The organism is Streptomyces sp. 2323.1 (assembly GCF_900221035.1).
In the GTDB taxonomy this organism is placed as follows: domain Bacteria; phylum Actinomycetota; class Actinomycetes; order Streptomycetales; family Streptomycetaceae; genus Streptomyces; species Streptomyces sioyaensis.
The window spans coordinates 4230802-4288345 of record NZ_LT907981.1 but is presented as its reverse complement, the minus strand read 5'-3'; the positions used below and the strand labels follow the sequence as shown (position 1 = coordinate 4288345).

51 protein-coding genes and 1 tRNA gene are annotated in these 57544 nt (G+C 71.5%); 14 read left to right on the top strand and 38 right to left on the bottom strand.

Features of this window, described 5'->3' with window-relative positions; genetic code table 11:
- Positions 1 to 580: 580 nt before the first annotated feature.
- A complete protein-coding gene (locus CPH93_RS36435; RefSeq protein ID WP_197708706.1) occupies positions 581 to 1090 on the bottom strand; it encodes a hypothetical protein in 510 nt (169 codons plus the stop codon).
- Positions 1091 to 1165: 75 nt separating this feature from the next.
- Here CPH93_RS36435 and CPH93_RS18305 point away from each other — a divergent pair.
- Positions 1166 to 1238: transfer RNA gene (locus CPH93_RS18305), tRNA-Gly, on the top strand.
- 83 nt (positions 1239 to 1321) lie between these two features.
- Here CPH93_RS18305 and CPH93_RS18300 read toward each other — a convergent pair.
- The 4 genes from CPH93_RS18300 to purD all read right to left on the bottom strand — a co-directional run bounded on the left by CPH93_RS18300 (position 1322) and on the right by purD (position 7735).
- Complete coding sequence (locus CPH93_RS18300; RefSeq protein WP_096213481.1) at positions 1322 to 2221, bottom strand: phosphoribosylaminoimidazolesuccinocarboxamide synthase; 900 nt, start codon at positions 2219 to 2221, stop codon at positions 1322 to 1324.
- A 198-nt stretch (positions 2222 to 2419) separates the two neighbouring features.
- The gene (locus CPH93_RS18295; RefSeq protein ID WP_096213480.1) at positions 2420 to 3901 is read right to left on the bottom strand and encodes a N,N-dimethylformamidase beta subunit family domain-containing protein; all 1482 of its coding nucleotides are present in this window, start codon (positions 3899 to 3901) and stop codon (positions 2420 to 2422) included.
- A 272-nt stretch (positions 3902 to 4173) separates the two neighbouring features.
- Positions 4174 to 6024 (bottom strand): hypothetical protein, encoded by a 1851-nt coding sequence (locus CPH93_RS18290; RefSeq protein ID WP_231976882.1) that lies wholly within the window; start codon positions 6022 to 6024, stop codon positions 4174 to 4176.
- Between the two features lie 436 nt (positions 6025 to 6460).
- A complete protein-coding gene (gene purD / locus CPH93_RS18285; protein WP_096213479.1) occupies positions 6461 to 7735 on the bottom strand; it encodes a phosphoribosylamine--glycine ligase in 1275 nt (424 codons plus the stop codon).
- A gap of 290 nt (positions 7736 to 8025) precedes the next feature.
- Between purD and CPH93_RS18280 the strand changes: the two genes are divergently transcribed.
- Complete coding sequence (locus tag CPH93_RS18280; RefSeq protein WP_096213478.1) at positions 8026 to 8790, top strand: SLATT domain-containing protein; 765 nt, start codon at positions 8026 to 8028, stop codon at positions 8788 to 8790.
- Positions 8791 to 8899: 109 nt separating this feature from the next.
- Here the strand turns inward: CPH93_RS18280 and CPH93_RS18275 are convergent, their stop codons facing one another.
- The 5 genes from CPH93_RS18275 to CPH93_RS18255 form a co-directional block, all read right to left on the bottom strand.
- Positions 8900 to 9550, bottom strand: coding sequence for a hypothetical protein (locus CPH93_RS18275; RefSeq protein WP_006604666.1), 651 nt, complete (start codon positions 9548 to 9550; stop codon positions 8900 to 8902).
- Between the two features lie 95 nt (positions 9551 to 9645).
- The gene (locus CPH93_RS18270) at positions 9646 to 10323 is read right to left on the bottom strand and encodes a GntR family transcriptional regulator (RefSeq protein WP_096213477.1); all 678 of its coding nucleotides are present in this window, start codon (positions 10321 to 10323) and stop codon (positions 9646 to 9648) included.
- A gap of 197 nt (positions 10324 to 10520) precedes the next feature.
- Positions 10521 to 11894, bottom strand: a complete 1374-nt coding sequence (locus CPH93_RS18265) for an aspartate aminotransferase family protein (protein ID WP_096213476.1) — start codon at positions 11892 to 11894, stop codon at positions 10521 to 10523.
- Positions 11895 to 12149: 255 nt separating this feature from the next.
- Positions 12150 to 12968 carry a hypothetical protein gene (locus CPH93_RS18260; RefSeq protein WP_096213475.1) on the bottom strand — a complete coding sequence of 273 codons (819 nt, stop codon included), beginning with the start codon at positions 12966 to 12968 and terminating at the stop codon, positions 12150 to 12152.
- A 302-nt stretch (positions 12969 to 13270) separates the two neighbouring features.
- The gene (locus CPH93_RS18255) at positions 13271 to 14557 is read right to left on the bottom strand and encodes an adenylosuccinate synthase (RefSeq protein ID WP_093483954.1); all 1287 of its coding nucleotides are present in this window, start codon (positions 14555 to 14557) and stop codon (positions 13271 to 13273) included.
- Between the two features lie 236 nt (positions 14558 to 14793).
- Between CPH93_RS18255 and CPH93_RS18250 the strand changes: the two genes are divergently transcribed.
- The gene (locus CPH93_RS18250) at positions 14794 to 15771 is read left to right on the top strand and encodes a hypothetical protein (RefSeq protein ID WP_096215494.1); all 978 of its coding nucleotides are present in this window, start codon (positions 14794 to 14796) and stop codon (positions 15769 to 15771) included.
- Between the two features lie 4 nt (positions 15772 to 15775).
- Here CPH93_RS18250 and CPH93_RS18245 read toward each other — a convergent pair whose 3' ends face one another.
- Positions 15776 to 16333: a GbsR/MarR family transcriptional regulator gene (locus tag CPH93_RS18245; protein ID WP_093483955.1), complete on the bottom strand. Its 558-nt coding sequence runs from the start codon at positions 16331 to 16333 to the stop codon at positions 15776 to 15778.
- 92 nt (positions 16334 to 16425) lie between these two features.
- On the opposite strand from CPH93_RS18245, the gene CPH93_RS18240 reads away from it, so the two are divergent.
- The 3 genes from CPH93_RS18240 (at position 16426) to CPH93_RS18230 (ending at position 19754) form a co-directional block, all read left to right on the top strand.
- On the top strand, positions 16426 to 17358 hold the full coding sequence (locus CPH93_RS18240) for an ABC transporter ATP-binding protein (protein ID WP_093483956.1): 933 nt from the start codon (positions 16426 to 16428) through the stop codon (positions 17356 to 17358).
- Positions 17355 to 18995, top strand: a complete 1641-nt coding sequence (locus tag CPH93_RS18235) for an ABC transporter permease (protein WP_096213474.1) — start codon at positions 17355 to 17357, stop codon at positions 18993 to 18995. Before CPH93_RS18240 ends, CPH93_RS18235 begins: the two co-directional genes overlap by 4 nt.
- 294 nt (positions 18996 to 19289) lie before the next feature.
- Positions 19290 to 19754, top strand: coding sequence for a BP74-related protein (locus CPH93_RS18230; protein ID WP_096213473.1), 465 nt, complete (start codon positions 19290 to 19292; stop codon positions 19752 to 19754).
- A gap of 74 nt (positions 19755 to 19828) precedes the next feature.
- Here the strand turns inward: CPH93_RS18230 and CPH93_RS18225 are convergent, their stop codons facing one another.
- The 13 genes from CPH93_RS18225 to CPH93_RS18165 form a co-directional block, all read right to left on the bottom strand.
- A complete protein-coding gene (locus CPH93_RS18225; protein ID WP_006604655.1) occupies positions 19829 to 20485 on the bottom strand; it encodes a response regulator in 657 nt (218 codons plus the stop codon).
- Positions 20482 to 21852: a sensor histidine kinase gene (locus CPH93_RS18220; RefSeq protein WP_231976881.1), complete on the bottom strand. Its 1371-nt coding sequence runs from the start codon at positions 21850 to 21852 to the stop codon at positions 20482 to 20484. The genes CPH93_RS18225 and CPH93_RS18220 overlap by 4 nt, the downstream gene beginning before the upstream one ends.
- A gap of 74 nt (positions 21853 to 21926) precedes the next feature.
- Positions 21927 to 22715: an alpha/beta hydrolase gene (locus CPH93_RS18215; protein WP_093483959.1), complete on the bottom strand. Its 789-nt coding sequence runs from the start codon at positions 22713 to 22715 to the stop codon at positions 21927 to 21929.
- Entirely contained in the window at positions 22712 to 24049 is a 1338-nt protein-coding gene (kynU, locus tag CPH93_RS18210) for a kynureninase (protein ID WP_231976880.1), read from the bottom strand. Before kynU ends, CPH93_RS18215 begins: the two co-directional genes overlap by 4 nt.
- Entirely contained in the window at positions 24042 to 24944 is a 903-nt protein-coding gene (locus tag CPH93_RS18205) for a tryptophan 2,3-dioxygenase family protein (RefSeq protein ID WP_173909839.1), read from the bottom strand. The genes kynU and CPH93_RS18205 overlap by 8 nt, the downstream gene beginning before the upstream one ends.
- Before the next feature lie 226 nt (positions 24945 to 25170).
- Complete coding sequence (locus CPH93_RS18200; RefSeq protein ID WP_006604650.1) at positions 25171 to 25584, bottom strand: DUF3151 domain-containing protein; 414 nt, start codon at positions 25582 to 25584, stop codon at positions 25171 to 25173.
- Between the two features lie 69 nt (positions 25585 to 25653).
- A complete protein-coding gene (locus tag CPH93_RS18195) occupies positions 25654 to 27231 on the bottom strand; it encodes an MFS transporter (RefSeq protein ID WP_096213471.1) in 1578 nt (525 codons plus the stop codon).
- Positions 27232 to 27324: 93 nt separating this feature from the next.
- Positions 27325 to 28347 (bottom strand): class II fructose-bisphosphate aldolase, encoded by a 1023-nt coding sequence (gene fbaA / locus CPH93_RS18190; protein ID WP_006604648.1) that lies wholly within the window; start codon positions 28345 to 28347, stop codon positions 27325 to 27327.
- A 216-nt stretch (positions 28348 to 28563) separates the two neighbouring features.
- Positions 28564 to 29106, bottom strand: a complete 543-nt coding sequence (gene pyrE, locus CPH93_RS18185) for an orotate phosphoribosyltransferase (protein ID WP_006604647.1) — start codon at positions 29104 to 29106, stop codon at positions 28564 to 28566.
- A gap of 10 nt (positions 29107 to 29116) precedes the next feature.
- Positions 29117 to 30010 (bottom strand): aldose epimerase family protein, encoded by an 894-nt coding sequence (locus tag CPH93_RS18180; protein WP_096213470.1) that lies wholly within the window; start codon positions 30008 to 30010, stop codon positions 29117 to 29119.
- Positions 30011 to 30096: 86 nt separating this feature from the next.
- Positions 30097 to 31026 carry an SRPBCC domain-containing protein gene (locus tag CPH93_RS18175; protein ID WP_096213469.1) on the bottom strand — a complete coding sequence of 310 codons (930 nt, stop codon included), beginning with the start codon at positions 31024 to 31026 and terminating at the stop codon, positions 30097 to 30099.
- A gap of 142 nt (positions 31027 to 31168) precedes the next feature.
- Positions 31169 to 32893 carry a polyamine aminopropyltransferase gene (locus tag CPH93_RS18170; protein ID WP_096213468.1) on the bottom strand — a complete coding sequence of 575 codons (1725 nt, stop codon included), beginning with the start codon at positions 32891 to 32893 and terminating at the stop codon, positions 31169 to 31171.
- A gap of 256 nt (positions 32894 to 33149) precedes the next feature.
- Positions 33150 to 33671, bottom strand: coding sequence for a DUF2617 family protein (locus CPH93_RS18165; RefSeq protein WP_006604643.1), 522 nt, complete (start codon positions 33669 to 33671; stop codon positions 33150 to 33152).
- 789 nt (positions 33672 to 34460) lie between these two features.
- On the opposite strand from CPH93_RS18165, the gene CPH93_RS18155 reads away from it, so the two are divergent.
- Positions 34461 to 35639, top strand: a complete 1179-nt coding sequence (locus CPH93_RS18155) for a pyridoxal phosphate-dependent aminotransferase (protein WP_093483966.1) — start codon at positions 34461 to 34463, stop codon at positions 35637 to 35639.
- Positions 35640 to 35696: 57 nt separating this feature from the next.
- Here the strand turns inward: CPH93_RS18155 and CPH93_RS18150 are convergent, their stop codons facing one another.
- From CPH93_RS18150 to clpB, 6 genes are all read right to left on the bottom strand, one after another.
- Complete coding sequence (locus CPH93_RS18150; RefSeq protein WP_096213467.1) at positions 35697 to 36413, bottom strand: hypothetical protein; 717 nt, start codon at positions 36411 to 36413, stop codon at positions 35697 to 35699.
- 78 nt (positions 36414 to 36491) lie between these two features.
- Complete coding sequence (locus CPH93_RS18145) at positions 36492 to 36869, bottom strand: hypothetical protein (protein ID WP_231976879.1); 378 nt, start codon at positions 36867 to 36869, stop codon at positions 36492 to 36494.
- On the bottom strand, positions 36866 to 37873 hold the full coding sequence (locus CPH93_RS18140) for a hypothetical protein (protein ID WP_159395029.1): 1008 nt from the start codon (positions 37871 to 37873) through the stop codon (positions 36866 to 36868). The genes CPH93_RS18145 and CPH93_RS18140 overlap by 4 nt, the downstream gene beginning before the upstream one ends.
- Positions 37870 to 38466, bottom strand: a complete 597-nt coding sequence (locus CPH93_RS18135) for a WXG100 family type VII secretion target (protein WP_093483969.1) — start codon at positions 38464 to 38466, stop codon at positions 37870 to 37872. The genes CPH93_RS18140 and CPH93_RS18135 overlap by 4 nt, the downstream gene beginning before the upstream one ends.
- A gap of 250 nt (positions 38467 to 38716) precedes the next feature.
- A complete protein-coding gene (locus tag CPH93_RS18130; RefSeq protein WP_040898924.1) occupies positions 38717 to 39253 on the bottom strand; it encodes a YbjN domain-containing protein in 537 nt (178 codons plus the stop codon).
- Between the two features lie 236 nt (positions 39254 to 39489).
- Complete coding sequence (gene clpB, locus CPH93_RS18125; protein ID WP_093483970.1) at positions 39490 to 42120, bottom strand: ATP-dependent chaperone ClpB; 2631 nt, start codon at positions 42118 to 42120, stop codon at positions 39490 to 39492.
- Between the two features lie 223 nt (positions 42121 to 42343).
- On the opposite strand from clpB, the gene CPH93_RS18120 reads away from it, so the two are divergent.
- The 3 genes from CPH93_RS18120 (at position 42344) to CPH93_RS18110 (ending at position 43861) form a co-directional block, all read left to right on the top strand.
- On the top strand, positions 42344 to 42925 hold the full coding sequence (locus CPH93_RS18120) for a Uma2 family endonuclease (protein WP_093649005.1): 582 nt from the start codon (positions 42344 to 42346) through the stop codon (positions 42923 to 42925).
- 46 nt (positions 42926 to 42971) lie between these two features.
- Positions 42972 to 43376 carry a pyridoxamine 5'-phosphate oxidase family protein gene (locus tag CPH93_RS18115; protein WP_006604634.1) on the top strand — a complete coding sequence of 135 codons (405 nt, stop codon included), beginning with the start codon at positions 42972 to 42974 and terminating at the stop codon, positions 43374 to 43376.
- 80 nt (positions 43377 to 43456) lie between these two features.
- A complete protein-coding gene (locus CPH93_RS18110) occupies positions 43457 to 43861 on the top strand; it encodes a hypothetical protein (protein ID WP_093483972.1) in 405 nt (134 codons plus the stop codon).
- A gap of 81 nt (positions 43862 to 43942) precedes the next feature.
- Here the strand turns inward: CPH93_RS18110 and CPH93_RS18105 are convergent, their stop codons facing one another.
- Genes CPH93_RS18105 through dnaK form a run of 4 tightly spaced genes read right to left on the bottom strand, consistent with a single transcriptional unit; the run spans position 43943 to position 48121 of the window.
- Entirely contained in the window at positions 43943 to 44395 is a 453-nt protein-coding gene (locus tag CPH93_RS18105; RefSeq protein WP_006604632.1) for a heat shock protein transcriptional repressor HspR, read from the bottom strand.
- 1 nt (position 44396) lies between these two features.
- Complete coding sequence (dnaJ, locus tag CPH93_RS18100) at positions 44397 to 45566, bottom strand: molecular chaperone DnaJ (RefSeq protein WP_093483973.1); 1170 nt, start codon at positions 45564 to 45566, stop codon at positions 44397 to 44399.
- 45 nt (positions 45567 to 45611) lie between these two features.
- On the bottom strand, positions 45612 to 46271 hold the full coding sequence (gene grpE, locus CPH93_RS18095) for a nucleotide exchange factor GrpE (protein ID WP_093483974.1): 660 nt from the start codon (positions 46269 to 46271) through the stop codon (positions 45612 to 45614).
- Positions 46268 to 48121 carry a molecular chaperone DnaK gene (dnaK, locus tag CPH93_RS18090; RefSeq protein ID WP_096213465.1) on the bottom strand — a complete coding sequence of 618 codons (1854 nt, stop codon included), beginning with the start codon at positions 48119 to 48121 and terminating at the stop codon, positions 46268 to 46270. Before dnaK ends, grpE begins: the two co-directional genes overlap by 4 nt.
- Before the next feature lie 288 nt (positions 48122 to 48409).
- Here dnaK and CPH93_RS18085 point away from each other — a divergent pair, with 288 nt between their 5' ends.
- From CPH93_RS18085 to CPH93_RS18065, 4 genes are all read left to right on the top strand, one after another.
- Positions 48410 to 50677 (top strand): (Fe-S)-binding protein, encoded by a 2268-nt coding sequence (locus tag CPH93_RS18085; protein ID WP_093483975.1) that lies wholly within the window; start codon positions 48410 to 48412, stop codon positions 50675 to 50677.
- Positions 50678 to 50850: 173 nt separating this feature from the next.
- Positions 50851 to 52179, top strand: coding sequence for an FG-GAP repeat domain-containing protein (locus CPH93_RS18080; protein ID WP_093483976.1), 1329 nt, complete (start codon positions 50851 to 50853; stop codon positions 52177 to 52179).
- A 133-nt stretch (positions 52180 to 52312) separates the two neighbouring features.
- Positions 52313 to 52981, top strand: coding sequence for a GNAT family N-acetyltransferase (locus CPH93_RS18070; protein WP_231976878.1), 669 nt, complete (start codon positions 52313 to 52315; stop codon positions 52979 to 52981).
- 99 nt (positions 52982 to 53080) lie between these two features.
- Positions 53081 to 54019 (top strand): Yip1 family protein, encoded by a 939-nt coding sequence (locus CPH93_RS18065; protein ID WP_093483978.1) that lies wholly within the window; start codon positions 53081 to 53083, stop codon positions 54017 to 54019.
- A gap of 125 nt (positions 54020 to 54144) precedes the next feature.
- Here the strand turns inward: CPH93_RS18065 and CPH93_RS18060 are convergent, their stop codons facing one another.
- From CPH93_RS18060 to CPH93_RS36205, 4 genes are all read right to left on the bottom strand, one after another.
- Positions 54145 to 55728 (bottom strand): ricin-type beta-trefoil lectin domain protein, encoded by a 1584-nt coding sequence (locus CPH93_RS18060; RefSeq protein ID WP_443031394.1) that lies wholly within the window; start codon positions 55726 to 55728, stop codon positions 54145 to 54147.
- Between the two features lie 189 nt (positions 55729 to 55917).
- The gene (locus tag CPH93_RS18055) at positions 55918 to 56415 is read right to left on the bottom strand and encodes a phosphoribosyltransferase (protein ID WP_093483979.1); all 498 of its coding nucleotides are present in this window, start codon (positions 56413 to 56415) and stop codon (positions 55918 to 55920) included.
- Positions 56416 to 56516: 101 nt separating this feature from the next.
- Positions 56517 to 57092 (bottom strand): dCTP deaminase, encoded by a 576-nt coding sequence (dcd, locus tag CPH93_RS18050; RefSeq protein ID WP_006604621.1) that lies wholly within the window; start codon positions 57090 to 57092, stop codon positions 56517 to 56519.
- A gap of 166 nt (positions 57093 to 57258) precedes the next feature.
- Positions 57259 to 57417 carry a hypothetical protein gene (locus CPH93_RS36205; RefSeq protein ID WP_173909838.1) on the bottom strand — a complete coding sequence of 53 codons (159 nt, stop codon included), beginning with the start codon at positions 57415 to 57417 and terminating at the stop codon, positions 57259 to 57261.
- Between the last annotated feature and the right edge of the window lie 127 nt (positions 57418 to 57544).

The window sequence follows — 57544 nt, the reverse complement described above, 5'->3', positions numbered from 1 at the left end:
GTGATCGACGTCACGGGGCTTCGCAGGCGCAATGTCGCCGCTGTCCGCCGCCCCGACGGCCGGAGGCAACGGAGCGGTCCTTCGGCGGCCGGAGCCGTTCGAACGGTCGGCACTCCGGATCACGCGGCTGTCCGGCGGGGCACGATGAGCGGCGCGGGCCGCGAACGGAGTGCCGCTCCGGGCGCGGAACGTGGGGATAGCGCCGCGCGGACCGGGCGTCAGATCCGCATCCCGGGAAGGGGATTTTCTCCGGATGGCAAAGGGGCCGGGGAAGCGTGAGGGGAAGTAGGGAACGCCATCTGGGCAATGCCGCGGCGAAAAATTCGGCGGAAACCGGGAGTGCGGTCCGTCTGCTGCCCCTGGGGCGGGCCGAGTTGACGCTTCCGGGCCGCAACAAGTCCGCGCCGGCCACTTCGTCGGACATCCCGGTGGCCAGGACGATCGCGGGGAAAGAGGCGATCGGCGGAATGGGCCTGGTCGCACCGGACTGTCGGCCGAAACGATGTTGCACGGCGTCCTGATCTTTGCCGTCCACTCCCCCTCGTGGGCGCCTATGCCGCGCGGTGCGGAGAAAAGGCGCTCACGCGGCTGTGCACCGGTGAAGTGACGATCCGGAAATCCTGGCCGGCCTCGCGTTCCCGTCCGTGTTCCTCGGCTGGATCTGCAGAGGCGGGCGCGGGCGGTGGGGCGGTGTGGCGGTGGCCACATCGTCGCGGGGTGAGGTGCCGGGCTGCCGGGCGGTGATCGTGACGAGCCACGGGCGGACGGGGCATCGGGAGCGGGCGCTGGAGGTGGCGGTGCGGGGCTTCGTGCCGACGACGGTGTCGGCGTAGTGGCCGGCCGGGAGCGTCCGCACGGTGTGCCTCGGAAGCCGTTGTGCGGGCCCGGAGTTGGTGGCGGACGCGATCGGCGCCGGGGGCTCGCCGCCGGCCGTTCGGGAGGCCGAACCGGGGGAATGCGCGGTGGCCGGGGCGGCGGTCAGGGAGATCGGCCGGCGGGCGTCGCCGTCGCCGGGGACGGTCCAGGAGCACCGCTCGGCGGCGAGCGTGAAGCCGGGCGCGGAGATCTGCCGGGCGGCGGCGCGGCTCACCTGCCAGCGAGGTTGGCTATAGTGGTCCCCGCACCGCGCGGCGGCGACTGATTCCAGGAGCCTTGTGCGGGGCATGCGGACGTAGCTCAGTTGGTAGAGCGCAACCTTGCCAAGGTTGAGGTCGCGAGTTCGAGCCTCGTCGTCCGCTCAGAAGGGGAAGACCCCGGTCGGTAGAGATATCGGCCGGGGTCTTTTCGTGCGCCCGGGCCCCGAGGCCCGGGCCGCGTGCGGCTACGACCAGGGAAGACCCGTCAGGCGCTGGTAGGCCTCGGCGTACTTGGCGCGGGTGCTCTCGACGATCTCTTGCGGGAGGGCGGGCGGCGGGAGCTCGCCCGTGCGGTCCCAGTCCGCGGCGGGGGAGGTCAGCCAGTCGCGGACGAACTGCTTGTCGAACGACGGCTGGGCGCGGCCCGGCTGCCACAGGTCGGCCGGCCAGAAGCGCGAGGAGTCGGGCGTCAGGACCTCGTCGGCCAGGGTCAGCCGCTCCCCGTCGAAGCCGAACTCGAACTTGGTGTCCGCCAGGATGACGCCGCGCTCACGGGCGACGTCGCGGGCCCGGCTGTAGACGGCGAGGGTCGTGTGCCGCAGCTCGGCGGCGACCTCGGCACCGACCTGCTGGGCGACCTCCTCGTAGGAGACGTTCTCGTCGTGGTCGCCGACGGCGGCCTTGGTGGCCGGGGTGAAGATCGGGGCGGGCAGCTCGGAGCCGTCGACGAGGCCTTCGGGGAGAGCCAGTCCGCAGACCGTACGGGTCTGCCGGTATTCGGCCAGGCCCGAGCCGGTGAGGTAGCCGCGGGCCACGCACTCGACGGGGACCATGTCCAGCGACTTGCAGACCAGGGTGCGGCCCTCCCAGTCGGCGGGGGCGCCGGCCGGGACGTCGGTGGACAGGACGTGGTTCGGGACCAGGTCGGTGAGCTGCTCGAACCACCACAGGGACAGCTGGGTGAGGATGCGGCCCTTGTCGGGGATCTCGGTGGGCAGCACCCAGTCGTAGACGGAGGTGCGGTCGCTGGCAACCATGACCAGCTCGCCGGCGGCGTTCCGGTAGAGGTCGCGCACCTTCCCGGTGTGGAGGTGGGTGAGCCCGGGGACCTCCACCGGCTCAGGCTTTTCTACAAAACCGGGCACGCTTCCTCCGCGTAGGTTGATCCAGGAATCCCCTCGATTCTCCCTCACCCCGGGCGGTGGTGACGGGCGGGGGCCGGATGCGCCCGGTGGCGGTGATCGTCGCCCGCCGGAGCAGAAGCCTCGGCGGGCGATCGGCCCGGGGGCGGTCACCAGGGGTGCGGCTTACGGCAACGTTTCTGCCGACCTGGGCTGCCGGGTTCAGTCGCGTTTGCAGATGCGGTCGAGGAGGTTGGCGGTGGCGCGCTGGATGCGCTGGTCGACATGGCCGGGGCGGTCGAGGGCGGGGGACCAGGCGAAGGTGCCGGAGGCGAAGACCCAGGCGCCGCTGGGGGCGCGGTAGAGGGAGGTCTCCTGATGGCGGCGGGCACCTTCGGTGTCGCGGTAGGGGGAGTGGGCGAGCAGGATGCGTTCGCTGTGGTCGGGGAGGCTGGTGCGGGGGAAGTAGCGGTCGGCTTCCCCGGCGACCAGGCCGGGCAGTTCGTCGCCCTCATGGGCGCCGGTGGCCTCCCACAGCCAGTGCTCGCCGTTGCGGACGACCAGGGGCGCCGGCTCGGGGACCCGTCCGGCGTACTGAATGCCCATCAGCCGCTGCTCGGGGTCGCCCAGCTCGCGCCAGAGCGCGGGACGGCCGGGGCCCTGCCGCTTGCGGCACTTCAGCAGCGAATCCGGGCCCGAGGGCGACGGGGAGAGCTCGACCTGCCAGTACATGGTGTTGGCGGACAGGAAGACGAGGGAGGTGCCGGTGTCGCGGGCGCTCTCGACCGTGCGGCGCATGGGCACCGACCAGTATTCGTCGTGGCCGGGGAAGACCAGGCCGCGGTAGCGGGACGGGTCGACCCGGCCGGCGTGCAGATCGCGGGCGTCGGCGTAGGCGAGGTCGTAGCCGTAGCGCTCCGCCCAGCGGATGAAGTCGTAGGCATGGCCGACATGGAGGGGCAGTCCGGCGCCGGCGTAGGGGCGGTTGAAGGAGACGGTGGTGGCGGCGTCCCGCTCGCCGAGCAGCGCGCCCTGCTCGTCCCAGGCGTGGTAGAGGCTGGCGCCGGCGCGGCCGTCCTCCGGGTAGAGGTTGTAGGCCTGCCAGGTGATGTCGGGCAGCAGCAGGAGGAGGTCGGCGGGCTGGTTGTCGCGGACCGTGAAGGGGATGTGGGAGCGGTAGCGGCCGTCGGCGGTGGTCAGGACCGCGACATAGGCGCCGAGGTTCCAGTACGTGGGGACCTGGAGGCGCCAGGACAGCCACCAGTGGTGGCAGGAGACCGTGCGCTCGACCGCCATCGGGGGCGGCTGGACGATGCCGGCCAGGCGGGGGCTGGTGGTGACCTTGTGGGCGCCGGTGCCGCCGTAGTGGCCGATGCGGTAGATGTCGATGCTGAACGGCTGGGGCGGATCGACCGAGACCCGGAAGTCGATGGCCTCGCCGGGAGCCACTGCGCCGGTGCCGGCGAAACCTTTGATCTGGCGGTGGACGTCATCGGCGGTGCGCGGGCCGTTGTGCTTGTGGGGTACGGGCTCACGCAGATCGCCCTGGGCCACGGCGGGGTCGACGTACCAGGGAATGATGCGGCCGGATTCGAAGTACGTCTCACTGCCGCGCAGCCAGGGCAGCGGGCCCTGTCCGAACGGGTCCGTGACCGCGTGCGCCAGCGCACCCGATTCCCAGCGCCTGATCTGATCCGTCGCCACCTTCCACTCCCCTCCCGCATCCCCCGTCGGCCCGGGCCGACGGGCCGGTGCTGCGCCCGGCTGAGCAGACCCGGCCGGCCATCCCCCAGCACATCACATTACGCACTCACTTCGTCACCCTTCGTCGTGAATTTAGAGGGCACCGCCCCCGAAATGCGAACTGGAAGGGAACATTCAGCCGGTGGGGCGAGCGGCCCCGGACGTCCGGCCAGGATCTCGCTGCCCGATGCGCGTCCTTACGGCAGCGGTCGCGGGCAGCTGCGGCCGTCGAGTCATACCAGCCGGACCGGCTTTTCGGGGCGGACGCCGACGGTCGTCAGCCAGCCGCGGAGCGGCCCGGCATCCCCGTCGTCGACCAGGCTGAGCACCGGGCGGCCGAGATCTGCCCGGCGGGCGCCGTCGACCAGCAGCGCCGGGCCGTCGAGCCAGTCCAGGCCCGGGGTGGCACCGGCGGTGTCGACGGCGGCGCAGCAGACCATGGCGGTGACGTGGTCGGCGAGGAGTTCGCGGCCGGTACGGGGCGGTTGCAGCGGGAACAGCGGAAGGCCGCCCTCGGCCAGGCCGTCGCCCCAGGCCACGCCGATGGCGGCGTCCTGCTCGCAGCGGCCGCGGGCGGCCTGCCGGGCCGCCTCCTCGCGCTCCTCCCGCTCGACCTCCGCACCCAGCCGGGCGGCCACCAGGTCGCCGGCGCGCTCGTCCTGGGCGAGCCGGTCGATGACCCGGGCCAGCGTCGGGCCCGGGGCCGGTGCGGCCGGCGGGCCGTCGGCGGGCGGTGGGCTCTCGGTGCGCGGCGGGCCGTCGGCGGGCGGGCTCACGGCCGGGCCGCCGTCGGGGCCGGGCGCTGCCGGGCGGCGGCCCGCGGGTGCATGGGCCGGGGTGTGGGCGTACGTGAGGGGCGAAGCGGCGGGGTCGGCTCCCGTGGTGGGCGGGGCCGCGGGCAGCGCGGTGGCCGGAAGATTGTCGAGAACGCGATGGAGGCGGGCGGCCTCCAGGCGCCATTTCCGGTCCACGACCTCTTCCGGATACTGCTGCCAGCCGACCGGTGACCAGTCCGGTCCCGGCTCGGCGGGGCCGCCGTGGAAGAGCCGGGCGGCCAGCAGGGAGGCGGCGCGGTCGATGGCGCCGGGCTCCTCCAGGAGGTCGCAGGCGGGGCGCTCGCCGAGGCGGGAGGCGAAGCCGTCGGCGAGGCGGTCGCGGCGGGAGAGTTCGGTGAGCGCGGAGACCACGCCGGCGTCCAGCCGGGACGGCCAGCGGCCCATCCGCCAGGCGGGCAGCGCGACCCGGGTCAGCAGCCGGTCCCAGCCCGCGTACGCCAGGCCGACCTGCTCCTGGGCGACGATCCGCAGGCCGTAGTCGACGTTCTGGGCGCGTTCGGAGGCGGCGGCCGCGACGGCGCGCTCCATGATCGTGGCGTGCTCGCGGCCGGCGCGCAGCAGCAGCCGCGCGACCCTGCCGACGAAGCGCAGCGGCAGACCGCGCAGCCGGCCTCCGGCGCGGGCCGAGACCGCGACGGCGGCGTCCAGGCCGCGGATGAACCGGCGGGCGGCGGCTATGTCGGGGTGGGCCGAGGGGCCGGTGCCGGCGACGACGGGCGCCAGCAGGGCGCGCAGCTCGGCGACCCGCATCCACCACAGGAACGGTGAGCCGATGACCAGGACCGGCGCCTCGGGGGCCCGGCGCCCCGCACCGTCCGGTCTGCGGAGGCGGCGGGGCGGGCCGTGTGCGCGGTGGGTGCGGTCCTCCAGCCAGCTGTCGCAGTCCGGGGTGAGCGCTATGGCGGAGGGCGCGGGGACCTCCAGGCGCTCGGCGAGATCGCGGACGAGGCGGTAGAGATCGGGGGCCGATTTCTCGGAGATCGGCACGGACGGGCTGAGGGCGGGCCGGGCGCGCGCGACGACGGCGGTGACCAGCCCGGCCAGCAGCAGGCTGACCACGGCGGCACCGCCGGCGATCCAGCCGGCGAGATCCCAGCCGGCGCCGAGCCGGCCGGTCGCCCGGCCGGCGAACAGCACCACGGCCACCGCCGCGGGCAGCAGCGCCACCGCTCTCGCCGTGCTGCGGATCCGCAGCACGGCAAGGGCGCGGGCACGCGCCGCCAGGACGCCTGTTTCCGGACTTGCCACGAGCCTGTACACCCCCTGCTGTCCTGACGGAGCCGGACGGAGAGAACACGGGACGGACGTACGAGATGTGCGCGTCGGGTGGTGCGAGCCAGCGCACCCACCACCACTGTGGCACCGGCCACTGACATCGCAATGCCGGTGAGCCAGTTGCCGGACGCCACCGCGGCAACCGTGCCGGATTCCGGCCCAACCACCGCAGGACGCTTGCGCGGCACCCTAGTTGGGGGTGCGCGCCCCGTCAGCGGGATATGTGGTGCGGTCACCCGATGGAATGGCTTTGGGCAAAGCCGGGAACCGGTGCCGGGATGATGTGGGCAGCGGGCGATTCGGCCCTGTCTGCACCCACAAAGACTGGGGCATATGCCACGGTATGTGACATATGCCCCAGAAGAGATCTCGCCGGCCGGAGCGGGTGCGCCCCGCGCGCCCGCTCCCGCTATGCGCCCGGCGCCTGAGCCGCCTCGTCCGCGACCTTGGCGGCGATGTCCGTGCGGTGCTGGGACCCGTCCAGCCGGATCCGCTCCACGGCGCGGTAGGCGCGCGAGCGGGCGGTGGCGAGGTCGGCGCCGGTGGCGGTGACGGACAGCACCCGGCCTCCCGCGCTGAGCACCGCACCGGCGTCGTCACGCTTGGTGCCGGCGTGCAGGACGTAGGCGTCCGGGGCGTCCTGCTCCGCGACCTCGGCCAGGCCCGCGATGGGGTCGCCGGTGCGCGGGGTGTCCGGGTAGTTGTGCGAGGCGATGACGACCGTGACTGCGGCGTCGTCGCGCCAGCGCAGCGGCGGCAGGGCGGCGAGGTTGCCGGTGGCGGCCGCGGTGAGCAGCCCGCCGAGCGGGGTCTTGAGGCGGGCGAGGACGACCTGGGTCTCCGGGTCGCCGAAGCGCGCGTTGAACTCGATCACCCGCACCCCGCGGGAGGTGATCGCCAGGCCCGCGTAGAGCAGCCCGGAGAACGGGGTGCCGCGGCGGCGCAGCTCGTCCACGGTGGGCTGCAGGACGGTGGCCATGACCTCGTCGACCAGCTGGGGGTCGGCCCAGGGCAGCGGGCTGTACGCGCCCATGCCGCCGGTGTTGGGGCCCTCGTCGCCGTCGTAGGCGCGCTTGAAGTCCTGGGCGGGCTGCAGCGGGACGACACTCTCGCCGTCGGTGATCGCGAAGAGCGAGACCTCGGGGCCGTCGAGGAACTCCTCGATGACGACGCGGTCGCAGGCCAGGGCGTGCGCGCGGGCCGTCGCGACGTCCTCGGTGACCACCACGCCCTTGCCGGCCGCCAGACCGTCGTCCTTGACGACGTACGGCGCCCCGAAGGCGTCCAGCGCCTCGTCGATCTCTTCCGGGGTGGTGCAGACGTAGCTGCGGGCGGTGGGGACGGCCGCGGCGGCCATCACGTCCTTGGCGAACGCCTTGGAGCCCTCCAGCTGGGCGGCCTCGGCCGACGGGCCGAAGACCGGGATGCCGCGGGCGCGTACGGCGTCCGCGACGCCCGCCACCAGCGGGGCCTCGGGACCGACGACGACCAGATCGGCCTGCAGACCGGCGGCGAGGTCGGCGACGGCGGCGCCGTCGAGGGCGTTGACCCCGTGCAATTCGGCCACCTCGGCGATGCCGGCGTTGCCGGGAGCGCAGTGCAGCGCGGTGACGTCGGGGTCGAGGGACAGAGAGCGGCACAGGGCGTGTTCGCGGGCGCCGCCGCCGATGACGAGGACCTTCACGGTGGCAGCCTAGACGAGAGCGCCGGCCGGCCGGACGGCGGCCGGGCCCGGGCGGCGGGCGGGCGCGAAGCGGCCGGAAACCGTACGTCGCCGCGGTGGCAACTCTTTCGGGTGAGTTGCCCGATGCCCCTATACCCGACATGGCACTCCTTCCGGGCGGAAAGCGTGTGATCGTGGGGCCGACGCCAGCCGTTCGGCGGTAGGAAGAGGGGGCTGCGTGCAACGACCGTCCCGGATGTCACGCGTGCATCGCACGTATCGGAAGAGAGCCTTGGAGAGGGAGTGCACGGGTGAGTCAGCCGGAGATGCAGCCCGAGGGACCCCCTCGGGAGGGCGGCAGCCCCACGCGGGAGAACGGCCGCCGGGCCTCCGGCCGGAGAGATCTTGCGGGGCGGGTCTTTCCGCTCGGCGACTGGGGCGAGCCGGCCGACCGGCTGGACGCGCTCTATCTGTGGACCGAGGAGGGCGCGCTGCGCGCCGCCGACTGGTATCTGCACGACCGGCTGGGCAAACGGCGCGGGGCGCGGGCGCTGCGGCTGGGTGCCGCGGCCGGGGTGACGGTGGGCGGGGCGCTGCCGCTGCTGGATCTGGCCGGGGTCTGGCCGGGCGGGGCGTCCTGGGGCTGTCTGTCGCTGCTGCTGGCGGCGGTGTGTGTGGGCGCTGACCGGTACTTCGGGGTGACGACGGGCTGGATGCGGGACCTGGCGACCGCTCAGGCGATCCACCGGCGGCTGGAGGCGCTGCAGTTCGACTGGGCGGCGGTCAGCGTGCGCGAGGTGCTCGGCCCGGCCGAGGGCACGGCGGGTGAGGCGGCGGAGCGCTGTCTGGGGGTGCTCCGGCGGTTCAACGAGGACCTGGGGGAGCTGGTGCGGGCCGAAACGGCCGACTGGATGGCGGAGTTCCGGGCCGGGCCGGTGCCGCAGGCCACGCAGTCGATGGTGCCGTGGGCGGCGCCGCGGCAGGAGGGCGCTGCGCCGCAGACGCGGTACCCGCTGCCGCCGCCGGGCACCCGCCCGAACATGCCGCGGCAGCGGCCGCCGGAGTCACCGCGCTGAACGCGGGCCGCCCGCACCGCCGTAGGGACCGGCGCGCGGCGGGAGCGGCCGGGGCTCCCCCGGCTTCCGGCGCCCCGCCGCTCCCCCGCTGCGCCCGTACGGCTCCGGGTCAGCTGAAGACGATCATGGAGCCCTGGCCCAGGCTCCGGGTGGCGGCCGCATGCAGGCCGAGCCACACATGCCGCTCCCGGGCGAACGGGCTGTCGTCCAGGGGCACCGCGCTCGCCCGCTCCTCCAGTGAGGTGGGCCCGGCCGGCGGTGCGGGTGCGGCCGGCGGATTGGCCGGATCGATACCGAGGGACGGCGCGACCAGTTCGAGCTCGCGCAGCAGACCGTGCGAGGAGCCCAGCGGGCCGCCGCCCTCCAGCAGTTCGTCGTTGGCGAGCGGATGCGGGAAGTCGACCGGGACGTACGCACCCGCGTGGTCGTAGTGCCACACCAGATGGGACTCCTGCGCGGTGGCCTCGAACATCTCCAGCAACTGCTCGTAGTCGCCGCCCAGTTCGTCGACCGGGGTCACCTCCAGGCCGCACAGCCGCAGCAGATAGGCGCGGCGCAGGAAGTGCAGTGCGTCGTAGTCGAAGCCGGCGATGGGCGCGACGTCACCGGAGAGCCCCGGCATGTAGCTGAACACCGGGACCGCCGGCAGGCCCGCTTCCGTCAGGGCCTTGTCATAGGCGGCGATCTCTTCGGAGAACGGGTTGTCGGGGCTGTGGCACAGCACATCGACGAGGGGTACCAGCCACAGGTCACATGCCACGAGTGAGAGCTCGCTTCCGGTCGGGAACAGGGACTCCGGCGCACGTACGGCCACGGGTACGGCCCATTACGGCCGACGGTCGGGACAGCGTAGTGCTAGCCGCGCGTTCCGACGAGAGCGAGGGAGTGCTCGTTGTACTCCGCGATCAGCCGCTGGGCGGTGGCCAGGTCGTGGTGGATCAGGGCGTCGGCCAGCGCGCTGTGGCCCTGCCACAGATGACCCCGGAGGTCGGGCTGCCGGCGCAGCAGCGGCACCGCGAACATCCAGGTCTGGACGCGGATCCGGTCGAGGAAATCGCTGATGTAGGCGTTGCCCACGATGCTGCTGAGCTCGCGCCAGAACCGCAGGTCGTAGCCGATGAGGACGTCGAGGTCGCCGGCCCGGGCGGCCCGCTCGGCCTCGTCGGCGCGGCGCCGGATGGAGACCAGCACCTCGGCGGGGGTGGCGCGCAGGGCGAAGTCGGCGCCGCTGCGGAAGATGCCCTCGATGATCAGCGTGCGGGCCTCGACCATGGCGCGGAAGTCGTCGGAGGTGAAGGCGTGCACCTTGTAGCCGCGGTGCTGTTCGACGTCGAGCAGGCCCTGGGCGCACAGATCGAGCAGCGCCTCGCGCACCGGGGTGGCGGAGACGCCGTACTGCTCGGCGATCTCCTTGACGGTGAAGGGGTGGCCGCAGGGCAGCCGGCCGGCCAGGATCTCGTCGCGCAGCGCGTCGGCGATCTGCTGGCGCAGGGTGCTGCGTCGTATGACTGAGCTGTCTCCGCCGGCGGCCATCTCGTGCGTCTCCTTCGCGCCATCCTGACCGCGCAGGTGGGAGCGGCCCCCGCCCACGATAGGCGAGGGCCGCGGCGGGCCGCCGGGCGAGGCTGCTCCAGGAGGTGCCGTGGGGCGGCCGTGACCTGCGGTTTCCGAGCGCGCGGGCACCGCAGGTCACAGCTCGGGCGGTGTGTGCGGCCACCGCCGCCGAGGGCTCAGACGGTGTGTGCGTCGGCCGCCGTCAGGGCCTCGTCGAGGGCGGCGAGGCCCTCCTTGGCCTCGGCCTCGGTGATCGTGCAGGCCGGGACGACATGCGTCCGGTTCATGTTCACGAACGGCCACAGCCCGCCGCGCTTGCATGCCGCGGCGAATTCGGCCATCGGAGCGTTGGCGGCGCCGGACGCGTTGTACGGGACCAGCGGCTCGCGGGTCTCCTTGTTCCTGACCAGGTCCAGGGCCCAGAAGACGCCCATACCGCGGACCTCGCCGACCGACGGGTGGCGTCCGGCGATCTCGTGCAGCGCGGGGCCGATGACCTTCTCGCCGATCTCGGCGGCGTTCTCCACGATCCGCTCCTCGGTCATCGCGTTCATGGTGGCGACGGCGGAGGCACAGGCCAGGGGGTGGCCGGAGTAGGTCAGCCCGCCCGGGTAGGGGCGCTGGTCGAAGGTGGCCGCGATCTCGGCGCTGATCGCCACGCCGCCCAGCGGGACATAGCCGGAGTTGACGCCCTTGGCGAAGGTCAGCAGGTCCGGGGTGACGCCGAAGTGCTCGGCGGCGAACCACTTGCCCGTACGGCCGAAGCCCGCCATGACCTCGTCGAGGATGAAGACGATGCCGTGGCGGTCGCAGATCTCGCGGACCCCGGCGAGGTAGCCGGCCGGCGGGACCATGATCCCCGCGGTGCCGGGCACGGTCTCCAGGATGATCGCCGCGATCGACTGCGGGCCCTCGAAGGCGATGGTCTGCTCCAGGTGCGCGAGGGCGCGCTCGCACTCCTGCGCCTCGTTCTCGGCGTGGAAGGCCGAGCGGTAGAGGAACGGGCCCCAGAAGTGGACGACACCGGCCGAGGCGGTGTCGGAGGGCCAGCGGCGCGGGTCACCGGTCAGGTTGATCGCGGCGGCGGTGGCGCCGTGGTAGGAGCGGTAGGCGGACAGCACCTTGGCGCGGCCGGTGTGCAGCCGGGCCATCCGGACCGCGTTCTCCACGGCCTCCGCACCGCCGTTGGTGAAGAAGATCTTGTCGAGGTCGCCGGGGGTGCGCTCGGCGACCATCCGGGCGGCCTCGGACCGGACGTCCACGGCGAAGCCCGGTGCGATGGTGCACAGCTTCGCGGCCTGCTCCTGGATCGCCGCGACGACCTTGGGGTGCTGGTGGCCGATGTTGGTGTTGACCAGCTGGGAGGAGAAGTCGAGGTAGCGGTTGCCGTCGTAGTCCCAGAAGTACGCGCCCTCGGCGCCCGCGATCGGCAGCGGGTCGATCAGTCCCTGCGCGGACCAGGAGTGGAAGACATGCGCACGGTCGGTGGCCTTGACTGCCGCGCCGGCAGCGGGGTCGGCAGCGGCGGAGGAGGGTTGCGTCGTGGTCACGGTCAGTACCTCGGATCGGGTCGCTCGGGTCCGCCGGGGATGGGCGCGGCGAACGACCTCAGCGTAAGGATCACGGGCTATCGGCCGATACCGACACTATGTATGGCGCTCACCACGTGCGCGGACAGACTGTCTACGGGCCGGCGGAACATCCGGCCTCCGGGCGGCCGGGCGGGGCGGCCAGGCAGGGCGGGCGCGGGGCGGGTCAGCCGGGCGGCCGGGCGGGGCGCCCAGGCAGGGCGGGCGCGGGGCGGGTCAGCCGGCCGTGGGGAACACCGTCCGCACCGCCTGCCGTGAGGGGTGGGCGGTCAGCTCCGGGCGCAGCGCCGACAACCCGCCGCAGTAGGGGGTGAATTCGGCGGCGCGTACCCCGTGGTCGTCCAGCAGCCGGTCCGCCTCGCCCGGCTGGTCCGCCTCGCCCGGCCGGCCGGCGGTCCGGGCCCGGGTCCGTACGAGGACCAGCCCGCCCTCGGCGCGCACCGTGCGGCCGGTCGCCACGTCCCGGCAGCGCAGCGCCGCGTCACAGGTGAGGCGCTGTCCGTCCGCGACCAGGGTGGCCCGGGTGCAGTCGGTTTCGAGGACGCGGCCCAGGCCGTCGGGGACCGCGATGCCGGAGGAGCGCTCCAGTACGGAGGCGAGGAAGTCGCGCGGGGCCGGGCCGAGCGCCGCGTCCCCCGGGAGCAGCGGTCGGCGGTACGTGACCGGTGCGCCGCGCCCTCCGGTGAGCTCGATCTCGAACTGCCGCTCCCCGGTGTCCTCGCAGAGCGCCTCCCGGATCGAGTAGCGCACCCGGCGGCCCAGCCGGTGATCGTGGAAGGACCGCAGATCAGGGGTGTCGTAGTAGACGGAGCGGCAGGAAAACCAACGTCGGCCGTTGTGGCACAACGCCACGAACGCGCCGCCCGGCCTGCGCCGGTCGGTGAGTTCGGCCACCACGGCGGTGAAGACCTCGACCGGGACGAGATAGCTGCGGCCGGACGGATCGAGGAGACCGGCCCGCGCCCGGACGTCGGCGAGCGGCACGGGACGCGCGGCCATGGCGGCGCGGGCGAGGGCACGTACGGCGGGAATCACACGGTCTCCTTCGGCTTGGCGTCGGTGCGTGGCTGTCGGAGGCGCCGTTACGGGAGGCGTCACTCTCTGAGGCGTCGTTGTCGTGCGCGTCGTTGTCGTACGCCTAGTTGTCGTACGCGTTCTACGTCCTTGAGGCCCCAGGGAGTTCCGGAACGCGGAAACCGACATCCGCCACCCGCCGCGTCTCGGACAAAGTCGGCCGGTTGTGGACCACGAGTTCCTCGGCCACGACAAACAGCCGCGCACCTACTCCAGGGCGGAGTAGCTGCGCGGCTGTGTCTGCCTGCGGTGTGCCTGCCGTCCTACGACAGGAACGAGTTGATCTCGATGGTCTCGTCGCGGCCGGGGCCGACGCCGATCGCGGAGATCGGGGCGCCGGACATCTCCTCCAGCGCCTTGACGTACGCCTGGGCGTTCTTCGGCAGGTCGGCGAACGACTTCGCCTTGGTGATGTCCTCGGACCAGCCCGGCAGCGTCTCGTAGACCGGCTTGGCGTGGTGGAAGTCGCTCTGGCTGTAGGGCAGCTCCTCGACGCGCTTGCCGTCGATCTCGTAAGCGACGCAGACCGGGATCTGCTCCCAGCCGGTCAGCACGTCCAGCTTGGTGAGGAAGAAGTCCGTCAGGCCGTTGACGCGGGTCGCGTAGCGGGCGATGACCGCGTCGAACCAGCCGCAGCGGCGGTCGCGGCCGGTGGTGACACCGCGCTCACCGCCGATGCGGCGCAGCGCCTCGCCGTCCTCGTCGAACAGCTCGGTCGGGAACGGACCGGCACCGACGCGCGTCGTATAGGCCTTGAGGATGCCGATGACACGGTTGATCTTCGTGGGGCCGACGCCGGCACCCGTGCAGGCGCCGCCCGCGGTCGGGTTCGACGACGTGACGAAGGGGTACGTGCCGTGGTCGATGTCGAGCAGCGTGCCCTGGCCGCCCTCGAAGAGCACGACCTTGTCGTCGTCGAGGGCCTTGTTGAGGATCAGGGTGGTGTCGGCGACGTAGCCCTTGATCTGCTCGGCGTAGCCCAGCAGCTCCTCGACGACCTGGCCGGCCTCGATGGCGCGGCGGTTGTAGAGCTTGGTCAGCAGCTGGTTCTTGACGTCGAGCGCCGCCTCGACCTTCTGCATGAGGATCGACTCGTCGTAGAGGTCCTGCACGCGGATACCGACGCGGTTGATCTTGTCGGCGTAGGTCGGGCCGATGCCGCGCCCGGTGGTGCCGATCTTCCGCTTGCCGAGGAACCGTTCCGTCACCTTGTCGACGGTGATGTTGTACGGCGTGATCAGATGCGCGTTACCACTGAGCAGCAGCTTGGACGTGTCGACGCCGCGCTCGTTGAGTCCGCTCAGCTCGGAGAGCAGGACCGCCGGGTCGACGACCACGCCGTTGCCGATGACCGGGGTGCACCCCGGCGAGAGGATTCCGGAAGGGAGAAGGTGCAGTGCGTACTTCTGGTCGCCGACGACGACCGTGTGGCCGGCGTTGTTGCCGCCCTGGTAGCGCACCACATAGTCAACGGACCCACCGAGCAGATCGGTGGCCTTTCCCTTGCCCTCATCACCCCACTGAGCACCGAGCAGCACAAGTGCGGGCACAGGCGTACACCCCTTCCGGGCGGGGCATGTCCAACGTGCGTGGATGGCGACAACGTGCGTGTTCACGCGTACGTCATCGCCAGAGCCGTCGAACCGGTGCCCCGGAATAGACGAAGCCCCTGGCGCAATAGCGCAAGGGGCTCTTGCACCGAGATGCTACCTGAGGAAGGACCGAGGTGTCGGCGCAGCCTTCTGGGCACTCTCCCGTGGACTCCGTTCGGGGGTACCCCCTGCTCGTGGTCATCGACCCGGACGCCCGCAGTACCGACGGCGAGGCCGTACGGATCGCGAAGGATGTCCTGTGCGCGGGCGCGGGGGCGAAAATCTGCCTTCCGGAGGGCCCGGAGGAATTCGCGCGGATGCTTGCCCGGCGCGGGCAGCGACGGCCGGTGGTGATCGGTGACGACCGGGCGCTGCTGCGGGTGGTGGGCCTGCTGCACAAGGAGCGGGAGCTGGCCGGGGTGCCGCTGTCGATGGTCCCGGTCGGGCTGCCGGCCGCCGTCGCGCTGAGCCGCACCCTGGGCATCCCGACGGACACGGTGGCCGCCGCCCGTGCCGTCCTGGACGGCGGGGAGCGCCCGATGGACCTGCTCACGGACGACAGCGACGGCATCGTGCTGGGCAGTCTGCGCATCCCGGGCGGCAGCGAGGCGACCGGGGCGGGGCGCCGGGCGTCCGTGCCGCAGCAGTCGTCCGCGGTGGCCGCGGCGGATCCGGCGGATCCCCTGGCGGCGCGGGGCGGCCCGGTGGCCGCGGTCAGTGGGCACCACCCCTGGTGGAAGCCGTATGCGCGCACCGCCCGTACGGCGCTGTCGCTGCTGGGTGCACCGGCGGCCGGGCGCTGGGCCGCTCCCCGGTCCGGCGACGGCGGGCGCACGGGCGCGCGGCGCACCCGGGTGCCGGGGCAGCGGCTGCGGATCGAGGCGGACGGGGTGCTGCTGGCGGATCTGGACCGGCCGGTGCGCGGGGTGTCGGTGGTGCCGGGCGGCCGACCCGGGACGGCCGCCCCCGGGGCGGGGAACGGCGGCGAGCTGGCCGAGGTCATCGTCCACTGGCCGGGCGGCGCGCGGCCGGTACGGACCCGGGCGCGGGCGGTGACGGTATCCGGCGCGGACTTCCACTACCGCGCAGATGCCCTGGTCGGCGGGCCGGTCCGGACGCGTACGTGGACGGTGCAGCCGGGGGCTTGGCGGCTGCAGCTGCCGCGGGACTAGCGCGTCAGCGGCCGGCGTCTTCGAGGTCGGCCCGTATCTGGTCGCGGTGTTCGCGCCAGCGCTGGAGCAGGCCGGTGAGTTCCTTCTGCAGGAACTCGAAGAACACCAGCGTCTCGCCGATCCTGCGGCCCGCGGGCGAGTCCTCGCCGAGGCTCTCGACGCCGTCGCGCAGGGTGCCCTCCCAGCGGGTGAGGACGTTGTCGCGGCGGGCCAGTGCCTCGTACCACTGGTCGCTGTGCACGCGGTAGCGGTCGCGGCGGGAGCCCGGCTCGCGCTCCCGGCTGACCATGTCGACCTGGGAGAGATAGCGGATCGCGCCGGAGACGGCGGCCGGGCTGACCTGGAGGCGCTCGCCGAGTTCGGCGGAGGTCAGCACGCCGGAGTCGGAGGCCAGCAGACAGGCGAAGACCCGGGCGGACATCCGCTGCATTCCGGCGTCGACCAGTTGCGAGGCGAAGCGCTCGACGAACTGCGAGACCGCCTCGGCATCGCGCGTGGCGTCGGCACCGTCCTGGCGGACGTCAGCGGTCCGGTCCGCGCTCTGCTGTGGCTGCTCGCTCATATCCGCATCATCTCCCCTGATCAGAACCGCCCCTCAACTTTATACGGTTTCTTAACTTCACAAATTTGTGAATCTAGCGTAGCTTCGAAATCATGACCACGGCACTCTCTCCCGCTCCCGCGATCCGGGTCGACGGGCTGCACAAGTCGTTCGGCCGCACCCACGCGCTGGACGGCCTCGATCTGCGGGTCGGGGCCGGTGAGGTCCACGGCTTCCTCGGGCCCAACGGCGCCGGGAAGTCCACGACGATCCGCGTCCTGCTCGGCCTGCTGCGGGCCGACGGCGGCACCGCCCGGCTGCTGGGCAGGGACCCCTGGCAGGACGCCGTCGCACTGCACCGCCGTATCGCGTACGTCCCCGGTGACGTCACCCTGTGGCGCAATCTCTCCGGCGGCGAGGTCATCGACCTCTACGGCCGGCTGCGCGGAGGGCTGGACGCCGCGCGTCGGGCCGAGCTCCTGGAGCGGTTCGAACTCGACCCCACCAAGAAGGGGCGGACGTACTCCAAGGGCAACCGGCAGAAGGTCGCCCTGGTCGCCGCCTTCGCCTCCGCCCCCGATGTCGAGCTGCTCATCCTCGACGAGCCGACCTCCGGCCTCGATCCGCTGATGGAGGAGGTATTCCAGAACTGCGTCGCCGAGGAGCGCGACCGCGGGCGCACCGTCCTGCTCTCCAGCCATGTGCTGTCCGAGGTCGAGGCGCTCTGCGACCGCGTCAGCATCATCCGCAACGGACGGACCGTCGAATCCGGCTCACTGGGGGAACTGCGGCATCTGACCCGTACGTCGGTCGTCGCCGAACTCGCCGGCGCACCCAACGGGCTGGCCACCCTCCCCGGCGTCCACGGCCTGGAGCTCCGGGGGCAGCGCGTCACGTTCCAGGTCGACACCGACAAGCTCGACGCCGTGCTCCGCTCGCTCGGCACCTCCGGCGTCCGCAGCCTCACCAGTACCCCGCCCACCCTGGAAGAGCTGTTCCTGCGCCACTACCAGGACGACGCCCGCAGCGAGGCGATCGCACGATGACCACCGTGGCCGCACCCCTGTCCGCCCCCACCGTGCGTGCGCGCCCACTGGCGGGCACCGTGCCCCTGTTGCGCCTGGCGATGCGCCGCGACCGGGTGCTGATCCCGGCGTGGGTCCTGGGCCTCGGCCTGGTCGTCGCCGGCACCGGCTCGTCCTTCGAGGCGCTCTACGACACCGCCGCCCGGCGCGCCGCACTGGCCGCCTCGATGAACGGCAACGGCTCGATGCGCGCGCTGTACGGACCGGTCTTCGGCGACTCCGTCGGCGGGCTGATCGCCTGGCGGATGGCCGGCTTCGGCGCCGTCCTCGCCGCCGTGATGAGCCTGCTGATCGTGGTCCGGCACACCCGTGAGGAGGAGGAGACGGGGCGTCAGGAGCTGCTCTGTGCCGCCATGGTCGGCCGTCGCGCCCCGCTGACCGCGGCCCTGCTGACGGCGCTGACCGCCAACGCCGCGCTCGCCGTGGTGATCGCGGGCGGCCTGGCCGGCTCCGGGCGGCCGGCCGCCGGTTCGCTCGCGCTCGGCCTCGCCACCGGCGGCACCGGCATGCTGTTCGCCGCACTGGCCGCGATCGCCGCCCAACTCACCGAGAGCGCACGGCTCGCCAAGGGCCTGACCGGCGCCGCGCTCGGCCTCGCCTTCGCGCTGCGCGCCGCGGGCGACACCGCCACCACCGACGGCACCTCCCCGCTCACCTGGATCTCGCCGATCGGCTGGTCGCAGAACCTGCGCGCCTACGCTGGCGAACGCTGGTGGCTCGTCCTGCTGTTCCTGGCGGCGACCGCCCTGGCCGGCTCCGTCGCCTACGCCCTGACCGCCCGCCGCGACCTCGGGATGAGCTTTCTGCCCGCCCGCCCCGGCCCGGCCGTCGCACCCCGCTCGCTGAGCGGCCCCTTCGGCCTGGCCTGGCGGCTCCAGCGCACCACTCTGGGCGGCTGGACGCTCGGCTTCGTGTGCGCCGGCGGCCTCTTCGGCGGTATCGCCAAGGGCGCCGCCGACCTGGTCGGCGGCAATGAACGCACCCGCGAGATCTTCGCGCGGATGGGCGGTCAACAGAGCCTGACCGACGCCTTCCTGGCCACGATGGCCGGCATGCTCGGCATGGTCGCCGCGCTCTACGCGGTGGGCGCGGTGCTGCGGCTGCACGGCGAGGAGACCGGCGGGCGGGCCGAGCCGGTGCTGGCCGGCGCGGTGAGCCGCCTCCGCTGGACGGCCGGCCATCTGGCCCTCGCCTACGGGGGCAGCGCCGTCATCCTGGCCTTCGGCGGTCTGGCCCTGGGAGTCTCCTACGACCTCTCGGCCGGCGACCCCGGCGGCCGGACGGGCCCGGTACTGGCCGCCGCCCTCGCCCAGGTCCCGGCCGTCTGGACGCTCACCGGCCTGGCGGTCCTCGTCTTCGGCCTGCTCCCCCGGGCCACCACCGCCGTCTGGGCCCTGGTCGGCGGCTGTCTGACCCTGGGCTGGGCCGGCCCCTCCCTCGACTTCCCCCGCTGGGCGATGGATCTCTCTCCGTACGGCCACCTCCCCAAGCTGCCCGGCGCGGACGCCACCGCGGCCCCGTTCCTCTGGCTGCTGGCGCTCTCCGCCCTCTTCACCGCCGCCGGTCTGGTGGGCGTACGCCGACGCGACCTCGGCTGATCCCGGGCGGCCTGCCACCCGGCCGCCCCCGCATCCGTGCGCCGCCGGAGCTGTAGCGGACTCCGGCGGCGCACTTGCACGCGCGGAATCGGGGCGGGCGCGCGGGCATCCACAGGGTGTGGATGCCGGGTGCCGCTCTGCATCGGCAGCACACCGCAGACTCAATGACCAGTCACCCTGCGCCATTTCACCTGACGGTGCGATAACCCACAGTAACTCTAGAGCTCAGGGTGATCGTCTTGTTACTTTCTGTATGCGCGGTCGTGACCACGGCACGCGGCATCGGAGGGGACCATGCGACGCATCAGCACCAGGATCGTCCTGCTCGCGGCGGCGGCGCTGCTGGCCGTCACCGCGGCCGGGCCCGCCCGGGGACAGCAGGCGACCGACACCGCCCGGCGCACCGACACCGACTCCGCGGCCTACTTCGTGATGACCGACATCACGCGTGCGGAGTTCGTCATCAAGCTCACCGACCCCCGCAAGATCCAGCACGCCCGGGAGCTGCTGAGCGGGGCGACCAGCTCGGAGCCGCATGTCATCGGCCGGATCGAGAAGCGCCCCGCTCCGTACAACGTGCGCTGGAGCTTCCATCTCCGCCCGGAAACGATCGACTTCTTCGACTTCGCCATCGAGGTCTGCGACGCCACCACGCCCTACGTCGAAGACCATCTCGACGAGGCCGGCGGCCCGTTCCTGCCCGGACTGATCTGGTGTCCCTGGAGTTCGAGCCTGCTGCGGGAGGTTCCCCAGCCGTAGGGCTCCCCCGATCCGGGCCGCCGGCCTGCCCCGCCCATGGCTCCCGGGCGGGGTCCCCGCCGGGGCGGCGGCCCTCAGCCTCCCGGAGTCACCAGCCGCGCCTCGTAGGCGAACACCGCCGCCTGGGTGCGGTCCCGCAGCCCCAGCTTCACCAGAATGCGGCTGACATGCGTCTTCACCGTGGATTCGGCGACGACCAGATGCTCGGCGATCTCACCGTTCGACAGGCCCTGGGCGACCAGCACCAGGACCTCGGTCTCGCGTTCCGTCAGGTCGGCGATGCGTTCCTGGGCCGGGGCACGCGGGGTGCCCAGCCGGGAGAATTCGGAGATCAGCCGCTTGGTGACGGTGGGGGCGAGCAGCGCCTCGCCGGAGGCGACGATCCGTACGCCCTCGGCGAGCTGGCCGGCCGAGGCGTCCTTGAGGAGGAAGCCGCTCGCCCCGGAGCGCAGCGCTTGGTAGACGTATTCGTCCAGATCGAAGGTGGTCAGGACGAGCACCTTGGCGTCCGCGTCGGCGGCCACGATCTCGCGGGTCGCCTCCAGGCCGTTCATCTCCGGCATCCGGATGTCCATCAGGACGACATCGGGCCGCAGGACCCCGACCTTCTGCACCGCCTGGCGGCCATCGACGGCCTCACCGACGACCTCGATGTCCGGCATGGCGTTGAGCAGGACGGAGAAACCCTCGCGGACCATCACCTGGTCGTCGACGATCAGTACGCGGATCATGCCTTGCTTCCCCCTGTCGCGGCCTCGCCCGCCGCGCTCCCCACCGGAATGAACGCCGCGACCTCGAAGCCGCCGTCCTCGGTGTGGTCGGCGGTCATCTCACCGCCCAGCATTTGTACCCGCTCGCGCATGCCCAGCACACCGTGCCCCGCCCCCGGGGACGGCTTGGCGAGGCGGCTGGGCGGGCCGTTGACGATCCGCAGGCCGAGGCCCCCCAGGACGTAGGAGATCTCCACCCGCGCCTCGGCACCCGGCGAGTGCCGCAGCGCATTGCTCAGCCCCTCCTGCACGATCCGGTACGCGGACAGCTCCACGCCCTGCGGCAGCGGCCGGGGCGCCCCGGTGACCACGGCCTCGACGTTCAGCCCGGCGCTGCGGACGCTGTCGAGCAGCGAGTCCAGGGTGGCGAGCGTGGGCTGCGGGGCCTCCGGGTCGCTCTCGGCAAAGGCATCCGGGTCCGCGGAGCGGACCACACCCAGGATGCGGCGCAGCTCGGTCAGCGCGGCGACGGCGTTCTCACGGATCGTCGCGAAGGACGTGGCGAGCTCGGGCGGGGTGTTCTCCACGCGGTACGGCGCGGCCTCGGCCTGGATGGCGATCACGGACATGTGGTGGGCCACCACGTCGTGCAGCTCGCGGGCGATCAGGGCGCGCTCCTCCAGCAGCGTGCGCCGGCCGCGCTCCTCGGCGGTGACGGTCAGGGTCTCGACGACCTGCCGGCGCTCCTCGCGCCAGGCCCGGACCGCCGCGGCGGAGATCAGCAGAACCCCGCTGAAGACGGCCACCGGCGCCAGACCACTCGGGTCCTCTCCGGTGACCACGATCAGTACGGTCGACACGGCGAAGGTGACCAGCCACATCTCCACTGCCAGCCGCGGCCGCGTGCGCAGCACCACGAGGACCATCACGGCGAGGTGGACGGGGAAGGCGATGGGATTCAAGGGGCTGGCGTACGGCGAGCCGACCATCTCCTCGGCGAACCCCGCCAGGACGGCCACGGCCAGCGAAATCCAGTACGCGCCGACCGGACGGAAGAGGGTGAGGACCGGCCCGAAGGCGACCAGCACGCTGAAGCCGGCGGTGAGCAGACCGCGCACCGGGCCGATGTCGTAGCCGGAGGTCATCGACGCCAGGAAGACGAGCACCGCGAAGAAGCCGACGGTGAAATGCGGCAGCCAGCGCGCCCAGTGGCGCAGCCGCTCCGGCATCCAGGGCACCCACCGGGAGACCTTGGCGTCCTCCAGCGGCGGCATCGGGCGGAAGGCGAAGATGTGGACGAACAGGTCCTGGCGCAGTCGGTGCAGCGCCCCGTGGGCTATCCGGGCCTCTGAACGCAGGGTGCCCTGCGTCTGGGTCGTCTGATTCACGCTGACAACGGTAAGCAGACACAGCGCCCAGGGCGTCCCCACCAGAGGGGATTTCCCGGCGTCCGTCTCAAGTACTACCCGGTAACGGGAGGCGGACCGCCTGGTGGGTGCAGCAGTGCGCACAGAGCGTCGCAACTCGCCGTACCAGGGGTGACCGGCGCGTAGTGACCGACGCCGGGCAGCTCGCGCAGCTCCGTCGTGGCCGGGCTCACCGCGGCGTAGCGGCGGGAGACATCGAGCGGCACGTCCCGGTCGTCGGTGCCGTGCAGGATCGTGACGGGAATGCCGGGCGGCGGGCGGCGGGCCGGGTCCGCGGCGGCGAGCCGCTGTGGGAGGCCGGGGCCCGCGCCGAGCAGTGCGGCCACCGCGCCGTCGCTCAGCCCCAGCTCATGGGCGCGGGCGAGATCGGCGACCGGCGAGACGGCGATCACCCGGGTCACGGGCGTGCCGGGGCGGGCGGCGGCGAGCAGCGCGAGATGACCGCCGGCGGAGTGTCCGACAAGTACGGTCTCCCCCGGCCCGGGCACCGCGGCGGCCGCCGCCTCGACGGCCGCCGCCACGTCCTCGAACGTCTGCGGCGCCCCGCCGCCCGCGCCGACCCTGCGGTACTCCGCGAGCGCGACCGGCACCCCCTGCCCGGCCAGCTCCGCGGCGAGCGGCGACAGATGGCGGCGGTCGTAGGCCGCGCGCCAGAATCCGCCGTGCAGCAGGACGACCAGCGGGCCGGGCGCCGGCGCACCGCCGCCCGCCCGCGGCACATACAGGTCGACGAGCTGGTCCGGATGCGGCCCGTACGCCACCGTCCGGTCCGGCGCCACCGGGGCCAGCCCCAGCAGCGCCGACTCCTCGTCCGCGACCGTCACCCGCCGTCCCCGGACGACACCCCGGGCAGCGCCCGCAGCACCTCGCCCAGCACCCACGCCGCCCGCTCCGCGTCCGCGAAGGAGGTGTAGAGCGGGGTGAAGCCGAAGCGCAGCACATCGGGATGGCGGAAGTCGCCGACCACTCCGCGCCGGATCAACTCGTCCATCACCTGGCCGGCGACGGGGGTGCCGCCCTGCGCGAACGACGAACCGAGCTTGGGGGAGCACGCCAGCGACACCTGGCTGCCGCGCCGCTCGTGCGCCTGCGGCGTCAGCGAGCGGACCAGGTCCGGCGGCACATAGGCCTGCACACACTCCAGGAAGAAGTCCGTCAGGGCCAGGCTCTTGGTGCGTACGGCCTCGATGGACACCCCGTCCCACGCCTCCAGCGCCGCCTCCAGCGCGAGCAGCGAGAGGATGTCGGGGGTGCCGACCCGGCCACGCGGAATACCGTCGGCGGGGGTGTAGCCCGGGTCCATCGCGAACGGATCGGCGTGGGAGTTCCACCCCGGCAGCGGCGATTCGAACCGCTCCTGGAGGCTCTCGCGGATGTAGAGGTAGGCGGGCGAACCCGGGCCGCCGTTGAGGTACTTGTACGTACAGCCGACGGCGAGGTCGACGTGGTGCGCATCGAGGCCGACCGGCAGCGCACCGGCGCTGTGGCACAGGTCCCAGACGGCGAGCGCGCCCGCGGAGTGCAGTGCGTGGGTGATGCCCGGCAGGTCGTTGAGCCGGCCGGTGCGGTAGTCGACGTGGTTGACCAGCGCCAGCGCGGTCCGCTCGGTGACCTCGTCGGCGATCCCGCCGGGTTCGACCGGGCGTACCGCGAGGCCGGTCATCCGGGCCGCGGACCGGGCGATATAGCCGTCGGTGGGGAAGGTCGTGGCGTCGACGAGGATCTCCGTGCAGCCCTTGCCGGCCATCCGGACCCCGCCGACCACGGCCTTGAAGATGTTCACGCTGGTCGAGTCGCCGACCACCACCCGGCCCGGTCCCGCCCCGATCAGCGGCGCGATCTTGTCGCCGATCCGCTCCGGCGCGGTCCACCAGCCCGACTCGGTCCACGACCTGATGCGCAGCTCACCCCACTCGCGGGCGATGACATCGGCGATCCGGCCGGGCACCGCACGGGGCAGCGCCCCGAGGGAGTTGCCGTCGAGATAGACACCGGCGCCGCCCGAGGCCTCGTCCGGCGCGGCGTCGAGGACGAAGCGGTCGCGGATCGCGGCGAGCGGGTCGGCGGCGTCCAACTCCGCGGCACGGGCGGCCTGTTCACGGGCGCCGGCGGACCCGGGGCGGGCGGCGGCGGCAGGGGATCCAGGAGTCTCAGACATGGCTGCGCGCCGTCCACAGCTCGGGGAAGACGTTCTTGCGGGCCCGCTTCTCCAGCCAGGCCACGCCCGCGGAGCCGCCGGTGCCCATCTTGGCGCCCATGGCCCGCCGGGTCGCGACCAGATGGTCGTTGCGCCAGCGCCAGACCAGCTCGGCGACATCGGTCAGCGCCTCGCCGAGCCGGACGAGGTCCGACTCCTGCGGGCCGTCGTAGATCTCGGCCCAGACGGCCTCGACGGCGGGGTCCGGTTCGTAGCGCAGCGCCGGGTCCCGCCGCAGCACGGCCTCCGGGACCGGGTAGCCGCGACGGGCGAGCAGCCGCAGCACCTCGTCCCACAGGCTCGGCTCCTGGAGGGCCTTCTCCAGCTCGGCGAGCTCGCGCGGCGCGCCACGGTGCGGCACCAGCATGGAGGCGGACTTCTCGCCGAGCAGGAACTCCATCCGCCGGTACATCGCGGACTGGAATCCCGATCCCTCACCGAGTGCGCTGCGGTAGGCGTTGAACTGCGCCGGGGTCAGCCGGGCGAGCGGCTTCCAGGCGGCGTTCAGCGCCTCCAGCTCGTAGGTGGAGCGGCGCAGCGCGTCCCGGGCCACGGTCAGGTCGTCGCGGCGCAGCGCCTCGGCCGCGGTGCGCCACTCATGGACGATGACCGTGAACCACAGCTCCATGACCTGGGTGGTGACGAGGAAGACCATCTCGCCGGGGTCGTCGGAGAGCGGGTGCTGCAGATGGGTGAGGACGTCCGCCTGGACATAGTCCTCGTACGGAGTGGTGCTGCTGGAGCCGATGCTGAGATCGGGGGCGAACGGCGGCTCGGACTCGGCATCGGCCGGTACGGAACCGGCGGCTGCACTCGCCGCGCTGTTCGCGGGATCTATGGGAGACGGCTGCGACATGAGGGACTCCTCAGGTGCGAACTACCGGGTAGCGGTCCGCCCCTTCCTCGTCGGCTCGGGAGCCCCGGTCCCCTCGGGCTCGGGATGGCCCGGCCCACTGAAATCATCGGTGCTGGACAGCGACCGCGCAAGGGCCGGCTGCGATCACGCGGCCGGCCCTCGGTCGTACCCGGTACCCCGGCGGGCGGGGCTCCCCCGGAAACCGCCCGGAGGACCGCGGCGGCCGTCAGGTGAGGGTGTCGGCCGCGGTCGGCGAGGAGTCCCGCAGGAAGGTCGAGCAGCGCTCGTACTCCTCCTGCTCGCCGATCGCCTGGGCGGCGCGGGCGAGGGCGTGCAGCGCCCGCAGGAAGCCGCGGTTGGGCTCGTGCTCGAACGGCACCGGGCCGTGGCCCTTCCAGCCGGCCCGGCGCAGCGCGTCCAGACCGCGGTGGTAGCCGGTGCGGGCGTACGCGTACGACTCGACGACCCGGCCCCCTTCGAACGCGTCGTCCGCCAGCTGCGCCCAGGCCAGGGAGGAGGCCGGGTACTTCGCGGCGACATCGGACGGCGCCGTGCCCGCGGCGAGCATCTCGCGGGGCTCGGGGTCGTCGGGCAGATGGGTCGGGGGCGGTCCCCCGAGGAGGTTCTCGTGAATGGCCATGTCTCCCAGTCTGCCTGGTCGCGGGGGCGGGGTGGGACCGGCCGGGATCATGCGGGGCTCCGCGGCGGCTCATCGGCTGCCGCTCCCGCCCGCCGGCTCCTCGCCGCCCGGTGGCCGCTCCGCCTCCAGTGCCCGGGCCTCGCCCGGATCCAGCGGTGGTGCACTCACCCCGCAGTGGTAGACGCACTCCGGGTGACACCGCTCCGCGGGGGCCGGCTCGGCGGCTCGCAGCACCGGAGCGCGCACCGTCAGCCAGGCGATCAGCGCGCCGATCACCAGGATCCCGGCACACAGCGGCATCGCCCGCCGGAAGGCCGCCCCGAACTCGTCCGCCGAGCGGTAGGCCTCCGGGCCGATGCCCGCCAGCAGCGGCAGCGCGGCGACCGCCACCAGGCTCGCGGCCCGGGCCGCCGCATTGTTGATGCCGCTGGCCAGGCCCGCCCGGTCCACGTCCACCGACGCCAGCACGGTCGAGGTGAGCGGCGCGACCAGCGTCACCATCCCGGCTCCCAGCACCACCAGCGCGGGCAGCACGTCGGTGAGGTACGAGGCTCCGCGGCCCGCCCGCGTCATCAGCAGCATCCCCGCGGCACACAGCAGCGGCCCGACGGTGAGCGGTATCCGGGGCCCGATGCGCTGCCCCAGCGCCCCGGAGCGGGCGGACAGCAGCAGCATCAGCACGGTCGTGGGCAGCAGCGCCGTGCCGGCCTGCAGCGCGGAGTAGCCCACCACGACCTGGAGCTGCAGCACGGCCAGGAAGAAGAACCCGCCGAACGCGGCGTAGACGCACACGGTGACCACGTTGACCGCGGAGAACAGCCGGATCCCGAAGATGGCCGGCGGCAGCATCGGATCCGGGCGCCGCCGTTCGACATGGAGGAAGAGCGCCCCGAGCAGCACCCCTATGACGGCGGGCAGGATCACGCCCGGAGACGCGCCCCCGCCCGGCGCGGCGATCAGCGCATAGGTCACCCCGGCCAGCGCCAGCGCCCCCAGCACCGCGCCCGGCACATCGAAGCCACGGCGCTCGCGGGCATCCCGCTCCCGGGTCTCCGGTACGTGCCGCAGCGCCACCGGCACGCACACCGCCGCCAGCGGCACGTTCAGGAAGAACACCCAGCGCCAGCCGGCGCCGTCCACCAGCCAGCCGCCGATGAACGGGCCGACGGCCGCGGCCACCCCGCCGAGCCCGGACCAGGCGCCGACCGCCCGCGCCCGGTCGTCGGGGTGGAAGACGGCCTGGATCAGCGCCAGCGAGCCGGGGGTGAGCAGCGCACCGCCGACGCCCTGCAGCGCCCGGGCCGCGATCAGCACCCCCGCATGCGGCGCGAGCCCGCACAGCAGCGAGGCCACGGCGAACCACACCACGCCGATCACGAACACCCGGCGCCGGCCGAACCGGTCGCCGAGCGCACCGCCCAGCAGGATCAGCGAGGAGAGGGTGAGCATGTAGGCGGTGACCGTCCACTGGAGCACGGCCAGATCGGCGTTGAGGTCCTCGCCGATCCTGGGCAGGGCGACATTGACGACGGTGCTGTCGAGCATCGCCATGCCGGACCCCAGCACGGCCGTCGCCAGCACCCACCGGCCCTGTGCCGAGGTCAGCCGGACGCCGTCGGGGGGCGGGGACTCCTGCCGTGCACTCATACCGCGAGCTTGCCCGGCGGCGGGGCGCTCTGCACGGCGAAGACCCCGCATCTCTCCAGGAGATGCGGGGCCTTCGAACCCGTAAGGGACGGACTACTTGATCTTGGTGCCGGCGGAGCGCAGGTGGGTGCAGGCCTCGGTGACGCGCTTGGCCATGCCGGCCTCGGCCAGCTTGCCCCAGCTGCGCGGGTCGTAGGTCTTCTTGTTGCCGACCTCGCCGTCGACCTTCAGCACACCGTCGTAGTTGCGGAACATGTGGTCCGCGACCGGGCGGGTAAAGGCGTACTGGGTGTCGGTGTCCAGGTTCATCTTGACCACGCCGTTCTCCAGCGCGGTGGCGATCTCCTGCTCGGTGGAGCCGGAGCCGCCGTGGAAGACGAAGTCGAACGGGGCCGACTTGCCGTACTTGGCGCCGACGCCCTCCTGCAGGTCCTTCAGCAGCTCGGGGCGGAGCACGACGTTGCCCGGCTTGTAGACGCCGTGGACGTTGCCGAAGGAAGCGGCGAGCAGGTAGCGGCCCTTCTCGCCCAGGCCCAGCGCCTCGGCGGTGCGCAGCGCGTCGTCGACCGTGGTGTAGAGCTCGTCGTTGATCTCGTGGGTGACGCCGTCCTCCTCGCCACCGGTCGGGGTGATCTCGACCTCAAGAATGATCTTGGCGGCGGCGGCCTTGGCGAGCAGCTCCTGGCCGATGGCCAGGTTGTCGGCCAGGTTCTCGGCCGAGCCGTCCCACATGTGGGACTGGAACAGCGGGTTCTGGCCCTTGGCCACGCGCTCCGCGGAGATGTCCAGCAGCGGGCGTACGTAGCCGTCGAGCTTGTCCTTGGGGCAGTGGTCGGTGTGCAGTGCGACGGTGACGTCGTACTTGTCGGCCACGACGTGCGCGAACTCGGCGAGCGCGACCGCGCCGGTCACCATGTCCTTGTTGTACTGGCCGCCCAGGAACTCCGCACCACCGGTGGAGATCTGGATGATGCCGTCGCTCTCGGCCTCGGCGAAGCCACGCAGCGCGGCGTGCAGCGTCTGCGTCGACGTGACGTTGATGGCCGGGTAGGCGAACTTTCCTGCCTTGGCCCGGTCCAGCATCTCGTTGTAGACCTCGGGGGTTGCGATGGGCATCTGTCCGCTCCTTGTGTGTGCGGGGTGTGCGTTCTTGGCCCTGACCAGGGGGCGAGGACTTCGCCGAGCACATCTTCCCAGACGAGGCCGTTTGGGCCGCATCGCCTGCCCGGCCGTCTCGCACAGTGGGCGGCCGGTTTCACGTGAAACCAGCCGCCCCTCAGCAAAGCCGCAGTTCAGAGCCGTTACGCACGCCGGAGCGGGCTCGGCCGGCCCTCAGCCCAGGCCGAGATCACCGAGCTGGTAGCCGGTGAGGTAGGGCAGACCCGCCTCGGCGATGGCCGACGCGGCACCCCGGTCCACGATCGTCGCCACCGCGACGACCTCGGCGCCCGCCTCCCGCGCCGCCTCGACGGCGGTCAGCGGCGAGCCGCCGGTGGTGGAGGTGTCCTCGACGACCAGGACCCGGCGGCCCGTGATGTCCGGGCCCTCGATACGGCGCTGCATACCGTGCGCCTTCTGCGCCTTGCGGACGACGAAGGAGTCCAGCCGCCGGCCGCGGGCGGCGGAGGCGTGCAGCATCGAGGTCGCGACCGGGTCGGCGCCGAGCGTGAGCCCGCCGACCGCGTCGTAGTCCAGCTCGGCGGTCAGGTCCAGCATCAGCTGCCCGACCAGCGGCGCGGCCTCGCCGTCCAGGGTGATCCGGCGCAGGTCGATGTAGTAGTCGGCCTCCTTGCCGGAGGAAAGCGTCACCTTGCCGTGCACCACGGCCTTGTCCTTGATCTGCTGCAGCAGCGCGCCGCGCACGTCGTCACTCATGCGCACGAGCTTATGCGGTCTCCCCGGACAGGCTCCGCCAGCTCCAGGTCATGGAGATCTCCAGGGGATCGATGGGCGTGACCAGGCGCGGCATGGTGTTGAGGCCGTTCGGCGGCCCGGACTGCGGCTCGACACAGACCGCGGCCTCCTGCTCGTCGTAGACCACCACCCACTCGGCCCGGCTGCTGATCTTCAGCTGCAGCCGGCCCGGCCAGGTGAGCGTGGCCTCGACCCCCCGCGGCATACCGAAGCAGTCGTCCCAGGGGCCCGGCGCCGGCGGGATCCGCCGGCCGGTCGGGAGATGGTCCTCGCCCCGCTCCTCCTGCCACTCGGGCGCGAAGTCGAGGCGGACGTCCTCGCCGCCCTCCCCCAGGTTCCGCAGGAACCAGGGGTGCCAGCCGGCCTGGGCGGGGAACGAGTCATCGATCGTCTCGATGCCCATGGTCAGGGTGAGCGAGCCGCCGTCCTCGGCGAGCTCGACGAGCTGGGTGACCCGCCCCGGGTACGGCCAGGGGGCCGCCGGGTCGGTGAGCTCATAGGTGAAGACCGCCTCCGTGGCGCTCGAACGCGCCGTCCGCCAGCGGAGGTTGCGGCCGGTGCCGTGGATGGCGTGCGGTGCGGCGTTGATCGGCATCTGGTGCAGTTCACCGCCGCCGTGCGCCCCCGCCCCGAGGGCGACACCGCTGCGGAACTGCCCGTGGTCGAGCCTGCCGCACCACGGAACCATCGGGAAGCAGCCGTAATGGTCGCCCTGCCGCAGCAGCTCCATCCCGCCGACGCGAAGGCCGGCGATCCGGCAGCCAAGGTCCGGCCGGACGATCACTTCGGCGTCTCCGGCGGCCAGCCGTACGCCCTCCGGTGCCTCGGTCCGCGCTGCGCGCTGCGTGGTGTTGTCGGTACTCACGGAAGCGACCCTAGCGGTGCCCGGGCACCGGGCGCGGGACGCCGGGGCGGCCCGCCACCGGCCGCCGCGGACCGCGAACGGCAAGGTCAGCGGCGTCGGCGCAACACTCGGCCGACGACCACGGCGGACGCCAGCACGACCGCGGCGGCGGGCGCCGCCCAGCGCAGCGTCATCGAGGTGGCGTTCGGCTCCGGCGCCGGCACCGGCGCATACCGCCCGCGCGGCGGTGCGTGGTCGACCTCCTCCGCGCTGCGCCCGATCATCGTCCGGCGGGCATGCGCGGCCTCGGCGGGGGCGATGCCGTCCTCGTCCTGGCCGTACGCATGCTCGGGGCGCGCCTCGTGCGCGGCGTGGAAGGCGTCCGCCGCGTCGTCCGCGTCGAGGTCCTCGACGGCATCGAGGTCCTCGGCACCGGCCACCTCACCGATGTCCGCCGTCCCGAGGGCGTCCTCGTCACTGAGCGGGTCCAGGGACAGCGGCAGCACCTCGGACTCGGGCCCCTCGGGCGCCGGACCGGCCTGACCGCCCTCCCCGGATGCCTCCGCCACCGGCCGCTGCCGCAGATCCTCCGTCAGGTGCTCCGCGAAGCGGTCCAGCAGCCGGCGCCCGGCGGCCGCCGCGGACTGGTCGGTGGCGTCGGCGAGCCGGCCGTCGCTGTGGACCGTGCCGGCGCAGACCAGCCGCGTACCGGGACCGGGCTCGGTGGCCGGGAACAGCCGCAGGGTCAGGGACAGCACCGCCGCCCCGTCGCCGCGCGATTCGACGCCCTTCGCCTCGACGGCCACCACGGCCGCGGCGTCGTCACCGGGTTCGTCCTCCGCGGCGGCGACCGTCAGCGAGCCGCGATAGGTGATGGTGGAGCTTCCGATACGCAGCCGCAGCCGTCCCTCCGGGCGCCGGGGGAGCGCCTCGGCATCGAGCTGGACTCCTGGGACACAGCGCGCCACCCGCTCGGGCTCGGTGAGCGCCTGCCGCACGGTCCCGACGGGAAACGGAACGTACACCTCATGCTCCATGACATGGGAGCCTACCCAGCGCGCCCGGACCCGTGCCCGCCCGCGCAAGGTTTTCCGCGCACCGGCCCGAACCGGCCCGCTCCGGCCCGCGCCCGCACGCTGCCGGCACCCCGGCGGACCGCCCGGATCCGGCCCCGCCCGCTCAGCCCAGATAGCGCGGATGTATCAGCGTCGACGCCGGCAGTCCCGGTATCCGGCCCCGGGCCACCCCGCGCCGGCCGGCCTCCAGTTCCTCACGGCCGAGGCCCCCCAGCGGGGGTGCGTCGGGCGCCAGGCCGAACCGCGGGCGGTGCCGCGCGGCCAGGACGAAGCCCCAGTAGCGGCTCCGGCCGGCCGAGGGCGCGGCGGCGGGCACCTCCGCGTCCACCAGCGGCAGGGGATCCGCCGCGCGGTCCGGGCCTCCGTAGAAGGAGGCGGGCCGGCCGGGCAGGCGGTACGGCACGGTCGCCAGGCCCACCGACCGGACGGTGGCCTCCACCGTCCAATACAGCCGCGCCCGCTCGACCGGCGGCCCGGCGTGCACCACCAGCCGCCCGTCCTCGGCCAGCATCCGCGCCGCGAGGCCGTAGAACTCCTGGGAGTAGAGCTTGGTGCTCGCGGCGATCCCGGGGTCGGGCAGATCGGAGACGATGACGTCGTACGGGGCCGGCCGCCGGCCGCCGCCGCGCATCCCCCGCTCCCGCAGCCAGTCGAAGGCGTCCTCGGTCACCACATGCACCCGCGGATCGCTGAGCGAGTGCCGGTTGAGCCGGGAGAGGCCGGGGTCGGTCCGCGCCAAATGCAGGACGCCCGGGTCGAGTTCGACGACGGTCACCGAACGGACCGAGCGATAGCGCAGGATCTCGCGCACCGCGAGACCGTCGCCGCCACCGAGGACCAGCACCCGGTGGTGCGGACCGCCCGCCATCGCCGGATGCACCAGCGCTTCGTGGTAGCGGAACTCGGTCTCCGCGCTGACCCGCAGCCGGCCGTCCAGATACAGCGCAAGCGGCCCGCCGGAACCTTTCCTCCCCTGCCCCGCACCGGCTCCGTCGCCCGTGCCGCCGGTCATCACCACCTCCTGGATGCCGGTCTGCACCGCCACCCGCGCCGAGGAGCCGTACACCGCCTGCCGGGCGGCCCGTTCGAACGGCGTGGCCAGCACCATGCCCGTGGCCAGCAGCGCGAGGACCAGGGCGTTGGCGCCGAGCAGCGCCCAGCGGGCGCGGACGGACAGATCGCGGCGGAAGAGCCACAGCACCAGCACGCCGCCGGCGACCGCGTTGACGCCGCCGGTGAGCAGGGCGCCGGTCAGCTGGCCGAAGCTCGGCAGCAGGAGGAAGGGAAAGGCCAGGCCGCCGACGAGCGCACCGACATAGTCCGCGGCGAAGAGGTCGGCGACCGCACCGCCCGCGTCCTGCCGGCGCACCCGCTGGATCAGCGTCATCAGCAGCGGCACCTCGGCGCCGATCAGGATGCCGATGGCCAGGGAGAAGCCGACGAGCGCGGAACGGGACTGGCCGAACCAGGCGAAGCAGGCGTAGAGCGCCATCGCGGAGGCGCCGCCGACCAGCGCAAGGCCCGCCTCGACCGCCCCGAAGCCGACCGCCGCCCGGCACCGCAGCCGCTTGGCGAGCAGCGCACCGACCCCCATCGCGAAGACCATGACGGACAGCACGACCGATGCCTGGGTGACGGAGTCGCCCACCAAGTACGTGGCCAGGGCGACGAGTTCGAGTTCATAGACCAGACCGCAGGCGGCGCAGACGAAGACGACGCCGAGGACGAGCAGCCGGCCGAGACCGGCCGGTACGGGCAGCCGCGCCGGCGTGAGGTCCTCCGGCGGCCCGAGGACTCCGGTGGGAGCGGGCTCTGGCGGGTCGATCATGCGTGAACGTTACGTGACGATTCCGCGCCTCTCCGTCACCCACACGAGTGCAGTCTGCGGGCCCCGGACGCCAGTTGGGACCGGGGCGACGCACAGGGCACGATGGGGGCATCCGCACGACACAGACCGCGCACACACCCTCCTTCGCGCCCCGCCAGACCTCCACGCCCCCGGCGCACCCCCCTCGCGCACCTCGCACCGCACACGCCCCCACACCCTCCTGTCGAGCCGACCGCTCACTTTCACCCGGCCCCTACTAGACCGCCGCGACCGCCGCCCGTACGCCCACGCGGGTCCGGGTGGCCACCAAGCGGCCCTCCTGCGGATACGCGTGCCAGGTCCGCCAGCGCACCTGCCCCTGCTGGCACTGCGCCAGCATCGCCGTGAAGGCGTGCGGCGAGCCGGGGAACGTACCGGCGAGGCCGTGCGGATGCTCGGCCACCAGCGCCAGCAATTCCTGCGCCCGCCCGGCGAACGAGCCACGCGAGAGCGTCTCCACATGGGCGGCGAATTCGTACTCCCAGTCCCCCAGCCGCTTCGCCACACCGAGCGGCAGCGGTGTGCTGCTGCCCGGCATACAGGCGACCGTTTCGGAGCACGTGCCGCGCTCCTCCTCAAGAAGCACCTGGTGAGAGGCGCCGAGCAGCCTCAACTGCAGCTGCACGCCATGGAGTTGGAGATCGAGTACGGCGAGCGCCGGCAGGGGTTCCCTGCCCAGCGCCCAGGCCAGGTCGGATGCACGGGTATCGGTGTACGCCGTCGTCAAAGTGGTGAGCATGGGTCGGCTCCGCAAGCACGCAGTGGAATGGTGGGCCGGCCCGCCCATGAAGGATCAGGAATGTACGACTGCCTGCCGGCTCGTGCCCACGCGGGATCGGAGAACGTGGGGGATTCTCTGATGAAGAGGGAATCATGAAAGTCCGGTCGCCCACAGCGGTTTTACCCATCTCCACCCGGGTTTACATCCGCTCGGGGGCCTTGCAGTTCAGTTGTTCAACACCCATACGTAAGGCGGGTGTTGAGGTTTCCCTCCACACCCGCCACGCGCATATGCGACAGCGATGAGCCACCCGCATAGTGCAGTGGGAGCGGCCCGCCGACGGATCAGGAACCGCCGCCTCCACCACCGCAGCCGCCACCACCGCCACCGCAGCCACCACCCCCGCAGGAGTGGCCGCCACCGCACCCGCCGTGGTGCCCGCCGCCGCCGTGATGTCCGTGGTGCCCGCTGCCCGAGCCGTCACCGCTGACCCACCAGCCGCCGCCCGAACCCCGGGAGCCCCCTCCGCGCCCGGCGCCGCTCCGCGAAGCCAAGGCCACCAAGACGATGACCGACCCGCAGATCACGAGGAACATCACGATTCCCATGTGCCTCACACTCCTTTCGTTCCCCCGAAGCGAGGCCTCCGCTCCGTCCGGCGCCCCGTGCGCCGCTCCGGCGCCGTCCCGCGCCGGTGACCGTCCTCGTCGACGGCCGTCACTGTCCTTCGTGCGGGGCTGATGCCCCCGCCGCGCGGTCTCAAAGCACAGTTGAGGAACTCCAGAGGTTCGGCGGAGGATGGCGGGCATGGACCGACCGCTGCTCAACCGCCGCCTCGCCGAATTCGGCACCACGATCTTCGCCGAAATGTCGGCACTTGCCGTACGGACCGGCTCCATCAACCTCGGCCAGGGCTTCCCCGACGCCGACGGGCCGGAAGAGGTCAGGGAGGCCGCGGTGCGCGCCCTGCGCGACGGCCGCGGCAACCAGTACCCGCCCGGCCCCGGCATCCCGGAGCTGCGCACCGCCGTCGCCGCCCACCAGGAGCGCTTCTACGGACACCGCGGCCTCTCCTACGACCCCGACACCGAGGTCCTGGTCACCGCGGGCGCCACCGAAGCCATCGCCGCCGCGCTGCTGGCACTGCTGGAGCCGGGTGACGAGGTCATCGCGCTGGAGCCGTACTACGACTCGTACGCCGCCTGCATCGCGATGGCGGGCGGCCGGCGCGTCCCGGTGACCCTGCGCCCGGACCCGGAGGCCGGCGCCTACCGCCTCGACCTGGACGAACTGCGCGACGCGATCACCGCCGACACCCGCCTGATCCTCCTCAACACCCCGCACAACCCCACCGGCACGGTCCTGTCCCCCGAGGAACTCACCGAGATCGCCCGCCTCGCCGTCGAGCGCGATCTCCTCGTCATCACCGACGAGGTCTACGAGCACCTCGTGTTCGAGGGCGCGCATCTGCCGCTCGCCTCGTTCCCCGGCATGCGCGAACGCACCGTGACCATCAGCTCGGCCGGCAAGACCTTCTCCTTCACCGGCTGGAAGGTCGGCTGGGTCACCGCACCCCCCGAGCTGATCAGCGCCGTCCGCTCGGCGAAGCAGTTCCTCACCTATGTCTCCGCCGGCCCGTTCCAGTACGCCGTCGCCGAGGCGCTCGCCCTCCCCGACGACTACTTCACCGGGCTACGGGACGACCTGCGGGCCAAGCGCGACGTCCTGGCACACGGACTCTCCGAGGCCGGCTTCCGCGTCTACCGCCCCTCCGGCACCTACTTCATCACCACCGACATCCGCCCCCTCGGCCACGACGACGGCTTCGCCTTCTGCCGCGCCCTCCCCGAACGCGCCGGCGTCGTCGCCATCCCCAACGCCGTCTTCTACGACCACAAGGACGCGGGCGCGCCCTTTGTGCGGTTCGCGTTCTGCAAGAGCCCCGAGGTGCTCCAGGAGGCGGCGGACCGCCTGAAGCGTCTCTGACGGCCGCCGGCCAGGGCCCCGGCCGTCACGTCCGGGGCCGTACGCCTTTCCGCCGGCTCACTGAGGAGCGAGCGGCATGGCCTCGAAATTCTCGAAGAGGTAGGCATAGACCTGCGCGAGATAGGCCCGCAGCTCCCGCTGGTCGGGGAAGCGCACATAGGTCAGCCCGAACCACTGCTCCACCGTCAGCGGCTCGTTCGTCACGAGGTGCCGCAGCCCCGCACGAATCGTTTCCTGGTAGTCGGGCCAGGCCGCGTCGAACGTCGCCCGGAGCATGCCGAGATCGTCGACCGCCTCGACCCCGAGAATTCCTGCGCAGAAATGCACAAAGCGGCGGTCGATGCCGGGTACGTCCAGCCCCAGGTCGGCCAGCGTGGCGGTGACCGGGTCTATCTCCTCGTAGCCGCCCGGGTACGGGTAGAGCGTGGTGTTCCGCAGGTCGGCGTCGTTCTCCGGCCCGTCCTCGTTCTCCAGTTCCTGCGCGGGGCGGTACACCCCGTACAGCAGGCCGCGCGTCGAGAAGTCCGCGTAGACGTAGTTCACTTCGCCGCTGGGGCTGTACGGCCGCCTGGGATCGATCGTGATCGCCGTGGCCTTTCCCAGGCAGTTCTCGCCCTCTCCGTAAACGGCCTCGAACGGCAGAATCGGCGAGAGGTCGTGATTCTTCAGCGCCATTTCCCGCAGGGCGTCGTCCGCTTGGACCATGGCCTCTTCGGTGTCGAAACGGCTCGCCCACGGGCCGGTGCGGGGCGGCAGCTCGTCGCGGATCGACATGGGGGTGGGACTCCGTCCGTGAAGGTGGTGGCGTGAGGGGGATCTTCTTCGCGTGGCCCGGCGGCACCCCGGGCACCGTTACGTCCAGAACTTCTCCGGCGGCGGCGCCTCCGGGTCCGGGGCCACCGGGGGCTCCTTACGGTCGCCGTAGAAGTAGTCGTAGAGATCCTGCAGGTAAGCGTACAGACGGTCGTCTTCCCAAAAGGACACTCCCGTCATCAGCGCCCACTCCGTCGCGTCGGCCGGCCGCTCGCGCAGCAGGTATTCCAACGCCTCCCGCAGATGTCGGGCGAAGGGCGTGTCCCGGAACACCTCGCGCTTCTTTTTGTCAGTTCGGACCACACTGCCCCTGGCCAGCGCAATATCGTCAATGAACTCGACATTGAGCGTAACCCTGAAAAATGTACCGACGTCCCGATCCTCCACAAAGTGTGGAATATCTTCCGGGAAGCTCATGCGTTGCGCTCCTTCACTGGCTGCGGAAACATCGTCACCATTCTGTGCCCTCCATTACCGTCCGGCTTGAAGACCGCAACTATCTTCGCCCCCTGAAAGTCCACCGGCCGGTAGTTCGTACTCCCGTCCGGAAGGAATGGCTTATTCCGATCTATATAGAAGCCGCGGAATCGCTCGTGATGATCGGCCCCGGGGCCCCAAGCCTCCTCGGGCGAGAATTCGACCGGCTTGGGGTCTGTGGGATCCAGCCGGCTCCGGGCGTAGCGTTCAGCATGCATGAACGCCTCGTCCTGGCCAGGACCGAAGGCCGTGGAGAAGGCGTCACATTTATGCTTCCGCGACGGGTCCTCCGCATCCATGTAAAGATCGTCACCCTTGAGCCGTTCTCTGGCATTCGGCCCGTGCGCCGGATCGATCTTCTGATCCGTCTGGAAGTATCCATCCCCGTTCCGGTGAAACCGTGGATTTCCATGAGCGTCGCTGAGGGGATTGTTATTGCCATCCACGATCCGAATGGGCTTGCCGAGCCTCTCCTTCAGCATGTCGTCGGTCGGATCGAGGTGCCGCTGCGGCCCGTGCCCCTGCCTACGAAGGTCATCGACGTGTTCGGCGACGCGCTCCCGGTGCTTGTCACGCAAGCCGTCCTCGCCGAGCACCCGCTGACCGAGCTTCAGATGAACCGCATCCCGCTCGTCCTTGTGACGCCGCAGGTTCTTGCGTATCGCCTCCTCGGCGTCGTCGATGTTCTTCCTGCTGATGTCCAGACCGTGCCCGATCGACCGGTGCCCCCTGGCCATGGCCTTGGACATGTCCGTAATCATGGAATCGATGATCGGGCGGACGGCCTTCTCCACGATCATCCCGAATCTGCCCTTGCCGAGCAGCCTGCCGCGCGTTTTGGCGTCCAGATTGCTGCTGTGACGCTCCACCCGCTCCGCATGCCCATGAGCTTCCTTGGCCGCCTTCGCCATGTGACCGGTGTCGGCCCGGAACCCCTTGCTCATGCGGCACCCCCCGCAGCACCCAGCGCCGCGTCAACGCCCTTGAAGACAAGGCCGGATACGGCTTTCTCGATCTCGGCCTGGAAGGGCTCGATCGCCATGGAGACCAGTTCGGCGATGAGGACGTCCTCGATCTCCTGGATGACCTCTCTGACGATGCGTTTGCCGACCTCGATGGCTGCCGCCTCGGCAGCTGCGGCGATGCCGAGCGTCGCCACTGTGGCGGCGGCCGCGGCCGCCATCTCGACTGCCGTGATGACCAGTTGGGCGATGACCACACCCTTGGCCACGACCACGCCGGTGGCCGTCATCTCCAGTGCCGTCGCCAGCACTTCGCAGCAAGTGGTCAGCGTCGTCAGATGCTCGCCGGACGCCTGGCCCCACCGGCTGAGCAACGCCTCGTAGGACGCGCCCTCGTAGGCGTCCGCGAGGCCCTTCAGAAGGGAGTCCGTGCCGTCATGGGACTCCTTCAGCCCCTGCCCGAATTCCCGCACATGTCCGGCCCAGGCCCGCAGCTCGTCCTCGTCGATGTCGGGCCATTCCAGGCCCATCAGCTCCATGATCCAGACGACTTCACCAGGCAGCTCGATGGACACCGCCGGCCTCCCCCTTGGCTCTGCGTCCGCTCAACTCCGGGCGTGCGGACGAGTAATGAACCAAGCAGGGTTCCACAGGAGGCCAAAAATGATCAAGTCCGAGCAGAAGGGAAAGCGCTCAGCGACCAGCGTTCACGAGGCGGCCCGCCGGTCGACGGTGACCGCCCCACCCCGGCACACACAGACGCGGGCCCCGGAGCGATGAAGCTCCAGGGCCCGCGCAGCAGGGTGGGTGTGGGACGGACGGGGCTCAGGCCTCGTCGTCACCCGGCTTCTCGTCGGAGTCGCCTTCGATCTCGGCCTCCAGGCCGAGCTGCTCGACGATCCACTTGTCGAATTCGATCGAGGCGCGAACCCAGCTGACCGTGCTCGACACGAAGTGTTCGAGCGAGACACCGGTGCCGATCAGCATCGATGCTTCACCGATCAGACGGACCGTGCCGTCGTCGTGGGTGTGGGTGTAGGCCTTGGGCCACAGCGTCCGGCGGTTCCAGTCGTCGATCGCCTCCAGCAGCTTCGACTTTTCGTCGATGCCGTGGGGACGGTCGTAGAACGTACGAACGGAGAAGAGCTGCTGCTCCTCCTCGCCCCGGAACATGAAGTACGTGCGGAACTGCTCCCACGGGGCGGCGAGGTCACCCTCCTCGTCGACGACGTACTTCAGCTCCATCTGGTCGAGGAGCTGCTTGACCAGGTCCTGGTCTGGCACGACGGGACCATCAGGCCCCGACGGCTCGGGTTCGGGCTGGCCCCCGAAATTCGGAATCGAGGACGGGTCGATGCTCACCGTGGAATTCCCTTCGTATGGTCCCTGCCATCCTCCCCCACATCCGCCCCGTACTGGCAACCCGGGACGAGGCGGATACGGGCAAGGTGTCGGGCGAGGCCACGGCCACGCGGTGCCCGTCGGGCGAGCACCGGCCGTGACGGCCCTGCGGTGCGGCCCGACGGTACGCCCCGCCCGTACAGCCCGGGACCCGGGCCGGGGCGCGCCCGCCGGAGAGCGCGCCCGCAACGCCCCGGTCAGCCCGCGCCCTGCCCGGCCGACTCCACCGACAGCTGGTCGCCGTCCACGTCCACCCGCACAGTGTCCCCGTCGAGCACCTCGCCGGCCAGAATGGCGCGGGCGAGCGGGTCGCCGATGGCCGTCTGGATCAGGCGGCGCAGCGGGCGGGCGCCGTAGGACATGTCCGGTGCGGGGGCGTCGATGACCGGCTCCTGGCCGAGCCAGGCGAGCCAGGTCAGGGCGCGGTCGGTGATGTCCAGCGTGAGCCTGCGGTCGCCGAGGCGGCGCTGCAGGTGGTCGAGCTGGATCCGGGCGATCCGCTGCAGCTGGTCGGTGCCGAGCGGATGGAACACCACCACGTCGTCGAGGCGGTTGAGGAACTCGGGCCGGAAGGAGGCCCGGACCGTCTCCAGCACCTTCTCCTTCTTCTGCTCCTCCTTGAGCAGCGGGTCCATCAGGAAGGTGGAGCCCAGGTTGGAGGTCAGGATGAGGATGGTGTTGCGGAAGTCGACCGTGCGGCCCTGGCCGTCCGTGAGCCGCCCGTCGTCCAGGACCTGCAACAGGATGTCGAAGACCTCGTGGTGGGCCTTCTCCACCTCGTCCAGCAGCACGACGGAGTACGGACGGCGGCGCACCGCCTCCGTGAGCTGGCCGCCCTCCTCGTAGCCGACGTAGCCGGGCGGCGCGCCGACCAGCCGCGCGACGCTGTGCTTCTCGCCGTACTCCGACATGTCGATCCGGACCATCGCCCGCTCGTCGTCGAAGAGGAAGTCCGCAAGCGCCTTGGCCAGCTCGGTCTTGCCGACGCCGGTCGGGCCGAGGAAGAGGAAGGAACCGGTGGGGCGGTCCGGGTCGGCGATCCCGGCGCGGGTGCGGCGTACGGCGTCGGAGACCGACCGTACGGCCTCGGTCTGGCCGATCAGCCGCTTGCCGAGCTCCTCCTCCATCCGCAGCAGCTTCTGGGTCTCGCCCTCCAGCAGGCGGCCGGCCGGGATGCCGGTCCAGGCGCCGACCACATCCGCGATGTCGTCGGGGCCGACCTCCTCCTTGACCATGGACTCCTTGGACGCCTCCTGCTCGGCCTCGGCGGCGGCCGCCTCCTCCAGCTCGTGCTCCACGCCCGGGATCTCGCCGTAGAGCAGCTTGGAGGCGGTGTCGAAGTCGCCGTCGCGCTGGGCGCGCTCGGCCTGGCCGCGCAGCTCGTCGAGCTTCTCCTTGAGGGCACCGACCCGGTTGAGGCTCTGCTTCTCCTTCTCCCACCGGGCGGTCAGACCGCGCAGCTCCTCCTCCTTGTCGGCGAGGTCCTTGCGCAGCTTCTCCAGGCGCTGGACGGAGCCGGCGTCGGTCTCGTTCCGGAGCGCCAGCTCCTCCATCTTGAGCCGGTCGACGGCGCGCTGGAGCTCGTCGATCTCGACGGGGGAGGAGTCGATCTCCATCCGGAGCCGGGAGGCGGCCTCGTCGACCAGGTCGATGGCCTTGTCGGGCAGGAAGCGGGAGGTGATGTAGCGGTCGGACAGGGACGCGGCGGCGACCAGCGCGGAGTCCGCGATCTGCACCTTGTGGTGGGCCTCGTAGCGGCCCTTGAGCCCGCGCAGGATGGCCACCGTGTCCTCGACGGTCGGCTCGGCGACCAGCACCTGCTGGAAGCGCCGCTCCAGCGCCGGGTCCTTCTCGATCCGCTCGCGGTACTCGTCGAGGGTGGTCGCGCCGACCATCCGCAGCTCACCGCGGGCCAGCATCGGCTTGAGCATGTTGCCGGCGTCCATGGACGAGTCGCCGCCGGCGCCCGCGCCGACGACCGTGTGCAGCTCGTCGATGAAGGTGATGATCTGGCCCTCGCTGGACTTGATCTCCGCCAGGACGGTCTTCAGCCGCTCCTCGAACTCACCGCGGTACTTGGCGCCCGCGACCATCGCCCCGAGGTCCAGCGCGACCAGCCGCTTGTTGCGCAGCGACTCGGGCACGTCGCCCTTGACGATCCGCTGCGCCAGGCCCTCGACGACGGCGGTCTTGCCGACGCCCGGCTCGCCGATCAGCACCGGGTTGTTCTTCGTACGGCGGGAGAGCACCTGCACCACGCGGCGGATCTCGTGATCCCGGCCGATGACCGGGTCGAGCTTGCCCTCCCGGGCCGCCGCGGTGAAGTCCGTGCCGAACTTCTCCAGCGCCTTGTACGTGCCCTCCGGGTCGGCGTTGGTCACCCGCTGCCCCCCGCGGTTCGCCTCGAAGGCGGCCAGCAGCTTCTTGGCGGAGGCGCCCTGCTGCTCCAGCAGCTCGCCGGTGCGCCCGCCCTTGGCGGCGATCCCGATCAGCAGATGCTCGGTGGAGACGTACGCGTCACCGAGCTCCTTGGCGCGCTGGGTGGCGTCCGCGATGGCGGAGAGCAGGTCGCGGTCCGGCTGCGGCGGCGCGACCGTCGAGCCCTGCACGCTGGGCAGCGCGGCGAGCTGGCGATCGGCGCCATTGCGCAGCGCGGCGGCGTCCGCCTCGACGGCCGCCAGCAGGTCCATGATGTTCTCGTTGTCCTGCCCGGCCAGCAGCGCGAGCAGGAGATGGGCGGACGTCATGTCCGCATGCCCGGCGGTGACCGCCCGCTCATTGGCGGCGCTCAGCGCCTCCCGGCTCTTGTTGGTCAGCTCGGCGTCCACGTGCTCGTGATCCTCCTCGACTCGTCCTGAGCAGCCATTTTGCCCCGTCCGGCGCATCCCTGCTCATACTGACCTGCGATAAGTTGAGTCTAGTGCACTCAAGGTTAGGGAAGCGAGCCCCTCGCCCGGTTCTCGCTCACTCGTTCGAGGGAATCGGGGCCGATCGCACCGCCCCCTCCGCGGCGCCCGTCGACACTGGCCTTCGACCACAAGGAGGTGCAGCATGACGGCTATGGCACACGAGCCGATGGCGGCAGACGAAGGGTTCCTCCTGGACTTCTTTCTCAGCATGGACACCCCTGAAGGGTTCCGGGCCGAGTTCATCGAGGGGGACATCGTTGTGACGCCGCCGCCGGACGGAAACCACGAGCGATTCTTCAGCCGCCTGACCAAGCAGATCCTGCAGAAGTCCGAGACCGACATGGACCTCTCCGGCGGTAAGGGGCTGTTGTTGCCCCGCGGCGGGCGGTGTCCCAAGAATTACGTGATCCCCGACGCCACGCTCATCCCCGCGGAACTGGACCTGCTCCTGGACGCCGAGCCCTGGATGCCCAGCGAGGGTGTCGCCATGGTCATGGAAGTGACCTCGAGCAAGCCCGATCGGGACCGGGTGGCCAAGCGCCACTGCTACGCCCGCGCCGGCATCCCGCTCTACCTGCTTGTCGACCGGAGCAAGTCCACGATCACGCTCTTCAGCGAACCTGCCGGGGAGGATTACGTTGGCAACACCACCACCCCCTTCGGCAAGCCGATCCCCCTCCCCGCCCCCTTCTCCTTCGACCTCGAAACCACCGACTTCCTCTGACCCCGGGCTTCCGCTGCCCCCCGGGCCCCGAACTACCCTGGCCCCCATGGCCCATGACCTCAGTGCCCTCAGCCCGGAGTACCTCGCCTTCTGGGGCGAGTATCTGATGCCGACGCTCACCACCCTGCGTCCGGACGGCACACCGCACGTCGTCCCCGTGGGCGTCACCTATGACGCCGGGCAGCGGATCGCGCGGATCATCACCCGCAAGGACAGCGCCAAGGTCAAGAACGTCCTCGCCGCCGGGGCGGACGGTGCCACGGTGGCCGTCTGCCAGGTCGACAAGGGGCGCTGGGCGACGCTGGAGGGCCGGGCCCGGGTGCGTACGGACGCCGAGTCGGTGGCCGACGCGGTGCGCCGCTACGCCGAGCGGTACGGGCGGACGCCGGCGCCCAACCCCGACCGCATCATGATCGAGATCGCGGTGACCCGGGCCATGGGCCGGGCCTGATCCACCCGGTACAACCCTCCACCGCGGGCCGCCCGCGGGGGTATCGTCGCCCCCACAGTCGCCACGCCCCGGAGGGCACGATGAACTCGGTCCGAGTCACGGCGATCGCCTGCCTGATGCCGCTGTCCGAGCTGGACGAGGATCCGTTTCTGGTCGACGACCGCAGCCAGCACGACATGTGCACCCGGTGGGCGGCGGCCCGTGACTACCACCTCGCCTGCCGCCTCAGCCTGCACCAGCTGCGCGCCGATCACTGCGCGCTGTGGCGGGACGTCGAAGCGGGCCTGGTCGATGTGTTCGTGACGCCCAACCGGCGGGCGCTGGAGAACGCCATCGACGGGGCCGACGAGTTCGGCGCGCGGTGCGCCGCGGCCGGCATCCGGCTGGAGACCGCGGATCTGGACGAGCCGGTCTACACCCTGGCGATGAAGTCGCAGGTGCACCGGCGGCTGTCGATGCCGACCGCGGGATACAGCGGCTGCTGACCGCGCCCCGGCGCAGCGAAAAGGGCCGGGTTTCCCCGGCCCTTCGCCGTTCCTGCGCCGGTTGGCCGCCCGGCCGGCCCGTTACTCGGACCGCTTGGGCCGCCAGACCACCAGCGCGCTGGTCTGCTGCACATCCTGATACGGCACCAGATCGCGCCGGTAGGAGGCGTGCACCGCCGCCTCCCGCTGCTGCATCGCGCTGGCCGCGCCCTCCAGGGCGCCCTGGAGCTCGGCGACCCGCTGTTGCAGGGCCGCGACCTGGTTCTCCAGCTCGATGATGCGCTTGATGCCGGCGAGGTTGATGCCCTCGTCCTGGGACAACTGCTGCACCGTACGGAGCAGTTCGATGTCCCGGGCCGAATAGCGGCGGCCCCGCCCGGCCGTGCGGTCGGGCGAGACCAGCCCCAGCCGGTCGTACTGCCGAAGGGTCTGCGGATGCAGGCCGGAGAGCTGGGCCGCGACGGAGATGACGTACACCGGCGACTCTTCGGTCAGTTCATACGGGTTACGACGCTGCCCGCCCCGGCTGTCCATCTCATGCTCCCTTCGCGGCCTGGAACAGCTCCGTCCGCGGGTCCGGCCCCGCGGTCGCCTCGCGATACGACTCCAGCGACGCCTTGGCCTCGTCGCTGAGATCACCGGGGACCAGCACCTCGATGGTGACCAGCAGATCACCGCGGGTACCGTCCTTGCGGGTCGCTCCCTTGCCGCGGGCCCGCATGGTGCGTCCGTTGGGGGTACCGGCCGGCAGCTTCAGCGTCACCGGCGGACCGCCCAGCGTCGGCACCTTGACCTCACCGCCGAGGGCGGCCTCCGGGAAGGTGACCGGCACCGTGAGGGTGAGGTTGTCGCCCTTGCGGCCGAAGACCGGGTGGGCGTCGACATGCACGACCACGTACAGATCGCCGGCCGGACCGCCCTGCTCGCCCGGGGCGCCCTTGCCGCGCAGCCGGATGCGCTGCCCGTCGGAGACGCCCGCGGGGATACGGACCTGCATCGTGCGGGCACTGGTGGCGCGCCCGCTGCCCTTGCAGACCTCGCAGGCGTCCTGGGCGATCAGGCCCCGGCCCTTGCAGTCGCCGCACGGATCGGTGAGCGAGAACCCGCCGCCCGTGCCCCGGCTGACCTGGCCGGTGCCGACACAGGTCGGGCAGACCCGCGGCGTACCGTTTTTGTCGCCGGTGCCCGAACACGCCTTGCACGGCGCCTGGCTGGACATCCGCAGCGGGACCGTGGCCCCGTCGACCGCCTCGGTGAAGCTGAGCGTCACCTCGGACTCGATGTCCTGGCCGCGGCGCGCATGGGTACGGGTACCGGCGCCGCCGCGGTTGAACAGGCCGCCGAAGACATCGCCCAGGCCGCCGCCGAAACCGCCGCCGCCCTGGCCCTGGCCGCCCCCGAAGAGGTCGCCCAGGTCGAAGTTGAAGTTGCCGCCGCCCCCGCCGGGTCCCGGCCGGAACCCGCCGTTGCCGAACAGCGCACGCGCCTCGTCGTACTCCTTGCGGCGCTTGCTGTCGCCCAGGACGTCGTTCGCCTCGGAGATCTCCTTGAAGCGCTCCTCGGCCTTGGCGTCGCCCTTGTTGGCGTCCGGGTGGTACTCGCGGGCGAGCTTGCGGTACGCCTTCTTGATCTCCGCTTCGGTGGCGTCCTTCGGGACGCCGAGGACCTTGTAGTAGTCCTTCTCGACGAAGTCCTTGGTGCTCATCCCCGACGTCCCTCCTCCCGCGCGGTCTTCTTTTCTGTGCTCACGTCAGCCCTCGTCCGGGCCACCGCTCTCCTCGTCCGAAGCCGCGGCGCCCTTGACGTCGTCATCGGATCCGGACTTGGCGCCCTGCGCGCCCGGCTGCGGCTCGGCGACGGCGACCCGCGCGGGGCGGATCGTTCGTTCACCGATGCGATACCCGGGCTGCAGGATCGCCACGCACGTCGTCTCGGTGACATCCGGTGCGTACGAATGCATCAGCGCCTCGTGGATCGTCGGGTCGAAGGGCTCGCCCTCCTTGCCGAACTGCTGCAGACCCAGCTTGGCGACCACGGTCTCCAGCGATTCGGCCACCGACTTGAAGCCGCCGACCAGTTCGCCGTGCTCACGGGCGCGGCCGACGTCGTCGAGCACGGGCAGGAGCTCGGACAGGAGGTTCGCCGCGGCGATCTCCTTGACCGTGACCCGGTCCCGTTCCACCCGACGGCGGTAGTTCTGGTACTCCGCCTGGAGCCGCTGGAGGTCCGTCGTGCGCTCGTTGAGCGCCGTACGCACCTGGTCCAGCTGCGCCTGGAGCCCTACGTCGGTTACGTCCCCGGCCGGGGCCGAGCCCGCCTTGTCGGCGGACTCGGCCTGCGCCGCGTCTTCGGGAGCGGCGTCGGAAGGGACGTCGGGCTTCTCGTCGAAGCCCGGGGTCTCCTCCGTCACGCGGCACCATCCTTCTTCGGCTTCTCGTCGTCGACGATCTCGGCGTCCACGACGTCGTCGTCGGCCTTGGCCTGCTCACCGGCGGCGCCCTCGGCACCCTCGGCGGCCTGCGCACCCTGGGCGTCGGCGTACATGGCCTGGCCCAGCTTCTGGGAGACGGCCGCGACCTTCTCGGTGGCCGTGCGGATCTCGGCGGTGTCCTCGCCCTTGAGCTTCTCCTTCAGCTCGGTGAGGGCCTCCTCGACCTCGGTCTTGACCTCGCCCGGGACCTTCTCCTCGTTGTCCTTGAGGAACTTCTCGGTCTGGTAGACGAGCTGCTCGGCCTGGTTGCGGGTCTCGGCGGCCTCGCGGCGCTTGGTGTCCTCGTCCGCGTACTGCTCGGCCTCCTGGCGCATCCGGTCGACCTCGTCCTTCGGCAGCGAGGAGCCGCCGGTGACGGTCATCTTCTGCTCCTTGCCCGTGCCCAGGTCCTTCGCGGTCACGTGCATGATGCCGTTGGCGTCGATGTCGAAGGAGACCTCGATCTGCGGGACCCCACGGGGGGCCGGCGGCAGACCGGTCAGCTCGAACATCCCGAGCTTCTTGTTGTACGCCGCGATCTCGCGCTCGCCCTGGTAGACCTGGATCTGCACGGACGGCTGGTTGTCCTCGGCCGTCGTGAAGATCTCGGAGCGCTTGGTCGGGATCGTGGTGTTGCGCTCGATGAGCTTGGTCATGATGCCGCCCTTGGTCTCGATACCGAGGGACAGCGGGGTGACGTCCAGCAGGAGGACGTCCTTGACCTCACCCTTGAGGACACCGGCCTGGAGGGTGGCGCCGATGGCGACGACCTCGTCCGGGTTGACGCCCTTGTTGGCGTCCTTGCCGCCGGTCAGCTCCTTGACGAGCTCGGCGACGGCCGGCATACGGGTCGAGCCGCCGACCAGGACCACGTGGTCGATCTCGGACAGGTTGATACCCGCGTCCTTGATCACGTTGTGGAACGGCGTCTTGCAGCGGTCCAGGAGGTCCGAGGTGAGCTGCTGGAACTGCGAGCGGGTGAGCTTCTCGTCCAGGTGCAGCGGGCCCTCGGCGGACGCGGTGATGTAGGGAAGGTTGATCGTCGTCTCGGTGGAGGACGACAGCTCGATCTTCGCCTTCTCAGCGGCCTCGCGCAGACGCTGGAGCGCCATCTTGTCCTTGGACAGGTCGACGCCGTGGCCGTTCTGGAACTGCTTGACCAGGTAGTCGACGACGCGCTGGTCCCAGTCGTCACCACCGAGGTGGTTGTCACCGTTGGTGGCCTTCACCTCGACGACGCCGTCGCCGATCTCCAGCAGCGAGACGTCGAAGGTACCGCCACCGAGGTCGAAGACCAGGATGGTCTGGTCGTCCTTCTCCAGGCCGTAGGCCAGGGCGGCAGCGGTAGGCTCGTTGACGATACGCAGGACGTTCAGGCCCGCGATCTCGCCGGCCTCCTTCGTGGCCTGACGCTCGGAGTCGTTGAAGTAGGCCGGAACGGTGATGACCGCGTCCACGACCTTCTCCCCGAGGTACGCCTCGGCGTCACGCTTGAGCTTCTGCAGGATGAAGGCGCTCATCTGCTGCGGGTTGAAGCCCTTGCCGTCGATGTCGATCTTCCAGTCGGTGCCCATGTGGCGCTTGACCGACCGGATGGTCCTGTCGACGTTGGTGACCGCCTGGCGCTTCGCGACCTCGCCGACCAGCACCTCGCCATTCTTGGCGAAGGCGACGACGGACGGCGTGGTCCTGGCGCCCTCGGCGTTGGTGATGACGGTGGGCTCACCGCCTTCGAGAACACTGACGACGGAGTTCGTCGTGCCCAGGTCGATGCCGACCGCACGTGCCATTTCAATTCCTCCAGCTGACTTGAGTGGAACAGGCTCAACAGTGCAGCACCGAGGAAAGCCTGTCAACAGAGGTGAGTCGGTGCCGCTCAACTTTTATATCGCGCTTATCGTCACCACGTCACCACAAGGACGCGCGCAGGGCCGCAGAGGGTTGCCTTCGCGACGCAGATCACCGGCCGGGCGGCTTCATGGCGCCCGGGAGAATGGGTAACCTCAGCGCAGACCCGAAAAGTTACCGCTTAGTAGTTCCGCTCAGTTTTCCGCTCTCGCAGGTTCGAGGAGCCACCCATGCAACTCGCCGCGATCATCGTGTCGCTGGTCCTAATCGCGGTCGGCGTCGCGCTGTTCGGCCGTGCCCTCCTGCAGATCTACCGCTTTGTGCGGCTCGGTCAGCCGGTGCCCGCCGGCACCCGGACGGACGATCCGAAGCAACGCACGATCACGGTGGTCAAGGAGTTCCTCGGCCACACCCGGATGAACCGCTGGGGCGTCGTCGGGGTGGCGCACTGGTTCGTGGCGGTGGGCTTCTTCTCCCTGCTGCTGACGATCGTCAACGCCATCGGCCAGCTCTTCCAGGCCGACTGGCTGATCCCGGTGATCGGCGACTGGCTGCCGTACGAGATCTTCGTCGAGTTCCTCGGCCTGACGACGACGCTGGGCATCGTGACCCTGATCGTCATCCGCCAGCTGAGCAAGCCCGGCAAGGCGGGCCGCAAGTCCCGCTTCTCGGGCTCCAACTTCGGCCAGGCGTACTTCGTCGAGGCCGTCATCCTGATCGTCGGCGTGTGCATCATGACGCTGCGCGCCCTGGAGGGCGTCCAGCACGGCGTGGACCACTACGAGATCGGGTTCTTCGCCTCGTACCCGATGATCGTGGCCTTCAAGGGGCTCAGCCTCACCGCGATCCAGAACATCACCTACCTCGTCGCGGGGATCAAGATCGCGACGTCCTTCATCTGGATGATCACGGTCGCCCTCAAGACCGACATGGGCGTCGCCTGGCACCGCTTCCTGGCCTTCCCCAACATCTGGTTCAAGCGCGAGGCGTCCGGTGACGTGGCGCTGGGCGCGCTGCAGCCGATGACCAGCGAGGGCAAGGCGATCGACTTCGAGGACCCGGGCGAGGACGACCAGTTCGGCGTCTCGCAGATCGAGCACTTCTCCTGGAAGGGCATCCTCGACTTCTCCACCTGCACCGAGTGCGGCCGCTGCCAGTCGCAGTGCCCGGCCTGGAACACCGGCAAGCCGCTGTCGCCGAAGCTGCTGATCATGGCGCTGCGCGACCACGCCCACGCCAAGGCTCCGTATCTGCTCGCCGGCGGCGGCAAGACCATGGAGGGCGAGGAGAAGGCGAGCGCGGAACAGCTCAAGGACGTGCCCGCCGCCGCGCTGGCCGAGGCCGAGCGCCCGCTGATCGGCACGCTCGAAGAGAACGGCGTCATCGACCCCGACGTCCTGTGGTCCTGCACCACCTGCGGCGCCTGTGTGGAGCAGTGCCCGGTCGACATCGAGCACATCGACCACATCGTCGACATGCGCCGCTACCAGGTCATGATCGAGTCCAGCTTCCCCAGTGAGGCCGGCACGATGCTGAAGAACCTGGAGAAGAAGGGCAACCCCTGGGGCCTGGCCAAGAAGCAGCGCCTGGCGTGGACCAAGGAGGTCGACTTCGAGATCCCCGTCGTCGGCAAGGACGTCGAGGACCTCACCGAGGTCGACTACCTCTACTGGGTCGGCTGCGCCGGCGCGCTGGAGGACCGCGCCAAGAAGACCACCAAGGCCTTCGCGGAGCTGCTGCACATCGCGGGCGTGAAGTTCGCGATCATGGGCGGCGACGAGGCCTGCACCGGTGACTCCGCCCGCCGTCTGGGCAACGAGTTCCTCTTCCAGCAGCTCGGCCAGCAGAACGTCGAGATGCTGAACATGGCCTTCGGCGAGGACAGCGAGGACGAGTCGACGAAGAAGCCGGCGGCCAAGAAGAAGATCGTCGCGACCTGCCCGCACTGCTTCAACACGATCGCGAACGAGTACCCCCAGCTGGGCGGCGAGTACGAGGTCATCCACCACACCCAGCTGCTGCAGCACCTCATCGACGAGGGCAAGCTGATCCCCGTCACCCCTGTAGAGGGCCTGATCACCTACCACGACCCCTGCTACCTGGGCCGCCACAACAAGGTCTACACCCCGCCGCGCGAGATCATCGCCAAGGTGCCGGGCCTGCGGAACGAGGAGATGCACCGCCACAAGGAGCGCGGATTCTGCTGTGGCGCCGGCGGTGCGCGGATGTGGATGGAAGAGCGCATCGGCAAGCGCATCAACAACGAGCGCGTCGACGAGGCCCTGTCGCTGAACCCCGACATCGTCTCGACGGCCTGCCCCTTCTGCCTCGTCATGCTGACCGACTCGGTCAACGGCAAGAAGAACGACGGCAAGGCGAAGGAATCCATCCAGGTCGTCGACGTCGCCCAGCTGCTGCTGGACTCCGTCAAGACCCCCGTCGACCCGGCGGGCGACGAGGAGTCCGAGGACGCCCCCGAGCCGGAGCCGGTGCAGTAACCGCACGGTGACGAGCGTTGGCCGGCGGCCGGTCCCGGGAGGTGCACGGGGCCGGCCGCCGGCGTTGTCCACAGGCTGTGCGGCCGGCGTTGCGGGGCGGCCGGACCGCCGGGGATCATCAGGTTCGGCGAATCACGACACGACGACAGCGCTACGAACGGGGTGGGGACGGCATGCGAGGACGGTCTGCCGCGGCAGCAGGGCTCGGGCTCGCGCTCGCCCTTCTCCTCAGCTCCTGCGGCCCGCTCTCCTCCTCCGGTGCCGGCCGCCCCGCCGCCCGGCACCGCGCCTCCTCGCTCCCTGCCGCGCGCCCCGTCCCCGCCGGCCACGGCAGCCGGACCGCCCATGACTTCAACGGGGACGGCCATCCCGACCTCGTCGTCGACAGCCTGCTCGCGCCCGCCAAAGGCCATGACGACGACCCCGGCATCGGCATCGTCTACGGCTCCGCGCACGGACTCGCCCCGGCCACCAGGGAGTTGCTCACCCCGGCCCGGAACGCCGCGCCCATCGGCAGGTCCGTGCCCGCGTCCTTCGAGGCCGAGACCGTCTGCGATCTCGATCAGGACGGTTTCAGCGACCTCGTCGTCACCACCGACCCGCCGTATGACGGCATCGGCCGCCCGCCCGTCCCCGTCCAGCTCCTCTTCGGCTCTTCGCGCGGGCTCGGCGCCGGCCGCGCCGTGCAGCTCCGCATCCCCGACCGGGCCAGATTCGGCAACGAATGGCCCGACCAGCCGGTCTGCGGCGACTTCGACGGGGACGGCGCCGCGGACCTGGCCGTCACCGCCTCCGGCCCCCGGATCAGCTACCTCCGGGGCCCGTTCACCCGCACCGGCGCCCCCAAGGCAGCCGGCGCACCGATCAACGTCCCCGGCACCGCCCTGGCCACCGCGGCGCCCCTCTCGTCCGCCGCCGACCTCGATCACGACGGCGCCGACGACCTCCTCGTACGCGCCGCCGCCCCCGGCCACCGGGCCCGCAGCCGTCTGGCGCTCGGCGGCCCCCGGGGCCCGGTCCGCGCGGGCCCGGCCGCCTACCCGTCCGGTTACGCCACGGTCTTCGGCCACTTCTCCGCCGGCGGCCGGGGACCGACTCCCGTCACCGCCGACACCAACGGCCTGCTGTCCGTCGCCGGCCGCCCCGGCACGCTCCGCACGGGGACGGGCGGCATACCCACCCTCGCCGCCGCCGAGGTGACCGGCGACGGCTACACCGACCTCGTCATAGGCGGCACCCGCCCCGCCCTCCTCGTCGGCTCCGCGAACGGGCTGTCCACCACCGTGCACCGCCCCACGGTGCCCCGCGTTGCCGGGACCGGCCGCCCGCTCTCCACGGTCCTCGCCCTCACCGACTTCGACGGCGACGGCCATGCCGACCTCGTACTGCTGACCCGGCGCGGCCACACCCACGACAGGGTGACGGTCCACCCCGGCGGCCCGTCCGGCCTCGCCCCAAAGCCGGCTGTGTCGTTCACCACGGCGGACTTCACGACTTCCTGACCGGTTCATGACCATGACTCAGGAATGCGGCGGCCCTGGGCTGGTGGGGCCATGGGGACCATCGCCAAGCCGTCAAACCGCCCCCCTGACAATGAAGTTGCCCGCTCCCGAGGCGCGCCCCGACCATGACGGCATGGACAGGAAAGCGCGCCCCCACACCGGCACGGCCCCCCACAGGGACACCGGCACCGCCACCGCCGCCAGCAGCAACACCAGCACCACCGCCATCAACGCGAGCATGAACATGCCTGACGCCCCGTACGCCACCACCGCAAGCCCCGGCGCCCAACCGACTGCGGCCCCCACTACTGCCCCCGCCCCGCCCCTCACCATCCGGCTCGCCATACCCACCGACACCCCGGCGATAGCCGCCATCCACTTGGCATCACGGCAGGTCACCATGCCCTACCTGCCACCCCAGCGTCGTACCCATGACGAGGTCACCCGCTGGGTCCGGGAGATCGTGCTGCCGCAGTGTCACACCGTCGTCGCCGCCCGTGGACCGGAGCTCCTCGGCTATGCCGCCGTGCGGGGCGAGCTGCTCGACCAGCTCTATCTGCGCCCGGACGTCCGCCGCACCGGCATCGGCAGCCTGCTGCTCGCCGCGGCACGGCGGCACCGCCCCGACGGCCTGTCCCTGCATGTCTTCCAACTCAACGCGGACGCCCGGGCGTTCTACGCCCACCACGGCTTCCGCGTCGTGGCCAGGGACGACGGCAGCGGCAACATGGAGAACCTGCCGCAGCTCACCCTCCGATGGACGCCGGCTTCCGTCCCCGTTCCCCGTCGGGGAACCCCCTAGGGGATGTCACAGGTCAGCAGCAAACCCCGCCCCGATCCCCCAGCTCGACCACCCCATCCGCGCGGACCAGGTACTTTCGAGTACGTGGCTGGATTCAGGATGGGTCGCGGACGGGATGCCCGCCCCGCGCAGAACGGACAGCAAGGGCAGCAGGGGCAGCAGGCTCCGTACGGACAGCAAGGGCCGTACGGACAGCAGCCCCCACCGCCGCACGGGCAGTGGCAGCAGCCACCGCAGCAGTACGGCGGCGGGCCGCAGGGACAGCCGCACGGGCAGCACGGCGAGCCCGAGTACTTCGGCGACGGCGGCTACCACCCCCAGCAGTCCTACGCGCCGTACACGAACGACAACAACCCGGGTCACACCCAGCAGTTCAGCGTCGGCGAGGCGCCGGACGCCTACGGCGCGCAGCCGGGCGGGTACGACAACGGCCCCGACGGCGCGTACGCGGCCGGCGGCACCTACCGCGCCGGACAGACCACCGCCCCGCCGGCCGGCCCCAAGCTGCACTGGAAGCAGCTGCTGTCCGGCATCGTGCTGCGCCCCGAGGCCACCTTCTGGCAGATGCGCGACCACGCGGTCTGGGCGCCCGCGCTCCTCGTCACCTTCATCTACGGCCTGCTCGCGGTCTTCGGCTTCGACAAGGCCCGCGCGGATGTGCTGAACGCCACGCTCTCCAACAGCATCCCCTGGGTGCTGATCACCGCCGTGATGTTCATCATCGGCAGCCTGATCCTGGGCGCGGTCACCCACACCATGGCCCGCCAGCTCGGCGGCGACGGCGCCTGGCAGCCGACCATCGGCCTGGCCATGCTGATCATGACGATCACGGACGCGCCCCGGCTGCTCTTCGCCATGTTCCTCGGCGGCGACAGCACCCTGGTGCAGGTCCTGGGCTGGCTGACCTGGCTCGCCACCGGCTATCTGCTCACCTCCATGGTGAGCAAGTCGCACGACCTGCCGTGGCCCAAGGCCCTCGGCGCCTCCGCGATCCAGCTGGTCGCCCTGCTCGCCCTGCTGAAGCTCGGCACGCTGTAACGCCGGCCCGGCCACGGGCAAGGGGCCCGCCCCGGAGCACCCAAGCTCCGGAGCGGGCCCCTTGTCGTACGGCCGCACGCCGGGCTGCCGCAGAGGGACCGGCCCAAGGAGGGGCGCCGCCCGGCCTAGGCGAACCGCTGCCCGGCCGACCCGTCACACCCCTGCAACCGCAGCGGTTCCTTCGCCGCCCCCAGCGTCAGGCACAGCGACGGCGCGGCGGCCGGCCGGATCGTGCCACCGGCCCGTACGAACTCCTGGTTGGCCGCGCCCGAGCAGTTCCACAGCACCAGACCGGCCCCGGCCGCGTACCGGGCACCGGGCACGTCCAGACACCGGTCCTGGGTCAGCTCCACATGCACCGACCGCCGCTCGGGGTCGTACCACCAGCCCTGGTTGCGCCCACCGTGGCAGTCCCAGCCGCCGACCGCCGTCCCGTTGCCGCTCGCGCCGCCGGCCGCATCCACACAGCTGCCCGTGGCGGCGTTCTTCAGCGGCCGGTACGCGTCGTCCCAAGCCCCCGCGTACAGCTTCGGCTGCCCGGTGCTCGCCGGATCGGCGCAGGACGCCTCCCGCAGCCCCGACGCATACAGCTGGGTCAGACACGAGGCGAACGCGCCGTGCCCGCGGGCGTTGGGGTGGAAGGACTGCCGCACCGAGTTCGCGTTGGGCGGGAAGGGGTTGGTGAGGTTCACCCACAGCCCGCGGGCCCAGGTGTCCTCCATGCACACCTCGTGCCCGTGGAACAGCCGCGAGGCGTCCAGATAGGTCGCGCCCGTGTCCCGCGCGGCCGTCCGCATCCCCCTCTCGAACGCCGGCACGGCGGCATTGCGCCCCCAGCCCGCGTCGGAGGTGTAGCCCGTACAGCCGCCCGGCAGCTTCCCCGGGTAGTGCGGGTTGTCCTTCACATCCGGCCCGATCGGACTCGGATACGACATCACCACGAGCCGGTAGTCACCGTCCGCGTACCCGGCGTCCCGCATCACGGTCCGCAGATCGCCGACCGTCCGCTCGACCTTCGGCACCAGCCCGTCGACCCGCGCCTGCCAGCCCGGCCGGTACTTCGGCTCGCAGGTGCCCTGGAGCAGGAACCAGCGCTCCACGCAGTCCGTCATCACCGGCCCGAACTGCAGATCGTCATTGGCGCCCGCAACCAGCAGCACCATCTTCAGCCGCGTATTGCGTGCCTTGATCGCCAGGTTGTCGCTCTGCACCAGCTCATCGGCGTACTGCTTGCTGCCACCGATCACGATGTTGCCGCTGGACGCGCCCGAGCAGGCGGCGTTGTACGTCACATCCGCCGCGATCCCGGTCCGGTGGATCGCCGAGTCCGGTGACCGGTGACACCAGTTGTCCGGCCCGTCGGTACCCGGCTCGTACGTCCCGACGCCCTCCCCCGAGATCTCGCTGTCCCCCAGCGAGATCAACGCGGTCTTCCGCTCCCCGACCGGCCGCTCGGCCGGATCCCCGTACAGCCCGGCCGCCTCCTGCGCCCGGATCTTCTCCAGCTCGGGCGACAGCGGCTTGACGGCCGGCCCGTCCCTCCCCACGGCCCCGCCCGCGGCACTCGCCCCGCCCACTGCCACCGTAAACACCAAGGTCAGTGCCGCCGCCGAGGTCGCCACCACCGCCCGCAGCCGCCGCCCGGCATCCGCCCCGGATCCCGTACGCCACCCACGTAACGCCCCCCGCCCACGTCTCGCACGCACCATGGGGCCTCCCCTCCGGTCTGCTGTTACCGCGGGTTGTAGTCGCAGGCAGACCCGGACGGAACACCCGGCACGGGATTGGCCGGATCCCGCACACAGCAGACCACCCGACCGCCAACTCCCTTACGGAGAACGGCGACCGGGTGGCGCAACGACGCAACGTGCACAGCGCGGGCATCCGCGCTCTTCGCCTCAGGCGTCGAGTATCTGGCCCTCACGCCGCACCACGGGCGGCTCGACACTCCACGGAAAGTTGATCCACTCATCCGTGCGCTTCCACACGTACTCGCACTTCACCAGCGAGTGCGGCTTCTCATAGATCACCGCGCTGCGGACCTCCGCCACGGTCCCCTGGCAGAAGTCATGGACGAGCTTGAGCGTCTTACCGGTGTCCGCGACATCGTCCGCGATCAGCACCTTCTTCTCCGAGAAGTCGATCACGTTCGGCACCGGCGCCAGCATGACCGGCATCTCCAGGGTGGTCCCCACCCCGGTGTAGAACTCCACATTCACCAGGTGGATGTTCTTGCAGTCCAGCGCGTACGCCAGCCCCCCGGCGACGAACACCCCGCCACGGGCGATCGACAGCACGACATCGGGCTCGTACCCGTCATCGGCGATCGTCTGCGCCAGCTCGCGGATCGCCCCGCCGAACCGCTCGTACGTCAGGTTCTCCCGCACGTCACTCACGTATCTCTCTCAGACCTTCTGTCTCCACGCTCTGCCACGCGCCCGTCCTGTGGAGCGCGCCCCCGCACCGACGCGGTTGTGTCCTACCTGGTCACACCTGGTCACACCTGCGAACGGTGGAAGTTCTTGAACGACCGGGACGGCGTCGGTCCACGCTGCCCCTGATAGCGGGAGCCGTACTTCTCGCTGCCGTACGGGTGCTCGGTCGGCGAGGTCAGCCGGAACATGCACAGCTGCCCGATCTTCATGCCGGGCCACAGCTTGATCGGCAGCGTGGCGACATTGCTCAGCTCCAGCGTCACGTGGCCGCTGAACCCCGGGTCGATGAATCCGGCCGTCGAGTGCGTCAGCAGCCCCAGCCGCCCCAGCGAGCTCTTCCCCTCGAGCCGGGACGCAAGATCATCAGGCAGCGTGATGACCTCGTACGTCGAGGCCAGCACGAACTCACCCGGGTGCAGGATGAACGCCTCATCGCCCTCGGGCACGACCTCACGGGTCAGATCGCACTGCTCGACGGCGGGGTCGATGTGCGGGTAGCGGTGATTCTCGAACACCCGGAAATAGCGGTCGAGCCGCACGTCGATGCTGGACGGCTGCACCATCGATTCGTCATAGGGGTCGATGCGCACCCGACCAGCATCGATCTCGGCCCGGATGTCCTTGTCTGAGAGAAGCACGCAGACGAGGATACGCGCCCGCCCGGCCCCCCTCGCACGACGAGGGCCCGGCCCCCATCAGGGAAGCCGGACCCCAGACCATTCCTTATTGCTTCTGCTCGTTACTTCTGCCCGTTGCTCTGCTCGCCGCTGCCGCTCGTCCTGCGTGCCGCCGCTCTACCGGTCGCTACCGCTTGGCGTACCCGACGGGCACCGAGTGCCGCAGCCGAGCACAGCGCGGGCAGCGCAACAGCCGTCCGGGGCCGAGCCGGTCGGTGGTCTGCATCGGGAACGAAGCGGTGCTGAACACGTGGCCCTCGGCACAACGTACGACGGTGCGCTCCATCAAGTCCCTCTCCCAACTGCGTGGACAACAAAAGCCACATTAGGGGATGAACCGGGCGCCCTCACAGGCGGCACTCCGATGCCCAACCGTACGCCTCAACTCCCGCACCCCGCACCCACATCCCAGG

Excerpts from the sequence above, each read along its gene's own strand:
- CPH93_RS18120 (WP_093649005.1), top strand. The coding sequence starts at position 42,344 with ATGACGGCTATGGCACACGAGCCGATGGCGGCAGACGAAGGGTTCCTC.
- CPH93_RS18145 (WP_231976879.1), bottom strand. The coding sequence starts at position 36,869 with ATGAGCTTCCCGGAAGATATTCCACACTTTGTGGAGGATCGGGACGTC.
- CPH93_RS18240 (WP_093483956.1), top strand. The coding sequence starts at position 16,426 with ATGACCACGGCACTCTCTCCCGCTCCCGCGATCCGGGTCGACGGGCTG.
- CPH93_RS18080 (WP_093483976.1), top strand. The coding sequence starts at position 50,851 with ATGCGAGGACGGTCTGCCGCGGCAGCAGGGCTCGGGCTCGCGCTCGCC.
- CPH93_RS18230 (WP_096213473.1), top strand. The coding sequence starts at position 19,290 with ATGCGACGCATCAGCACCAGGATCGTCCTGCTCGCGGCGGCGGCGCTG.
- CPH93_RS18170 (WP_096213468.1), bottom strand. The coding sequence starts at position 32,893 with ATGATCGACCCGCCAGAGCCCGCTCCCACCGGAGTCCTCGGGCCGCCG.
- dnaJ (WP_093483973.1), bottom strand. The coding sequence starts at position 45,566 with ATGAGCACCAAGGACTTCGTCGAGAAGGACTACTACAAGGTCCTCGGC.
- CPH93_RS36205 (WP_173909838.1), bottom strand. The coding sequence starts at position 57,417 with ATGGAGCGCACCGTCGTACGTTGTGCCGAGGGCCACGTGTTCAGCACC.
- kynU (WP_231976880.1), bottom strand. The coding sequence starts at position 24,049 with ATGTCTGAGACTCCTGGATCCCCTGCCGCCGCCGCCCGCCCCGGGTCC.
- fbaA (WP_006604648.1), bottom strand. The coding sequence starts at position 28,347 with ATGCCCATCGCAACCCCCGAGGTCTACAACGAGATGCTGGACCGGGCC.
- CPH93_RS18225 (WP_006604655.1), bottom strand. The coding sequence starts at position 20,485 with ATGATCCGCGTACTGATCGTCGACGACCAGGTGATGGTCCGCGAGGGT.
- CPH93_RS18105 (WP_006604632.1), bottom strand. The coding sequence starts at position 44,395 with ATGGACAGCCGGGGCGGGCAGCGTCGTAACCCGTATGAACTGACCGAA.
- CPH93_RS18155 (WP_093483966.1), top strand. The coding sequence starts at position 34,461 with ATGGACCGACCGCTGCTCAACCGCCGCCTCGCCGAATTCGGCACCACG.
- CPH93_RS18110 (WP_093483972.1), top strand. The coding sequence starts at position 43,457 with ATGAACTCGGTCCGAGTCACGGCGATCGCCTGCCTGATGCCGCTGTCC.
- CPH93_RS18200 (WP_006604650.1), bottom strand. The coding sequence starts at position 25,584 with ATGGCCATTCACGAGAACCTCCTCGGGGGACCGCCCCCGACCCATCTG.
- CPH93_RS18150 (WP_096213467.1), bottom strand. The coding sequence starts at position 36,413 with ATGTCGATCCGCGACGAGCTGCCGCCCCGCACCGGCCCGTGGGCGAGC.
- CPH93_RS18115 (WP_006604634.1), top strand. The coding sequence starts at position 42,972 with ATGGCCCATGACCTCAGTGCCCTCAGCCCGGAGTACCTCGCCTTCTGG.
- CPH93_RS18165 (WP_006604643.1), bottom strand. The coding sequence starts at position 33,671 with ATGCTCACCACTTTGACGACGGCGTACACCGATACCCGTGCATCCGAC.
- CPH93_RS18175 (WP_096213469.1), bottom strand. The coding sequence starts at position 31,026 with ATGGAGCATGAGGTGTACGTTCCGTTTCCCGTCGGGACCGTGCGGCAG.
- CPH93_RS18245 (WP_093483955.1), bottom strand. The coding sequence starts at position 16,333 with ATGAGCGAGCAGCCACAGCAGAGCGCGGACCGGACCGCTGACGTCCGC.
- CPH93_RS18195 (WP_096213471.1), bottom strand. The coding sequence starts at position 27,231 with ATGAGTGCACGGCAGGAGTCCCCGCCCCCCGACGGCGTCCGGCTGACC.
- dnaK (WP_096213465.1), bottom strand. The coding sequence starts at position 48,121 with ATGGCACGTGCGGTCGGCATCGACCTGGGCACGACGAACTCCGTCGTC.
- CPH93_RS18060 (WP_443031394.1), bottom strand. The coding sequence starts at position 55,728 with ATGGTGCGTGCGAGACGTGGGCGGGGGGCGTTACGTGGGTGGCGTACG.
- pyrE (WP_006604647.1), bottom strand. The coding sequence starts at position 29,106 with ATGAGTGACGACGTGCGCGGCGCGCTGCTGCAGCAGATCAAGGACAAG.
- CPH93_RS18270 (WP_096213477.1), bottom strand. The coding sequence starts at position 10,323 with ATGGCCGCCGGCGGAGACAGCTCAGTCATACGACGCAGCACCCTGCGC.
- CPH93_RS18070 (WP_231976878.1), top strand. The coding sequence starts at position 52,313 with ATGGACAGGAAAGCGCGCCCCCACACCGGCACGGCCCCCCACAGGGAC.
- CPH93_RS18065 (WP_093483978.1), top strand. The coding sequence starts at position 53,081 with ATGGGTCGCGGACGGGATGCCCGCCCCGCGCAGAACGGACAGCAAGGG.
- CPH93_RS18235 (WP_096213474.1), top strand. The coding sequence starts at position 17,355 with ATGACCACCGTGGCCGCACCCCTGTCCGCCCCCACCGTGCGTGCGCGC.
- CPH93_RS18205 (WP_173909839.1), bottom strand. The coding sequence starts at position 24,944 with ATGTCGCAGCCGTCTCCCATAGATCCCGCGAACAGCGCGGCGAGTGCA.
- CPH93_RS18140 (WP_159395029.1), bottom strand. The coding sequence starts at position 37,873 with ATGAGCAAGGGGTTCCGGGCCGACACCGGTCACATGGCGAAGGCGGCC.
- CPH93_RS18085 (WP_093483975.1), top strand. The coding sequence starts at position 48,410 with ATGCAACTCGCCGCGATCATCGTGTCGCTGGTCCTAATCGCGGTCGGC.